General features: G+C 68.9%; 46 protein-coding genes and 1 pseudogene (2 of these 47 cut by a window edge). 24 read left to right on the forward strand and 23 right to left on the reverse strand.

The annotated features are described in order from the left end of the window. On the forward strand, nt 1–651 hold the 3' portion of the coding sequence (locus IPG61_17085) for a hypothetical protein (protein ID MBK6735754.1). The gene continues 39 nt to the left of window position 1, outside the view; only the last 651 of its 690 coding nucleotides appear in the window; the start codon falls outside the window, past its left edge; it ends in the stop codon at nt 649–651. Nucleotides 652–806: 155 nt separating this feature from the next. Here the strand turns inward: IPG61_17085 and IPG61_17090 are convergent, their stop codons facing one another. Genes IPG61_17090 through IPG61_17100 form a run of 3 tightly spaced genes read right to left on the reverse strand, consistent with a single transcriptional unit; the run spans nt 807 to nt 4,669 of the window. Beyond that, a complete protein-coding gene (locus tag IPG61_17090; protein MBK6735755.1) occupies nt 807–1,523 on the reverse strand; it encodes a peptidylprolyl isomerase in 717 nt (238 codons plus the stop codon). Beyond that, nucleotides 1,456–3,756, reverse strand: a complete 2,301-nt coding sequence (locus IPG61_17095) for a hypothetical protein (protein ID MBK6735756.1) — start codon at nt 3,754–3,756, stop codon at nt 1,456–1,458. The genes IPG61_17090 and IPG61_17095 overlap by 68 nt, the downstream gene beginning before the upstream one ends. 22 nt (nt 3,757–3,778) lie before the next feature. Next, the gene (locus IPG61_17100; protein MBK6735757.1) at nt 3,779–4,669 is read right to left on the reverse strand and encodes a hypothetical protein; all 891 of its coding nucleotides are present in this window, start codon (nt 4,667–4,669) and stop codon (nt 3,779–3,781) included. A gap of 303 nt (nt 4,670–4,972) precedes the next feature. On the opposite strand from IPG61_17100, the gene IPG61_17105 reads away from it, so the two are divergent. After that, nucleotides 4,973–5,671, forward strand: coding sequence for a type 1 glutamine amidotransferase (locus IPG61_17105; GenBank protein MBK6735758.1), 699 nt, complete (start codon nt 4,973–4,975; stop codon nt 5,669–5,671). Nucleotides 5,672–5,809: 138 nt separating this feature from the next. Next, entirely contained in the window at nt 5,810–6,118 is a 309-nt protein-coding gene (locus IPG61_17110) for an isoamylase early set domain-containing protein (protein MBK6735759.1), read from the forward strand. A 424-nt stretch (nt 6,119–6,542) separates the two neighbouring features. Here IPG61_17110 and IPG61_17115 read toward each other — a convergent pair whose 3' ends face one another. Both IPG61_17115 and IPG61_17120 read right to left on the reverse strand, forming a co-directional pair. Continuing rightward, on the reverse strand, nt 6,543–6,854 hold the full coding sequence (locus IPG61_17115; protein MBK6735760.1) for a hypothetical protein: 312 nt from the start codon (nt 6,852–6,854) through the stop codon (nt 6,543–6,545). 118 nt (nt 6,855–6,972) lie between these two features. Beyond that, nucleotides 6,973–7,710: an NTP transferase domain-containing protein gene (locus IPG61_17120; protein MBK6735761.1), complete on the reverse strand. Its 738-nt coding sequence runs from the start codon at nt 7,708–7,710 to the stop codon at nt 6,973–6,975. 145 nt (nt 7,711–7,855) lie between these two features. On the opposite strand from IPG61_17120, the gene IPG61_17125 reads away from it, so the two are divergent. Genes IPG61_17125 through IPG61_17135 form a run of 3 tightly spaced genes read left to right on the forward strand, consistent with a single transcriptional unit; the run spans nt 7,856 to nt 11,691 of the window. After that, complete coding sequence (locus IPG61_17125; protein ID MBK6735762.1) at nt 7,856–9,670, forward strand: hypothetical protein; 1,815 nt, start codon at nt 7,856–7,858, stop codon at nt 9,668–9,670. 4 nt (nt 9,671–9,674) lie between these two features. Beyond that, entirely contained in the window at nt 9,675–11,432 is a 1,758-nt protein-coding gene (locus tag IPG61_17130; protein ID MBK6735763.1) for a 1-deoxy-D-xylulose-5-phosphate synthase, read from the forward strand. Between the two features lie 34 nt (nt 11,433–11,466). After that, nucleotides 11,467–11,691 (forward strand): transposase, encoded by a 225-nt coding sequence (locus IPG61_17135; protein MBK6735764.1) that lies wholly within the window; start codon nt 11,467–11,469, stop codon nt 11,689–11,691. On the opposite strand, the gene IPG61_17140 is transcribed toward IPG61_17135, so the two are convergent. Together IPG61_17140 and IPG61_17145 are read right to left on the reverse strand one after the other, a co-directional pair. Then, entirely contained in the window at nt 11,671–12,321 is a 651-nt protein-coding gene (locus tag IPG61_17140; GenBank protein MBK6735765.1) for a hypothetical protein, read from the reverse strand. The two genes, IPG61_17135 and IPG61_17140, sit on opposite strands and share 21 nt — an antisense overlap. Before the next feature lie 490 nt (nt 12,322–12,811). Beyond that, complete coding sequence (locus IPG61_17145) at nt 12,812–12,979, reverse strand: hypothetical protein (GenBank protein ID MBK6735766.1); 168 nt, start codon at nt 12,977–12,979, stop codon at nt 12,812–12,814. On the opposite strand from IPG61_17145, the gene IPG61_17150 reads away from it, so the two are divergent. Next, entirely contained in the window at nt 12,954–13,259 is a 306-nt protein-coding gene (locus tag IPG61_17150; protein ID MBK6735767.1) for a toxin-antitoxin system HicB family antitoxin, read from the forward strand. The two genes, IPG61_17145 and IPG61_17150, sit on opposite strands and share 26 nt — an antisense overlap. Before the next feature lie 155 nt (nt 13,260–13,414). Here IPG61_17150 and IPG61_17155 read toward each other — a convergent pair whose 3' ends face one another. Together IPG61_17155 and IPG61_17160 are read right to left on the reverse strand one after the other, a co-directional pair. Then, nucleotides 13,415–14,260, reverse strand: a complete 846-nt coding sequence (locus tag IPG61_17155; GenBank protein ID MBK6735768.1) for a hypothetical protein — start codon at nt 14,258–14,260, stop codon at nt 13,415–13,417. Nucleotides 14,261–14,604: 344 nt separating this feature from the next. Beyond that, nucleotides 14,605–16,077 carry a transposase gene (locus tag IPG61_17160; protein ID MBK6735769.1) on the reverse strand — a complete coding sequence of 491 codons (1,473 nt, stop codon included), beginning with the start codon at nt 16,075–16,077 and terminating at the stop codon, nt 14,605–14,607. A 144-nt stretch (nt 16,078–16,221) separates the two neighbouring features. On the opposite strand from IPG61_17160, the gene IPG61_17165 reads away from it, so the two are divergent. From IPG61_17165 to IPG61_17175, 3 genes are all read left to right on the forward strand, one after another. Next, nucleotides 16,222–17,274: an IS110 family transposase gene (locus IPG61_17165; GenBank protein MBK6735770.1), complete on the forward strand. Its 1,053-nt coding sequence runs from the start codon at nt 16,222–16,224 to the stop codon at nt 17,272–17,274. Nucleotides 17,275–17,742: 468 nt separating this feature from the next. Continuing rightward, nucleotides 17,743–18,534 carry a type IV toxin-antitoxin system AbiEi family antitoxin gene (locus IPG61_17170; GenBank protein MBK6735771.1) on the forward strand — a complete coding sequence of 264 codons (792 nt, stop codon included), beginning with the start codon at nt 17,743–17,745 and terminating at the stop codon, nt 18,532–18,534. Continuing rightward, nucleotides 18,531–19,349 carry a nucleotidyl transferase AbiEii/AbiGii toxin family protein gene (locus IPG61_17175; protein MBK6735772.1) on the forward strand — a complete coding sequence of 273 codons (819 nt, stop codon included), beginning with the start codon at nt 18,531–18,533 and terminating at the stop codon, nt 19,347–19,349. Before IPG61_17170 ends, IPG61_17175 begins: the two co-directional genes overlap by 4 nt. A gap of 48 nt (nt 19,350–19,397) precedes the next feature. Here the strand turns inward: IPG61_17175 and IPG61_17180 are convergent, their stop codons facing one another. The 3 genes from IPG61_17180 to IPG61_17190 are packed head-to-tail and all read right to left on the reverse strand — an operon-like array spanning nt 19,398 to nt 24,319. Beyond that, nucleotides 19,398–20,906, reverse strand: a complete 1,509-nt coding sequence (locus IPG61_17180; GenBank protein MBK6735773.1) for an MFS transporter — start codon at nt 20,904–20,906, stop codon at nt 19,398–19,400. Nucleotides 20,907–20,933: 27 nt separating this feature from the next. Next, nucleotides 20,934–23,084, reverse strand: coding sequence for a PAS domain S-box protein (locus IPG61_17185; protein MBK6735774.1), 2,151 nt, complete (start codon nt 23,082–23,084; stop codon nt 20,934–20,936). Between the two features lie 2 nt (nt 23,085–23,086). Further along, nucleotides 23,087–24,319, reverse strand: coding sequence for an FIST C-terminal domain-containing protein (locus IPG61_17190; GenBank protein ID MBK6735775.1), 1,233 nt, complete (start codon nt 24,317–24,319; stop codon nt 23,087–23,089). 166 nt (nt 24,320–24,485) lie between these two features. Here IPG61_17190 and IPG61_17195 point away from each other — a divergent pair, with 166 nt between their 5' ends. Together IPG61_17195 and IPG61_17200 are read left to right on the forward strand one after the other, a co-directional pair. Next, a complete protein-coding gene (locus IPG61_17195; protein ID MBK6735776.1) occupies nt 24,486–25,958 on the forward strand; it encodes a DUF4070 domain-containing protein in 1,473 nt (490 codons plus the stop codon). A 160-nt stretch (nt 25,959–26,118) separates the two neighbouring features. Then, nucleotides 26,119–27,774 carry a SpoIIE family protein phosphatase gene (locus IPG61_17200; protein MBK6735777.1) on the forward strand — a complete coding sequence of 552 codons (1,656 nt, stop codon included), beginning with the start codon at nt 26,119–26,121 and terminating at the stop codon, nt 27,772–27,774. 10 nt (nt 27,775–27,784) lie between these two features. On the opposite strand, the gene IPG61_17205 is transcribed toward IPG61_17200, so the two are convergent. Next, nucleotides 27,785–28,561, reverse strand: a complete 777-nt coding sequence (locus IPG61_17205) for a DUF4114 domain-containing protein (GenBank protein ID MBK6735778.1) — start codon at nt 28,559–28,561, stop codon at nt 27,785–27,787. Nucleotides 28,562–28,887: 326 nt separating this feature from the next. Here IPG61_17205 and IPG61_17210 point away from each other — a divergent pair, with 326 nt between their 5' ends. Next, nucleotides 28,888–30,111 (forward strand): pyridoxal phosphate-dependent aminotransferase, encoded by a 1,224-nt coding sequence (locus IPG61_17210; GenBank protein ID MBK6735779.1) that lies wholly within the window; start codon nt 28,888–28,890, stop codon nt 30,109–30,111. Between the two features lie 16 nt (nt 30,112–30,127). Here the strand turns inward: IPG61_17210 and IPG61_17215 are convergent, their stop codons facing one another. The 8 genes from IPG61_17215 to IPG61_17250 all read right to left on the reverse strand — a co-directional run bounded on the left by IPG61_17215 (nt 30,128) and on the right by IPG61_17250 (nt 39,003). Beyond that, nucleotides 30,128–30,955 (reverse strand): carbon-nitrogen hydrolase family protein, encoded by an 828-nt coding sequence (locus IPG61_17215; protein ID MBK6735780.1) that lies wholly within the window; start codon nt 30,953–30,955, stop codon nt 30,128–30,130. Nucleotides 30,956–31,013: 58 nt separating this feature from the next. Beyond that, nucleotides 31,014–34,226 carry a protein kinase gene (locus tag IPG61_17220; protein MBK6735781.1) on the reverse strand — a complete coding sequence of 1,071 codons (3,213 nt, stop codon included), beginning with the start codon at nt 34,224–34,226 and terminating at the stop codon, nt 31,014–31,016. Continuing rightward, nucleotides 34,213–34,797 carry a sigma-70 family RNA polymerase sigma factor gene (locus tag IPG61_17225; protein ID MBK6735782.1) on the reverse strand — a complete coding sequence of 195 codons (585 nt, stop codon included), beginning with the start codon at nt 34,795–34,797 and terminating at the stop codon, nt 34,213–34,215. Before IPG61_17225 ends, IPG61_17220 begins: the two co-directional genes overlap by 14 nt. Before the next feature lie 69 nt (nt 34,798–34,866). Further along, nucleotides 34,867–36,300, reverse strand: a complete 1,434-nt coding sequence (locus tag IPG61_17230; protein MBK6735783.1) for an RNB domain-containing ribonuclease — start codon at nt 36,298–36,300, stop codon at nt 34,867–34,869. Between the two features lie 50 nt (nt 36,301–36,350). Beyond that, entirely contained in the window at nt 36,351–37,289 is a 939-nt protein-coding gene (locus tag IPG61_17235; GenBank protein MBK6735784.1) for a YihY/virulence factor BrkB family protein, read from the reverse strand. 52 nt (nt 37,290–37,341) lie between these two features. After that, the gene (locus IPG61_17240) at nt 37,342–37,896 is read right to left on the reverse strand and encodes a GNAT family N-acetyltransferase (protein MBK6735785.1); all 555 of its coding nucleotides are present in this window, start codon (nt 37,894–37,896) and stop codon (nt 37,342–37,344) included. Between the two features lie 29 nt (nt 37,897–37,925). Further along, complete coding sequence (locus IPG61_17245) at nt 37,926–38,297, reverse strand: cupin domain-containing protein (protein ID MBK6735786.1); 372 nt, start codon at nt 38,295–38,297, stop codon at nt 37,926–37,928. Nucleotides 38,298–38,313: 16 nt separating this feature from the next. Then, nucleotides 38,314–39,003, reverse strand: a complete 690-nt coding sequence (locus IPG61_17250) for a hypothetical protein (GenBank protein ID MBK6735787.1) — start codon at nt 39,001–39,003, stop codon at nt 38,314–38,316. A gap of 411 nt (nt 39,004–39,414) precedes the next feature. Between IPG61_17250 and IPG61_17255 the strand changes: the two genes are divergently transcribed. The 4 genes from IPG61_17255 to IPG61_17270 all read left to right on the forward strand — a co-directional run bounded on the left by IPG61_17255 (nt 39,415) and on the right by IPG61_17270 (nt 46,085). Further along, on the forward strand, nt 39,415–39,972 hold the full coding sequence (locus IPG61_17255) for a hypothetical protein (GenBank protein ID MBK6735788.1): 558 nt from the start codon (nt 39,415–39,417) through the stop codon (nt 39,970–39,972). A gap of 47 nt (nt 39,973–40,019) precedes the next feature. Next, nucleotides 40,020–41,633, forward strand: coding sequence for a hypothetical protein (locus IPG61_17260; protein MBK6735789.1), 1,614 nt, complete (start codon nt 40,020–40,022; stop codon nt 41,631–41,633). Nucleotides 41,634–41,641: 8 nt separating this feature from the next. Beyond that, on the forward strand, nt 41,642–43,810 hold the full coding sequence (locus IPG61_17265) for a hypothetical protein (GenBank protein MBK6735790.1): 2,169 nt from the start codon (nt 41,642–41,644) through the stop codon (nt 43,808–43,810). A 190-nt stretch (nt 43,811–44,000) separates the two neighbouring features. Beyond that, nucleotides 44,001–46,085 carry a hypothetical protein gene (locus IPG61_17270; protein ID MBK6735791.1) on the forward strand — a complete coding sequence of 695 codons (2,085 nt, stop codon included), beginning with the start codon at nt 44,001–44,003 and terminating at the stop codon, nt 46,083–46,085. 67 nt (nt 46,086–46,152) lie between these two features. On the opposite strand, the gene IPG61_17275 is transcribed toward IPG61_17270, so the two are convergent. Further along, on the reverse strand, nt 46,153–47,154 hold the full coding sequence (locus tag IPG61_17275) for a class I SAM-dependent methyltransferase (GenBank protein MBK6735792.1): 1,002 nt from the start codon (nt 47,152–47,154) through the stop codon (nt 46,153–46,155). A gap of 153 nt (nt 47,155–47,307) precedes the next feature. Between IPG61_17275 and IPG61_17280 the strand changes: the two genes are divergently transcribed. From IPG61_17280 to IPG61_17305, 6 genes and pseudogenes are all read left to right on the forward strand, one after another. Next, the gene (locus IPG61_17280; GenBank protein ID MBK6735793.1) at nt 47,308–48,537 is read left to right on the forward strand and encodes a class I SAM-dependent methyltransferase; all 1,230 of its coding nucleotides are present in this window, start codon (nt 47,308–47,310) and stop codon (nt 48,535–48,537) included. A 100-nt stretch (nt 48,538–48,637) separates the two neighbouring features. Further along, nucleotides 48,638–49,654 (forward strand): UDP-N-acetylglucosamine 4,6-dehydratase (inverting), encoded by a 1,017-nt coding sequence (gene pseB, locus IPG61_17285; protein MBK6735794.1) that lies wholly within the window; start codon nt 48,638–48,640, stop codon nt 49,652–49,654. Continuing rightward, on the forward strand, nt 49,651–50,865 hold the full coding sequence (pseC, locus tag IPG61_17290) for a UDP-4-amino-4,6-dideoxy-N-acetyl-beta-L-altrosamine transaminase (GenBank protein MBK6735795.1): 1,215 nt from the start codon (nt 49,651–49,653) through the stop codon (nt 50,863–50,865). The genes pseB and pseC overlap by 4 nt, the downstream gene beginning before the upstream one ends. Then, a pseudogene (locus IPG61_17295) lies at nt 50,862–51,722 on the forward strand (N-acetylneuraminate synthase family protein). Before pseC ends, IPG61_17295 begins: the two are co-directional and overlap by 4 nt. Nucleotides 51,723–52,792: 1,070 nt before the next feature. Next, a complete protein-coding gene (locus tag IPG61_17300; GenBank protein ID MBK6735796.1) occupies nt 52,793–54,739 on the forward strand; it encodes a glycoside hydrolase family 57 in 1,947 nt (648 codons plus the stop codon). Between the two features lie 13 nt (nt 54,740–54,752). Beyond that, nucleotides 54,753–55,805 carry a class I SAM-dependent methyltransferase gene (locus tag IPG61_17305; protein ID MBK6735797.1) on the forward strand — a complete coding sequence of 351 codons (1,053 nt, stop codon included), beginning with the start codon at nt 54,753–54,755 and terminating at the stop codon, nt 55,803–55,805. Nucleotides 55,806–55,821: 16 nt separating this feature from the next. Here IPG61_17305 and IPG61_17310 read toward each other — a convergent pair whose 3' ends face one another. Beyond that, the gene (locus IPG61_17310) at nt 55,822–57,129 is read right to left on the reverse strand and encodes a hypothetical protein (protein ID MBK6735798.1); all 1,308 of its coding nucleotides are present in this window, start codon (nt 57,127–57,129) and stop codon (nt 55,822–55,824) included. Nucleotides 57,130–57,331: 202 nt separating this feature from the next. Between IPG61_17310 and IPG61_17315 the strand changes: the two genes are divergently transcribed. Beyond that, a protein-coding gene (locus tag IPG61_17315; GenBank protein ID MBK6735799.1) for a polysaccharide pyruvyl transferase family protein crosses the window boundary here: on the forward strand, nt 57,332–57,671 show its beginning. Its footprint extends 902 nt past the window's final position; the window shows 340 of its 1,242 coding nt (coding positions 1–340); it begins with the start codon at nt 57,332–57,334; its stop codon lies off the right edge, out of view.

The following is a 57,671-nucleotide window of genomic DNA, read 5'->3' on the forward strand; positions in this document are numbered from 1 at the left end:
CTGACCATCCTGCTGACCGCAGCGATCTGCGGACAGGCCGCGGCCCAGTACTACGATGGATTCGACCAGCAGTCGTGGGGCTACGCGCATACGCCGAACGCGCTGCGCATCTACTTCGACGAGACGGTCGATCTCTTCAACGGACCGATTCCCGAGATCGAGATGTGGTGGGCCAACTCCCAGACGGCGACGCCAACGGCGTGGCTCGTGCTGGTCAGCCCCACGGCCACCACCATGTCGGGCTGGCAGTGCCGGTTCCAGGCTACAGGTCAGGGCACCGCAGGGCCGCTGCTCCTGCTCGGCGACGGCGCGGTCAATGCCGGCACCGGTGACGACTTCATGGTCACCTACCCGGTGCTGCGTCCCATGTCCGGCCTCCACGTGCCCCTGCTGCAATGTCCGCTCACGCTCGATGCCGCCACCATGCCGCCGTTCCCGTATGGCGTCATGGCCTTCACCATTGCGCCGCTGTCCACCGGCGCGCCGTTGCTGCCCGGCTATCACGACGGCCAGGGCACTTTCATCCCGTCCACGTCGCTTACGAGCCCCTCGCACGGCTGGGGCGTGCCCTGCATGCTGCTGAACTCAAACGATGGCGTCGTGCAAGCCGAACCAAGCACGTGGGGCGGCGTCAAGGCCCTGTACCGCTGACATGGAGGGTGCACTCAACAAGGCGCTTCCAGTCATCCGCTTTCCAGACGACGTTTCCCGTCAGTTGGTGATGAATGGAGTACGGGGACAATCCGCAGGCGCGCAGCGCCGAGGACAGTCCCCGTACTCCATTCATCACCAACTGACGAAGAACGTCACCCGAGCTTCTTGTTCCACTCCGCCACCTGCGCCGCCATCTTCGCCAGCAGCGGCGCCGTGTCGCCCTCGATGGTGACCTTCTTCATGGTGTCGCCGCCCTGGATGGCGTTGACCACCGTCATGTCCGCGGGGCCCGCGACCTTGCCGAACACCGTGTGCTTGCCGTCCAGCCACGACGTCTCGACGTGCGTGATGAAGAACTGGCTGCCGTTGGTGCCTGGGCCGGCGTTGGCCATCGACAGGACGCCGGGGCCGTCGTGGCGCAGCTGCGGCGTGCACTCGTCGTTGAAGCGGTAGCCGGGGCCGCCCGTGCCGGTGCCGTTGGGGCAGCCGCCCTGGATCATGAAATCGTTGATGACGCGGTGGAACTTCAGGCCGTCGTAGAACCCGTGCTGGGCCAGGTTGACGAAGTTGGCCACGGTCAGCGGCGTCTGGTCATCGTGCAGCAGCAGGTTGATGACGCCCTTGTCGGTCTCGATGACGGCTTTGAGGTTGGCCACGGCGGCTCCTTGTCGGTGGTGGCGGGCGCAATGGCCCTGGCGAAAACCTGCGGGACCGGGCTGGCCCGATCGGACCAGGCTGGCCCCGGACGAATGACCCGAAGATAACCCAAAGCGGCGCTCGCGCAGCCTCAAATCGAACGCCCTAATCCCCGAAGCGGACCGCCCAGGCGTCGGCGTACTCCCCGACGCGCCCGGGCACCCGGGTTCCATCCCGGCGAAGCCAGGTGAACCGCCAGCGCGGATCCGGTTGCTGGTTGAAGTGGATTTCCGGTGGCCCGGCGGCCCCCGGCACCGCGATCTCGCAGCGGATATTGCCGATGTTCGTGGCCAGCGTCAGCGACGGCCACGCTTCCGGCAGCGACGGCCGCAACTCGACCACCGGCTCGGCCGCCGTCAGGTCCACCCGCAGCCCGGCGTAGTCCTGCACCACGTTGCGCAGCAGCTCGGCCAGCGACCAGGCCTGGCTGGTGGCGCCGCCGAATTCGTCGTTGCTCGCGGCCGGGGCGCCGTCGCGGATCTCCTGCAGGGTGCCGACGGCGCCTTCGTCGAGGATCTCGTCCAGGAGCATGCGCGTCTGGCCGAAGCCCCCGCGCGGCTCGTTGAGCGCCGAGACGTACGCGCCCGACAGCCACAGCCAGACGTCGCCGTTGTGGTAGGCCTCGTCGTAGTGGTACTTCGCCAGGTCGACGTGCTTCGGGTGGAAGGCCGGGTCGGCGGCCGTCAGCGAAAGCACGCCGTGCGGGCGCACCAGTTCGCGCGCCGCCTCGTCGGTGATGCGCGCGCGCTGCGCGGCGGTGAACAGCGACGGCGACGCCATGACCGCCAGCATCGCGTTCGGGCGCACCTGCGTGTCGGGCGTGCCGTCGGCGTTCAGGTGGTCGACGAGGCGGCCGTCGACCCAGAAGCGGCGCCCGAAGCCGGCGGCAACCCGGTCGGCCATGGCCTGGAAGTCGGGCAGCGGCGCGGCGGACGGTTGCTTCGCCTCGAACCGCTCGGCCAGCCGCGCCGCCGTCAGCAATCCGCGGTGCCACAGCGCCTGCACCTCCACCGCGCGCGTACTGCGCGGCGAATGCGGATTCCGCTCGCCGCCGCCGTCCATCCAGGTCTCGCCATCGCCATGCGTGAGGAAGCCTTCGCTGTCCTGCGCGTGGCGGGCGGCCCCGGTGACGGCGTGCCAGACCACCGGCGCCAGCTCGCGCGCGAACGCGTCATCGCCCGACTGGCGCCATAGTTCATCCAGCGCGCGCACGAACCACCAGGTGCCGTCGATGCTGGCGTACTGCACCTCGTCGACAGTGACGAAGTTGGGCACGCGGCCCTCGCGCTTGCTGGCCGGATCCTTCTCCTGGAACCCGGCGAAGCCGCGCAGCAGCGTGCGCGCCGTTCCGAAGTCGCCGCTGGTCACGCAGGCGCCGGGCAGGCTGATGAACGTGTCGCGGCCCCAGTAGGTGGTGAACCAGTAGAAGCCGGCGTAGATGCCCGGGCCGCGCTGGTTCATGATCAGGTTGTCGAGCGACACGCGCGCCCAGGCCAGCGCCTGGTCGTCGCGCGGCACGCCGGTAGTCACGCGCGTCTGCGTGATGAGGTTCTCCAGCCGCGCGCGCCGGGCCGCGAGCAGGTCGAAGGCCTCGCCGCGCAGGCGCAGGGCGCGCGACTGCGCCGCCTCGGCGCTCATGTCGGCGGCGAACACGGCCTCCACGCGACCGCTCGGCACCTGCGGCGGGATGCGGCCGCCGATGGCCCCCGGGAAGTGCGGGTAGGCCTTCTCCATGGCACGCCGCGCGGCATCCTTCGCGTAGCGCGTCTCGACATTGCGGCCGTCGGGCTCAAAGCGGTCGGCTCCGCGCACGGCGATGGCCAGCCAGGCCGGGTGCGCCGGGTCGGGCGCGGCGGTCAGCTTGTCCTGGCGGCACATCAGCAGTGCATCGCCGTTCCAGCGCGTCTCGTAGCCGGGCTGCTCCACTTTCCACAGGAACCGCATGTCGACGCGCGGCACCACGGCAAACGCGCCCGACGGGACATCGTCCCACTGCACGCGGAAGCCGTTCTCGCGGTCGAACAGCTCGACGGTCTCGGTGACCACGCCGCCGTCGGGCAGGCGATGGCGTCGCACGAGGCGGTCGGGCGTCACCTCGGCCTCGGACGCCGTGGCCGCGCCCAGCTCCACGCCGCTTTCCAGGCGCAGCGACCAGCCGTCGACGACCTCGTGCATGGCGATGTAGAAGCCGTGGTAGCTGCGCGTGTCGACGCCCACACATTCGCCGGCCAGGTGCGCGGCACCCTTGTCGGTGAAGATGAACTCGCGCGGGTGCGCACTGGTCACGGGGATGGCCAGGGCGGCCAGGTCGACCTGGGCAAAGGGGTGAACGGGCTCGGCGACCGCGGTGGACGCCAGGACGACCGCCAGCGACACGACCGCGGCCTTCAGGAGATGACGCAACACGAACAGTCCTTCCGTCCGGGTATCAGCGAATGAGCATGCCGGCCACGTGCAGGCCCAGCGAGGTGCCGCCGGCCTCGTCGTCGGAGATCCAGCCCGGCTTGTAGAAGGCGTGCAGGCCAAGATCGACTGCCACGTCGTCGGAAGCCATGAGCCAGAGCCCGGCCTGCATTGCAAAGCCGAAGCGCGAAAGCGAATCGGCGAACCGGCCGGCATCGCCGGTCACGCGCATGATGCCGCCACCGGCCTCGAAGTAGCCGACCGACCGCAGATTCCCGGCCGAACGCAGCGGCGTGTGGCGACCGATGAGCAACTGGTACGATCCCATGTCGATGTCGACCTCGATCGGCGGGATGTCGTAACCGTAGTAGTACGTGGCGCTGCCCAGCGACTGCTGGCGCACAATGAAGTGCGCATAACGCCGGTCCGACAGCCCGACCCGCACCCCGCCCTGGATGAAAGCGCCATCGTCCGTGTTCGCGAACCAGTCGCCGGCAACGTCGGCCACGCCGCCGCCGAGATCGACAGCAAAGCCGAACTGCGGCGGCGCGGCGCGGCCGGGCCTGCGCGACGTGCTGCGGATGGGAGCCGGTGCGAACTCCGGATTGCCGTCCGCGGCGCCCGCGACCGGCGGTGCCGGCGCGTCTTCCACGACCTCCGATTCCTCGTCGCTCACCGCGAAGCCTGTCAGCACCTCGTCGGTAATGTCCCGCCCTTCGGCGTCGAGCACCAGCGCGACATCCGCGAACGCGAGCTCCTTCTCGGCACCGTCGCCGCGCACGACGATCAGCGAAGCACCGTCGGCCGACAGCAGCAGGGTCACGTTGCGCAGCGTCCAGCCCTGCTGGTCGGTGACAGTGACGCCGGACCACGGCCCATCCGCCGGTTGCGCGGCGGCACGCCCGGGCGATAACACAGCGAGAGTCGCCGCCAGCATTGCCACAAAACCAAGCATGGACACAAAGCCAAGCATCGCCAATGACCGCGCTGAACGCGATTGACCCCATCCCGGCTTCCGCATCAGGCACCCCCCGGGGTTCACACATGGTCCGGACACGGCGCAGCTCGTGAGCCCGCGCCCGCTTCCGCGCAATGGTAGACGCCGCGGCAAACCGGTGGTTATGGTGACGGCGACCGGCTCGTCGTGGCACGCCATCGCTCATCCTGCCACAACGGCGCCGGTGCGGGGAGATATTTCGCCATCCGGGAAGGAAGCACCATGCGCGCGCACTGGCTGCAGCACGTCGCCTATGAAGACCTTGGCCACCTCGAGGGCTGGCTGGCCCGGGCCGGCGCCGAGGTCACGTGCACGCGCCTGTTCGCCGGCGAACCGCTGCCCGACCCCGACGGTATCGACCTGCTGGTGATCCTCGGGGGCCCGATGAGCGTGAACGATGACGCCACGCTGCCGTGGCTGGTCGCCGAAAAGGCGTTCATCGCCCGCGTCATCGACCGCGGCGTCGGGGTGCTCGGCATCTGCCTCGGGGCCCAGCTCATCGCCGCCGCGCGGGGCGCCACGGTGGGCCCCAACCCCGAGCGCGAGGTGGGCTGGTGGCCGGTCGAGGCGGTGCCCGTGCCGCCGCAGTCTTCCGGCCCACCCCTGTTCCCCTTCCCACCCCGCCTGACCGGCCTGCACTGGCACGGCGAGACGTTCCAACTGCCCTCCGGGGCGGTGCGACTGGCCCGCAGCGAGGCATGTGCGAACCAGGCCATGCAGCTCGGGCGACGGGTCTTCGGCCTGCAGTTCCATCCCGAGGCCACCCCGGACTGGGTCCGGGCGGTGCTTGCGCACAGCCCCGATTCCCTTCGCCCGGGTCCTTATGTGATGGCGGAGAACGCCTTGACGGCAGACCTGGCGGAACGCTGCCGCATCGGTAACTCGTTGGCGGATCGACTGATGGAATTCATTAGGATATAATTATGAAAATCATTATCCACAAAACGCCGTGCAGGAGTTAGAAATTGGTGAAGTTCTTGCGGCAGGAGCCGACGTTCCCTTTGTTATCCGGGAATTCAGTGATCTGAGATATCCATATCCACGGACAAGGAGGTTCCGATGGGTCCGCAGAAGCGTTACCTGAAGACCAAGAACGTGAGCAAGGTCACCTTCAGCCTGCCGTCCGAGGCCGCGCGCGAGGCGCAGTCGGTGTACCTGGTCGGCGACTTCAATGGCTGGGATGCCGCGGCCACGCCCATGAGCCGCCTGAAGTCGGGCGAGTTCAAGATCACCCCCGAGCTGGAGCCGGGTCGTGAGTACGAATCCCGGTATCTGATCGACGGGCGCGTGTGGGAGAACGACTGGGCGGCCGACACCTACCGGCCCACCGGCATCCCCGGCGCGGAGAACTCGGTGGTCGCGGTCTAGGCCGGGCGCCGCCGCCCTGCGCGACGGCGCCTTTTGCCTCTGCTTCCTGGTCCGGGGTCAATCCCCCTGCATCCCGATCATCGGCGGCATGTACGCTTCCGGGCCGGCCCGGAAGCGCTCGACGTTTTCCACCTTCGTGAACCAGATGATGCGGCCGTCGCGCACCAGCCTCGGGTGGTTGCGATCGGGACGGAAGCGCTCGCGTGACCGGGTCGGTGACCGTGCCGACGTACTTCAGCGGGTCGGCGCGGAACTTCGCCAGGGCGGCATCGCTCGACAGGTAATACGTCTCCCAGTTGACGAAGACGCGATGCTTCTCGTCGAGCAGGGCGTCCTTCGCCGGCTCCACCACGCACTTCACGCTGATACCCAGGTCGTTCAGGAACAGCTCGGGGCTTTGCACGAAAGCCTTCGCACAGGGCCTTCAGCAGAAGCCGACCGGGAAGCCGTTCACGTAGGCCGCCTGCATGCGCGGGTTCAGCTTCACCTTCCGCACCGGACAGCGGTCGTTCAAGGTGACCAGGCCGTCGGCCAGGTAGCGCAGGCGCGGCAGCGTGTCGGTCAGGCTGGTGAACTCGGCCAGCGGGGGCGGGGCGGGCTTGGCTTCGGAACCGGATTCAGGTTCGTCCGGGGGCGCGAGGGTGATCTGCTTCGCGGCGGCCGGACGGCTCTCGGGCTGGGCCAGGGCCGCGACGGCCCACAGCACCATGGCGGACGTCAGCAGGGCGATGTGCATATCGGCAACGGTCCTTCCCTGTCGGCAACGGAGCTGCCGGGCGGGTTCGCCCGGCGCGAATGGCGGATAACATACATTTTTTGGTGTGAGTTCCCGTTCTGCCGGCAAAAGCGCCATTTCAGGCGTCCCCGCCGGACTGCGCCCGGAGCCAGGCTGCCGCCCGCCGCAGGTCGAGCGGCTCGCCGCCGTCCCAGAGCGCCGCGTAGAGCCGGCGCATGCGGGCCAGGTCGTCGGCGGTGTCGATGGAGAGTTTGGCCGTGGCGACCAGTTCGGCCGGCGGCTCGGCCCAGGCCGTCACCATCAGTTCGGGGTGGGCCGGTGCGTGCCGCATGGCCCAGGCCGTGACGTGCTCGGTGGCGAGCGGATCGTTGCCGGCGGCCTCGCGGCTCCAGCGCAGGGCGCGGGCCGAGACGACTTCGCCCCCCTGCAGCAGCGACGTGACGCCGTCGCGGAAGCGCACCACATCGGCCCCCTCTTGACGGGCCAGTTCCAGCCACTGCGCCAGATGCACGGGGTCGAACAGGGGCGAGTCGCCGCACACGCGCGCCACCCAGCGCGCGGGAAAGTGATCGAGCGCCAGCAGGAACCGGCCGAGCACGTCGTGCTCGGGGCCCCGCACCACCGCCACCTTCATCGCATTGGCCACCGCAACCAGCGGGTCGTCGCACTCGTGGTCGGTGGTCGCCAGCACCACCGGCACCCCGGCGCCCACCTGCTGCGCGCGCTGCAGGATGTGCCACATGAGGGGGCGCCCGGACAGATCTTCCATCATCTTGCCGGGCAGGCGCTGCGAGCCCATGCGGGCCTGCACGATGCAGACCGCGGCGGTGCCTGCCTGTTCGAGGTCGCTGTTCATGGCCGGGCGCCACCGTGGGGTTCGCGGAAAAGCGGTGCGCGGAACTTCACGGTTCCCGTTCCGCGCCGGAGCCGCTAGCCTACTCGCGGAGCCGTCGGCGCACCAATCAAAAACGGCCGTGGGGCCATTGCGAAAGTCCGCCTCCATGACGATGCCCGGACATGTCCTGGCCCTGGTCGACCACCCCAACCTCGACGTACCGCTGCTGCCGGTGCTGCAGGAGCTGGCGCGCCGCGGCCATCGGGTGGAGGCGCTCGTGGTCGAGCACGGGCGCGCCGACAACCTGCGCGCCGCCGGCCTCACGGTGCAGGTCGACCCGGCCGCGCTGCCCGCCTTCCTGGGCGCCACGGGCCCCCGGCTGTTCCTGACGGCGGCGGACATGATTCCCCAGCACGCGCTGGGTGTGCGCTGCGAACTGCTCTGCCGCCAGCACGGCGTGCCTTCGCTGGCGCTCGAACACGCGCCCTTCTCGCTCGGTCACAACGACGGCTTTCCCCCGCACCTGGCCTTCGGCGCCGACGTGATGGCCGTGGTCGGGCAGGAGGACGCGCGACGCTACGGCCTGCTGGGACTGGACCCGCGCCGGCTGGTGGTGACCGGTGCGCCCGCCATGGACGGGTTGACGGGCATGCGTGACCAGGCGCGCGGCAGTCGCGGCCGCGGCGTGACCATCTTCGGCCAGGGTCACACCTGGGTCGGTGCGCGCAGTGCGCAGCGCTGCGACGCGGACGCCTGGTGCGCGGAACTGGCCTCGCTGTACGCATTGCTGTGCGCGCGCTGGCCGGATACGCCGCTGCGCATCAAGCCGCACCCGGCCGAACCCGCCCACGGCACGGCGGAGCTGTACACCCGCGCCATCCCCCCCGCCCTGGCCGGCCGCGTGCAGGTGTTGTCGACGGACACGGCCAACCGCGAGCTGATCCTCGACAGTGAACTGGTCATCAGCTTCTCGAGCAGCGTCTGGCTGGAGGCGCGCATCCTCGACCGCGCCGCCGTCTTCCTCTCGCTGCAGCAGCGCACCGGCCGCACCGCAGCCCACATCGAGGCGATGGGCGGCACCTGGCTGCCGGGTCGCGCGCTCGACTTCACCGCGCGGTTCACGCCGCGCCTGGACGAACTGGCCGCACGCGCAGCCTCGCGCCCGCCCGCCGACGAGGAGATCCTCGCCGCCTACGCCGGTCCGCTCGACGGCCGCGCCGCCGTGCGCGTGGCCGACCTGGCCGAGGAGCTGCTGGCCTCGGGGCCGCCGGACGTGGACCTGCCGGATCTGACCTTCGACGGGCCCGGCGAACGGCCGCGGCTGCTGCGGCCGCAGGTCAGCTACGCGCACTACGTGCACCAGCAGGCCCTGGCGGAGGAAGTGATGGCCGCCGGCGTCGAGCAGCCGTTCGTGCTCGAGCTGGCACCCGAAGGCTCGGACCTTGCGGCCCACCTGCCGCTGGCGTTTCACTGGCGGCATGGCGAGCCGCTCGCCGGAGCGCCGCCGGTGCCGGCGCCGCTGGGCTGGTTCGACGTGGTGGTGGCGCCCGACCTGTGGGCCGGCGGCCTGCCCGACGACCCGTCGGCCGAACTGACGGCGATGATCGCGCTGGCCAGGCGGCGCCTGGTCTTCAGCGTGGCCGCTGCCGCCGGCGACGAACTGTTCGGGGCTGCCGCCCAGCTGCTCGCCACCGGCGACCTGGACGATGCGCTGCCCGACTGCCGGCCCGATCCGCAGGGACTGGCCACGCTTTGCCGCGCCAGCGGCCTGTCGCTGCGCGTGCAGGCGGTGCAGAACGGCGCCTCGTGGTGCCAGTCGCTGCTGCTGGAGAACCTGGGCCTGGATCCCGAGGCGCTGCTCGCGGTCCGCCGCTCGCTGCAGGCCGTGGGCTACCCGCACGAACACGGCGAGCGCGGCGTGCGCCTGGTCTTTACGCTGAGCCGACCCGAGGAAACCCGACCCCGCAACCCGGGAGCCTGATACGATGCTCGACCGGATCACCGACCCCCGCGCCCTGCGCGACCTGGACCCGACGCGCCTGGCGGCACTGTGCGAAGAGATCCGCGCCTTCCTCATCGGGAAGATCAGCGTGACCGGCGGGCACATCGGCGCCAACCTGGGCACCATCGAGCTGACCGTGGCCATGCACCACGTGTTCGACTCGCCGGCCGACGCCTTCGTCTTCGACACCGGCCACCAGGGCTACACGCACAAGCTGCTGACCGGGCGCATGGCCGCCTTCGACACGCTCAACACGTGGGGCGGCATGTCGCGGTTCATCGAGCCGAAGGAAAGCGTGCACGACGTGCTGGGCGCCAGCCACGCCGGCACGGCCATCTCCACGGCGGCCGGCCTGGCGATGGCGCGCCGGGCCGACGGCTCGGGGCGCTGCGTGGTGGCGGTGGTCGGCGACGGCGCGCTGGTGGAAGGCGCGAGCTTCGAGGGCCTCAACTACGCGGTCGAGAGTTCGCTGCCGCTGGTCATCGTCGTCAACGACAACGGCATGGCCATCGCGCCGAACGTCGGGGGCATCCGCAACCTGTTCGCGGGCGACGACTGGGCCACCAAGGCGCGCGGCTTCTTCGGCGGCCTGGGCTACCGCTACCTGCCTGTCGCCGACGGGCACGACCTGCCTTCGCTGATCGCCGCGATGCACGAGGCGCGCGACGGCCTGGCCGACGGGCCGGCCATCGTGCACGCCAAGACGATCAAGGGCCGCGGCCTGGCCTGCGCCGACGGTCACAAGTACCGCATGCACTTCTCCATGCCGTTCGACCCGGTCACCGGCAGCGGCGCCTCGCCGACTATCGCCGGGCGCACCTACGCGGTGGTGGCTTCGCGCGCACTGCAGTCGATGATGGCCGACGACCCGACCATCATCGCCCTCTCGCCGGCCACGCCCTACGCCTCCGAGCTCGATCCCGTGGCCGCGGCGTTCCCCGACCGCGTGATCGACGTGGGCATGGCCGAGCAGCACGCGGTGAGCATGGCCGCCGGCCTGGCCATGCGCGGCTTCAAGCCCGTGGTCTGCTTCCAGTCGACGTTCATGCAGCGCGCCATGGACCAGATCATCCATGACCTGGCCTATCCCGACCTGCCGGTGACCATCCTGGCGGTGCGGTCCGGCTTCGCAGGCTATGACAGCGGCACCCACCACGGCATCTACGACCTGTCGTGGCTGCAGGCCATCCCCGGGCTGCAGGTGTTCCACGCCGGCACGGCCTTCGATGTCGATGCGGTGGTGCGCTGGCGCCTGGCGGCGCCGAAGTCGCCGATGGTGATCCTCTATCCGTACGAGCAGGTGCGCGAGGGCGAGCTGGAACCGGTGGGCGCCTGCCGCGACATCACGCGGCCCGACCAGCTCGGCGATCCCGCGCCCATCTGCCTGGTCTCGACCGGCAACCGGCTCGAGACGTGCCTGGCCATTCGCGACCGCCTGGTCGCCGCGGGCCGCGCCGTGTGCGTGGTGAACCCGCGCTGGATCAAGCCGCTGCCCGTGGAAGCGTTGCTGCCCTGCCTGAAGGCGGCCTCGCTGGTGGTCACGTTCGAGGAGAACATCATCACCGGCGGCCTCGGCTCGGCCGTGGCGGCGCTGATGATCGACCACGGGCTGCCGGCCCGGCTGCTGCGGTCGGCCTCGCCCGATGCGTTCATGCCGCCGGGGTCGAAGGCGGAGGTGAGTGTGGTGGCGGGGATTGATGTGGAGAGTGTGTGGGGGCGGGTGCAGGCATACCTGGGTTAGGCGCCGGGGCGCTCACAACAAGCCTGTTCCAAGCATGAGTCGTCGCGGCAACTGCCGGGACAACGCAGTCGCCGAATCGTCCTTCAGTTCATTGCAGAAGGAGTGGGTTCGTCGGCGGACTTACCGGCCTCTTGAAGAGGCACGAGCGGAGCTGTTCAGCGACATCGCAATATTCTACAATGTCAGCGGTCGCCACAGCCGCCTTGGCAACGTCAGCCCCGAGGCGTTCGAGAGCGCCTCAAGAGGTGTGGCTTGTTAGGTGTCTATGAAACCAGGGGAATTCCATGCCGCTCGAATCGAATGCGCTAACGAATGCACCCATGCCAGCGGTATAGACCACGTCATCGGGACCTATGGCCAGCGCGATGGGGCCCTGCAGGTCGCCGGGCCCCTCGCCTTCGGCGCCAAACGCCAGCATTCGCTCACCACTCGCGGAGAACTTGTGAATCTTCTTGAATCCGCTGTCCAGAATGTAGAGGTTCTCGCTCGAGTCCAATGCGATGTCGGCAATCTCGCCGATCGCCTCACCTGCTTCCGTGCCGCCGAAGACAAGGTCCTCTCTGAGAGAGAGCTCCGGCGCGAAAGCGATTAGTTTCTTCGCTTCGGTAGCGTTGCCTGGGAGAGACAGACAGAGTGCGGCGGCGGCAATTGCCATCATTTGAGCGACATGCATGCGGGACATTGACGATTGCCTCCCTTTCGCACATCGATGCAGCAAGCGGTGACGGGCCGACGATTCCAGACTGATTCGCGCGACGCGGGCGAGTGCCATTCTTTGTTGAAAGTTGAACGGCACCACTACCCGTGGTCTTATGAGATTGTCGAAGACCTCATCCACGAATTTCTTGCCGCGGATCAACCTCACATGAAACCCTGAACGCTCATTCATCGTTTCAGCCCCTGACAATCTGCGGCCGCGCATCGGACGACCGCTGGCTGTACTCGCACGAGGATCTCTCGATCGACTTGACCGGCCACCTGCAACAATTAAGGCCAACTCGAACCCAAAGCGGGTGCAATAGAATTTGGCTTCCTCGAGACTTCTAATGGCCAAGGCCCTCGCTGTGACCATCACGCGACCAAATGCGCACGAATTGTCCAATCATCAAGCCCGTCATCAAACGCCGCGATCAATGCGCCGCTTCGCGCACTGAGCCAGGTTGAGCAGGAAGAGGATAGTCGAAACAAACCACCATTCGCCCCCGCCAAACCCTCGCGACCGCCCCTTGACACCCGTTGAGTATCCCCGGAAGTCAATCGACCCGCCCCGAACCGCGCCTAGCGGCCGATTCTCCGCGTGTCTTGCCCGTCCGCGGGCGCACGCCCCCAAACGCCGTACTGCCGATGCCACGGCCCCCATTCGTTCGCCTGTCAGGGGATCACTCCCAGCCGTTCGCCTGTTGCCCCGCCGTCTGGTCCATCTCCGGCCATTCCGCAGTCGCGATCGTCTGGTCGAACCCGAACGCGAGCTGCGGCGGCGAACGCGCTGGCAGCACCGCCGGCGGCTGCGTGGGTTCGCCGATGTGGGCGAGAATGCGCTCGATCACCGGACGGTCCAGCAAGAAGGCTATGATGCGCAGCGCAACGCCGCCGCCGCCATCGGGCCACATGGCGCACAGCGGGCAGTTCCGCGTGCGTCTGCCGCGCACGCTCCACGCGCGGCTTGCCGTGCAGGCCGAGCGCGAGGGCGTCTCCCTCAACACCCTGGTCTGCACGCTGCTGTCGGAGGGATCGGCGCGGTGGCATGCGGCTGACCATTTGACCGGGCCGTCAGCGGCGCCGGATGAGATGGCGGGGCAGACCCAGGATCTGGATTGGGGAAGTTGAGGCTTGCGCCGGCGCAAGTGAGATGGCGCCCACAATTCGGCCTGTCCATTGGACAGCCGTGCCATTGAAATCACATGGCCGCCAACTGTTACTTGGCATGCCAAATTTAGCCAATCGGCTAATAGCGGCTAATTCAGAAGCTCTGAATCGCCCCGTCAGTTGAAAGGATTGGGCCTGTTCTGCCGCAACTGGTACTCGAGCGGCGGCGGGATCATCGCCGCCGCCTCCGTCCTGGCCCGCACACCCGGCGCCGCGGCCACGGCCTCGACATCCGCGACCGCCTTCGCGACATCCCAGACAAGAGTCTTCACGCTGTGCACGCCATCGATGGTCACCTCATGGTTCACGTAGAGGCCGGAACCCGCGTCATAGAGCCGGATGATCACGACATCCCCGAACTCGAACGTGCCGGCATCGTCCCCGTTCTCGTCCGTCATCGGCTGCGGCCCCAGGTCGTACAGGAAGGGGAAGTGCGTCTTGTCGGTGAACTTGATGCGTCCGTTCGCGTCGCTGACGCCCAGCACCGGCTGCTGCTCGATGTCCGGCGACGTGTAGACGGACGTGTACTTGCTGTCGCGGAACGTCTCGGTGCCGCCCACCGAGGCCACCATCTCGTAGCGGTAGATGCGCGAGCCCATCAGGAAGTCCTCGTCCAGGTTGCCGGCGACAATGATGCCGTGCGCACCCGCCGGCAGGTCGTTGTCCAGCACTGAGCGTGCGAGGCGACCTTCGAGATCGTAGATATCCAGGACCACGTGCGCCTCTTCCGGGATGATGAACTCGACGTCGGTGACCGACTTGGCCGCCGCCACCGGGAATCCGGGGATGGGCACATGCAGCTTCGCCTCGATGCCGGGGACCGGGTTGTTCGCGGGATCGCGGATCAACAGGTTCAGGGCGAACGGGGTCACGCCGGGGTCGGTGCTCTTGTCGGTGCAGGCGGTGAACGCGACGGCCATGAGCACGAGGCCGGGCAGCAGCAGGTGGGTGGCGCGGGGCATGAGGACTCCCTCCGGGGGCAGGGTTCAACGAGGACGATGTCGCGGTGGCTGCGGAGGGGGAGCTTAACATTTCTGGCCCATGGATTCAAAGGCCAGTTGGTTGAAGCCTGCGTGAGAATAGTCAAAACAATCCATCATTCCCCCTCGCCAAGCCCTCGCGATCGCTCTCTGACACCGCTTGAGTACCCCCCACCGAACCCCAGAAAGTCAATCGACCGGCCCCAAGCCCCCACCTGGACACCGTTTCCACCCCGCGCGGCGCCGATCCGGCGTGCTCGCGGGCGCACGTCCCCATTCGCCGCACTGCCGAGGCTGCGGCCCGCGCTGGTTCGCCTGATAGGGGATCACTCCCAGCCGCCCGCTCCCCGCCCGGCCGTCTGGTCCATCTCCGGCCAGTCGTCGGTGGCGATCGTCTGATCGAACCCGAACTCCAGCTGCGGCGGCGACCGCGCCGGCAGCACCGCCGGCGGCTGCGTGGGTTCGCCGATGTGCTCGAGGATGCGCTCGATCACCGGACGGTCCAGCAAGAAGGCTATGATGCGCATCGCCTCGCCGCACTCCGGGCACCTGAGCGGGAGGCATTCGTAGATCCGCACCAGCAGCAGCGCCCAGCAGCGGGCCGCGGCGCGGCGGAGGTTCGACAGCGGTGACGGTGGGTCGGACGCAGGCGGCGAGACCGATGGCAACCCCATGCTCGCGCGCGCCTGCTCCAGCAACTGCAGCGTCGCTCCCGCCGGACCGGCCGACGCGGTCACCGCCGCGCGTAACGCTGCGTTTGGTGCCAGCACGCCGCAGTAGCGGTGCTTGTGCAGCCGGGGCGGGGTCACCAATTGGGCCAGACGATCCAGCAGCTCGATGGGGGTCAGCTGCAGTTCGGTGCGGCCGTCGGCGGTCGGGCGGCGCAGGCTGTAGACCAGGGTCTGTTCGTTCAGACGGCCGAGCCGCTCCTGGCTCAGCGGCGGTCGCGCGCAGTAGCGCGCCAGGCGCTCGAGGCCGTGGCGGTCCCAGCCCGGGATCGTCACCGAGGCGTCGACCGACCAGCCGCCGGCGTGATCGCTGCTGTCGAGAACATGGAGAGCGTCGTCATCGAGGTGGCCATGGCGGTGCAGCCAGCGCAGGCCGCGGTGGCGCATCTTTGTTTGCACCGCTTCGAAGTCTTTTCGTTCCAGATCCAGAGCCGGGTGGAAGATCGCCTCGCCATCGGGGCCGGCGCTGAAGACGCCGTCAGTCACCAGCACGTGGAAGTGCACGTGGCTGTTGAGGTAGCTGCCGAACCGGTGCACGAACGCGACGGCACCGAAACGGGCGTCCGCTGGCGCTCCCGGACTGCACTGCCTGAGTGTGGTCTCGACCGCACGCAGGAAGACTGTCAGGAGGCCGCTGATCACCTCAGGCTTGTGCCTGAGGTGCCACCTGACGCGCTTGGGCACCGACAGCACCCATTGTCGGTGTTGTACGCGTGGTAAGACCTGGTCGACCATGTGGGCCGAGACATCGACCATGCGGCGCGTGGCACACGACGGGCACAGGTCGCGGCCCTTGCACGAGAAGGCCACCAGAAAGTCGTGGCGGCAGTTGCCGCAGTACACGCGGGCGAAACCGTGGGCCAGGATGCCGCACTTCAGGTACCCGCGCAGCTCGGACTCGACATGTAGGGCGACGCCGCGGCCGTATTCGTCACGCTCGGCGGCGGTGGCCAGCCAGGTCTCGAGATGCGTGCGCACCAGCTCATGCAGTAGCGTGGCCGCCGGCCGTCGCCGGCGGTAGGCGCGCGCAGCGGGAGTTGTCGCCGGCTGGTGACAGGCTGCAGCGGGCACGCGCGCTCCCGGATGCCTTGCGGCGGCGGGAGGCGGTGAGGCCGGCAGACAGTTGCGCCGGACGGTATAGAAAGAGTCGGCCCGAATCTCGTAGCCTGAGGACTCGCGAAAGCACTCGGCAACGGATTACGAGGAGGCCGACTCATGAAGATCGTAGCACAGCATTTCATCGGGGTCGATCTGCACAAGACGGTTCTGCAGTACTGCGTGGTCGACGGGAAGGGCAATATCGTTCATGAGCAACGAGTTACGATTGCTCCAGACGCGGCGGGGGCGGCGGTGTTCGACGAGTTCGGGCCGTGGCAGCCTGGCTGCCGAGTGGCCGTCGAGGCGGTGGGTATGAACCGTTGGTTCGTCAACGGGCTGGTCGAGCGGGGCTTCCCGGTGGTGGTGGCCGACCCGATCAAGCTGAACCTGAAAGTGCTGGGCAAGAAGACGGACAAGCGGGACGCGCGCGAGATCGCCCGTCGGCTGTGGTTGGGCGACATCGATCGCGACGCGAAGACGTGGTATCCCGACGACGAGGTCTACGGAGATCGCAAGCTGGCACGCACACGGCAGGATCTGATGGTTCAACGTCAGCACCTGAGCAACCAGATCAAGGCTCTGCTGCGTGCATACAACGTGAGCCCGCCTGCCAAGACGTTGCACAGCAAGAGCGGGATCAAGGGCCTGCTGGCCATGCGCCTGGTGAACGACCAACTGACGCGTAGCCTGCACGAACTGACGAACGCGATGGCGGCGATGGCCGCCGGCGTAGAAGCATTGAAGGCGGGAATCGAAGAGCGCGTGGCTGCGGATCCACGCATGCACGCGGCGATGGTCCAGTTGCCGAGCATGGGCGCGGTCTCAGTGCTGACGTTGCTCAGCGAGCTGGGCGATGCCGGTCGGTTCCGAGACGCGAAGGCGGTAGCCAGCAGCGGCGGCATGGTACCCCGGGTCTACCAATCGGCGGACACGTCCCACCACGGGCGACTGACCAAGCGAGGTAACCGCGGCCTGCGGTTCATCCTCGGGCAATGGGCGGTGCGGTTGATGGGCGCGAGCGCAACCGTGGCGGTCTGGGCCCGCCAGAAGTGCAAACGCCTTCACGTGAACAAGGTGCGGATGGCGTTAGCCCGGAAGCTGTTGATCGGGGTCTGGGTGATGCTCACGCGCGGCGAAGTGTTCAATCTGAAGCTGTGCCTTGGTAGCTGAGTAGAACGAATCGACGACCGGAAGAGGCTGGCGAATGATCGGGTCCAGAGGGGTGTACAACCGACTTGCGCTGTGCCCGGAGCACCTGCGCCCGACTGTTGGCACCCCCCGATAACCCTCCTGGGCCGCCAGTGGGCGAGCTCGAAGAAGCGAATGGACAAACCCGAACAGCCGCCGGCCGAGAAACAAGAAGCCAGGAACCGACCAAGCTCAGGAGGCGGGCCGCGGGATATGCTTGACTCTTCCTAGAAGGGCGCAAGTGTTGCGAATACGTGAGACTCGCCATGCGCGAATAGCGCCGGCGCAAGCGTTACGTTGCAGCGGACACTGTCTAATGCTTGAGGGGTATGCACGGCACGAGCCGAAGGCGGTCAGTCTCTACTCTTGTCTTTTTACTTGCATAAATTTGCTATAAATGCTAGTTTTTACAAGACAAATGCAACAAAACAGATGCATGAAGGAGCCGAAATGGCCAGAAAACCCGCCATGTCGGGCTGGGTGGATCAGCTTCAAGGTCTTGGCAGCTACACCTTTACCGCTTCCCTGGCCGAATCCGAGACCGGCCGTTCATTCGTTGCGGTTCAGACGGCCCTGCGCAGGCTCAAGGAGCAACGGAAGATCGTGTCCCCCCGTCGCGGGTTCTACGTCGTCGTGCCTCCGGAATATCGGGCGACGGGGTCGCCGCCGGCGAGCTGGTTCATCGACGATCTCATGCGCCACCTCGAGCAGCCCTACTACGTGGGGCTGCTCAGCGCCGCGGCGATCCACGGCGCCTCCCATCAGCAACCCATGGCCTTCCAGGTCGTGACGAACCAGCCCACGCGCGAGATGCGCGCCGGCAAGGTCACCATCCGATTCTCGATGAACAGCAAGGTCGAGCGGATGCCGACGACCGAGATCCAGACCGAAACGGGCACGATGCGTGTCGCCACTCCCGAGACCACGGCGTTCGACCTGGTCCGGTACCAGGCTGCGGCAGGGCATCTGGACAACATTGCCACAGTTCTTGCGGAGTTGGCGGAGCGCATCGACGCGCGGGCGCTGGTCGGCATCGCGCATCTGGTGAAGCTTCCGGACGTCCAGCGCCTGGGCTACCTGCTCGACGCGGTCGGTGAAGCCGACGTCGCCGCTCCGATGGCGGAATGGCTCAAGGCCTGGAACCCCCGCGCGATCCCGCTGCTCCCCGGGCAGCCGGCGCGCGCCGGGACCGATGAACGATGGCACGTCCGACCCAATGCCGAACTGGAGATCGACCTTTGATCCCACGCGCCAACATCACTGCATGGCGTACCCACGCACCGTGGCCCGCCAACGAGCAGGTCGAACAGGACCTGGTGCTTTCGCGCGCGCTGGTCGCCATGTTCTCGGCGGAGGCCGTGGCCGCTCAGGCCGTCTTCCGCGGGGGCACGGCCTTGCATAAGCTCTTCCTCGGCGCGGGAAGGCGCTACTCGGAGGATATCGACCTTGTCCAGCGTGACGCGGGCCCCATCGGCGAGCTGATCGGCGCGATTCGCGGTGCCCTGGACCCGTGGCTGGGAATCCCGCAGTGGAAGCAGGCCCAGGGGCGCTTCACCCTTATCTACCGCTACGAGACGACGTTTCCGCCGGTCGCGACCATGCGGCTGAAGGTCGAGATCAACACCCGGGAGCACTTCGCCGTTCTGCCCATTGAGCAGTACCCGTTCGTGGTGGAAAATCCGTGGTTCAGCGGAACTGCCGCTCTCCCGGTGTACCACCTCGACGAACTGTTGGGGACGAAGATGCGCGCACTCTACCAGCGCAGGAAGGGACGCGACCTGTTCGACCTCTGGGTGGCCCTGCGGGCAGGAGGCGCCACGAGCGCCCGTATCGTCGAGTGTTTCCAGCGCTACATGGCTCACGACGGCCTGACGGTATCGCGCGCCGAGTTCGAGGCGAACCTGACTGCAAAGATCAGAACCGCCACATTCCGGGAAGACATCCGGCCCCTCGTCTCGGCCGACGTCGCCTACGATCCGGCGGTCGCAGTGCAACTGGTTCAACGCGAATTGCTCGCGCGATTGCCAGGGGAGCCGTGGAAGGGGCTGGATCGATGATGGATGCACCGGTGCATCCTACCTGCGCTTCCCGCCCCTGTCCTTCTCCTACGCATCCATGTCCGCCCACTTGCGGGCCGCGCGCGCGAAGAAGACCAGCGCAATGATCGCCACCACGCCGATGCCCGCGAACGGCAGCCACACCTTCAGGTGCGGGTCGTAGGTCTCCCAGAGCAGCGACGTGGCCGCCGCGGCGTCCAGCCCCGTCACCTGCTGCAGCTTCACGAAGGCCTCGGTGCGCGCGACTCCGGCCGCGGCATCGAGGCTGCCCAATTTGCCGTCCCAGCTGCCGCCGCCCGGCGCGTGCTCGGCCAGGTATTTCTGCGCGAGCACCGCCTTCTCGCCGAAGTTGCCGTAGAAGTAGCCCTGCAGCTTGGAGCCCACCAGCCCGCCCACGCCGACGGGAATGTTCACGAAGCCCAGGTACAGGCCCTTCTTGTCCACGGGGGCGATCAGCGCCAGGTACTCGTTCTTCTTCGGGCCGGTGAGCATCTCGCCGAACGAGAAGCCCATGACGCCGAGCAGGAACACCGAGCCCAGGTTGGTCAACCCGGCCACCAGCACGCCGATGGTGGCCATGCCCATGCCGATGACCATCGACTCGAGCGTGCGCATCTTGCGCACGAGCCACGACACCGGGATCATCAGCAGCACGATCAACAGAGCGTTCAGGTTCAGCAGGATCTCCTGCGGCACCTGCAGGCCGCGATCGGTCTCGATGGCCCACTTGTCCGGAAACAGCGGTGAACTCCGGAAGAAGGCGGCCGTTCCACCCGAGTCGTTCCAGTCGGTCAGGAAGTTCGGGTGCAGGTCCCAGAGGGTGTACATCATCAGCCAGAAGCAGCTCATGATGGCCAGCCACGTGGCCAGGCGCCAGTCGCCGAGGGTGCGGAGCGTGCGCGTGAGCACCTGCAGCGGGCTCGCCGTCTTGTCGGAGCCGCTGGCGAAATCCTTGAACGTGAACAGCATCAGGTAGTTCAGGGACATCACCGCGGCCGCGGTGAAGAACAGCGCCTGCCACGAGTAGTCGTGGCGGATGAAGTTGGCGAGCATCGGCCCGATCGCCGCGCCCACGTTGACCACCCAGTAGAAGATGCCCCAACCCAGCGACGAGTTCGTGCGGTCCAGGTTCTGCGCCAGGCTTCCCTGCAGCGACGGCTTGAAGAACGCGGTACCCGTGGCCAGCACCACCACGCCGAAGGTGAAGCCCAGGAAGCTGGTCTGCGTGGCCATCAGGCAGTAGCCCAGCACATTGAGGGTGATCGCGAAGAACAGGCTCCGCTTGTACCCGTAGCGGTCGGCGAAACCGCCCGTGAAGGTGGGCAATATCGACTGGAAGGCGAACCACAGCGCGTAGATGGTGCCCTTGTCGGCGGCCGTGAAATGCAGGCCGTGCGGGTCGTCGGCCTGCATGATGTAGATGGCCACCACCGAACGGACCAGGTAGTAGGCCAGCCGTTCGAACATCTCGATCACGTTGAGCAGCCAGTAGCCGTGGGAGAATCCCAACAGGCGGCCGCGGCCGGCGAGCGCGTCGGTCAGCGGGGTGTCGGTCATGTCCGGGATCCTCCGCAGCGGCGGCGGTCAGTGGGCTGGTGGCACGACGAGGACCTCGCGGAGCGCCTCGAGCGTGTAGGGCTTGTTCAGGAAGGCGTCGAAGCCGTGCGCCCGGAACTCCGCCACGACGGCGCTGTCCGAGTAACCGCTCGAGACGACAGCCCGGATGCCCGGGGCCAGGGCGCGGATGAGGCCGATGGCCTCGTCGCCGCCCATGCCGCCGCGCACGGTCAGGTCGAGAACCACTATATCATAGGGCTGACCGGCGGCGATCGCCCTTTCGACCAGGTCCACCGCTTCACGGCCGTCGACGGCCTCGTCCACGGTGTGGCCGAGCGAGCCGATCATGGCCCCGGCCACCGAGCGGATGAGTTCCTCGTCGTCCATCACCAGCACGCGGAGGCGGCGCTGGCCCGGCGCCGCCTTGCCCGCCGACGGTTCAGACGTCATCGGGCCAGCTTCGGCAGCGGCGGCCGGCAGGAGGACCTCGAACGTGGTTCCCCGACCAGGCTCCGAGGCAACCCGGATGGAACCGCCGTGGCGCTTGACGATGGACCACGTGGTGGCCAGGCCCAGGCCGCTGCCGCTCTGCTTCGTGGTGAAGTAGGGGTCGAAGATGCGCGGCAGGTACGAAGGCGCGATGCCGACGCCCGCATCGGCGATGCGCACGACCACGAACCGCCCGCCGGCGGGCAGGGCCGCATCACTCCCGCCCGGCAGCTCGAGGTTGGCCAGTTCGATGCGCACGACTCCCGCCTGCTGCATGGCCTGGCTCGCGTTCATGACGATGTTCTGGACGACCTGCACGATCTGGCCCTCGTCGGCATCGGCGTCCCACAGGCCGGCCGGGGCATCGAGGGCGCAGACGGTCGAGGTGCCGCTCAGGGCGAAGTGCGTGGCGCCCTCGACCACCGCCGGCAGCGACAGGCGTTTCTTCTGCGGCTTCCCGCCCTTGGCGAAGGTGAGCAGCTGCGAGGTCAGGCTGACCGCCTGGCCGCTGGCCCTCTCGGCCTGGGCGAGCATCGCCGCCGCGGCCGCCGGATCCTCGAGCTTCATCCGCGCCAGGGAGATGTAGCCGAACACACCCTGCAGCAGGTTGTTGAAGTCGTGCGCCAGGCCGCCGGCCAGCGTGCCGATGGCTTCGAGCTTCTGCAGGCGCAGCCGCTCGCCCTCGAGACGGCGCCGCTGGGTCAGGTCGCTGGCGACGATGATGACCATGCGTGGACGACCCTGCTCGTCGCGGACCAGGGAGACGTCGGCTTCGCCGTCGAACCGGCTGCCGTCGCGGCGGAGGAACCCGAATTCGAGGCCCTGGAAGCGCGAGACGGTGAACAGTTCCAGGAGCTTCGCCTGCGCCAGTTCGCGGCTTTCCGGGGCCACCCACTCGAAGACGCTGCGACCGACAAGTTCGGCGTCCTCATCCTCGCCGAACAGTTGCAGCGCCGCCCTGTTGGCCATCCGGATACGGCCCTCGAGGTCGGACACGGTGATGGCGTTGGGCGCCAGTTCATTGAGCAGGCGGTAGAGATGCTCGCGATCGCGCAGCTCGTCCTGGGCCAGGCGACGGTCGGTCACGTCGCTGACCACGCCGTTCCACAGTACGTCGCCGCCGGGTACGACGGTCTGGCTGGCATCGAGACGTATCCAGCGGATCGAGCCGTCGACGACGAAACGGCCTTCCCAGCTCAGGGGATCGCCGGCCTGCGTGGCCGCCTCGTTGGCGCGGTACAGATCGTCGAGGTCGTCGGGATGGATCCCCGCGAAACCCAGGTCCGCATCGGCCAATACCGCGTCATGATCATAGCCGAGCATCAGGCAGGCCCGCGGACTCAGGTACTCGAAGGTCGGGCGGCCGTCGGCTCGCATGCGCAGCGTGTAGACGCCGTTGGGAATGCGGCGCACCAGCTCGTCGTAGCGGGAGGTTATCTCGGCGAGTTCGCTGTTGCTGCGCGTCAGGTCGGCCGTGCGCGCGGCGACCTGGCGCTCCAGATCTTCACGCCCGCGACGCAGCTCGGCTTCGGTCGCGCGAAGGTCGTCGATCAGGCGGGTGAAGTCCTGCGCGTCGGTCAACGCCTTGCGGCCGAGACACTCGGCCACGCCGCGATAGTAGTCGCGCTCGGACTCGACATGCGTCGACTTTTCGACCATCCCCGGGACCTGATCTGCCGATTCCGCCACCGTCACCCTCCTTCCGAGAGGACGACCAGGACGCCCGTCCAGTCCAGGCCGCGGCTGCGACCCAGAAGCGGCGCGATCTCGACGCCGGACCAGATGCCCAGGAGCGGGATGCCGGCCTCGCGCGTCACCCGCTGGACCTCGGCAGCTTCCTCCTGGTCCGTCCGCGACTGCGCGGCCGTGCGGCCACCGCAGCTGATGTACAGCGCCAGGAACGGCCGTCGTCCCCCGGCACGCGCCCGCGCCACGAGTGCCGGCGCGTTCTCGCGCACGGACTGCAGCATCATGCGGTTGTCGCGGACCATGAACTGCACTTCCTGGCCCACGGCCAGGTCGGCCTCGAACATGCCGACGCCGTCGCCGTCCGGCGTCACGCCGGTCAGCAGGCGATTGACGTACTGGCTCTCCCGGGGTGGACCGAACCGTTCGCCGCAGTTGATGCCCAGCGTGAGGTTCATGATCACGGGACGTTCGCCGCGCCAGTCCCGGTTCCCGAACAGTTCGTCGATGATCTCCGGGAGCGGACGGCCGTCCAGTTCGTGGACAACGTCGCCCTGCATGCGCGTGATGCGCCGGTAGACGCCGTCGAGCGGGATGCAGCCGTGCATGATCGTGTGATCGACGCTGCAGTCACCGCTGATCAGGCAGGCCACCACGTGCTGGGAGACGACGCCCCGGCCGTCGAACTGCCAGGTCGAGCCGAAGCCGTACTCGCCCAGGAGCCCGGCGCCGAGGATCGGCACGTCTCCGGGGAGCAATTCCTCGATGCCGGCAAGCAGGGGAGCCGAGGCGTTGAGCACCGGCGGCCCCGGCTGGCCGGCCGGCGTGCGGATCGAGTCGTAGAGGACATAGAGTGCCTTGTCCGCCTTCGACCGGGCCAGGCCTCTCGCCAGGGTGCGCCCGGCAGCAACCTCGTCGACGTCGAGGCCGCCGGCAGCGGCGACCCTGAAGGCCACCTTGTCGGAACGGATGGCGGCAACCGCCGCCGGGTGGCCCTGGTAGGAGAGTGCTTCGTTCGTGATCACGCCGAGGCTGGAGCCGCCGATGATCGGCGTGGCCCCGCCGACCACGGAGCGCAGCCCGGCGTGGAACCGGTGGGCATCACTGTGGCCCGAGCAGAAGGCGGCCAGGAGGTCGGCCTGCCCCAGCCCGCCGGCGCGCAGGGCCGCAGCGGCGGTGTCGCGGCCGAGCGAGTAGGCGTCGGCATCGTTTCCGTAGGAAATTCCCACACCGGTCATCCGCATCCCCCATTTCGTGCCTCCGCGCGTGCACTGCGATTATGACTGCCGGGCCGCCTGCGGGTCAATGGCCGCGGCGGTCATGATGTGCAACAGGCCGTCGCACGCGAGACGGACTATCATGGGGACACGGGCCCGCCCCGCCGCGGGCCGGATCGGAGACCTCATGAACATCCTCCTGGTGGAACCCCGTACTCCCGAGACTTTCTGGAGCCTGCGCCACGCGCTGCGTTTTGTCGGCAAGCGCGCCGCCAATCCGCCGCTGGGCCTGCTCACGATGGCGGGCCTGCTGCCCCGCGACTGGTCCTGTCGCCTCGTCGACCGCAACACCACCGACCTGCCCGACGCCGACCTGGCCTGGGCCGACTTCGTGATGGTCAGCGCGATGGAGATCCACCGCGGCGAGGTGACGGAACTGGCCCGGCGTTGCCGTACCCTGGGCCGGCCGTTGATCGGCGGCGGCCCGCTGTTCATGCCCGAGCCCGACGCCTCGCTCGGCGTCCCGCACGTGGTCGTGGGCGAGGCGGAGGAACTCGCGGCCGGACTGGTCGCCGACCTGCGCGCCGGCACGCTGCGCCCCCTGTACCAGGCCCCGCGATTCCCCGATCTCTCGCTGACGCCGCTGCCCCGCTGGGACCTGCTCGACCTGCGCCTCTACGCGACGATGTCGGTGCAGTCGTGCCGCGGCTGCCCGTTCGACTGCGAGTTCTGCGATGTGGTCGCCCTCAACGGGCGCCGGCCGCGCGTGAAGTCGCCGGCGCAGTTCATCGCCGAACTGGAGGCGCTGCGCGTCCTGGGCTGGCAGGGCCCGGTCTTCGTGGTCGACGACAACTTCATCGGCGATCCCCGGCGCAGTCGCGAACTGCTGCTGGCGATCATCGACTGGCGTGCGCGCACGCGCACACGCATGACCTTCCTGACCGAGGCCTCGGTCAACATGGCGGCCGAGCCCGAGCTTCTCGACCTGATCGTCACCGCCGGCTTCAAGAAGGTGTTCCTGGGCCTGGAAACGCCCAGCGCCGCGAGCCTGCGCGAATGCCGCAAGCTGCAGAACCTGCGCGGCGACCTGGCCGGGAGCGTGGCGACGATCCAGGCCGCCGGCCTCGAGGTGATGGGCGGCTTCATCGTCGGCTTCGACAGCGACGAACCCGACATCTTCCAGCGACAGTACGAGTTCATCCAGAAGGCCGGCGTGGTGACGGCGATGGTCGGCCTGCTGCAGGCCATGCCGCGCAGCCGCCTCTACCAGCGCCTGGCCGGCGAGGGCCGGCTGCGCACCGAGAGCCACGGCGACAACACGAGTGTCGTGTTCAACTTCGAACCGCGGCTGGACCGCGAGTTCCTGATCGACAACTACCGCCGCCTGATGTGCCGCCTCTACGAGCCCGGCGCTTACTACGACCGCATCCGCATCTTCCTCGATGCCCATCGCATGCGTGGCCCGCGTACCCCCGTGTCCTGGCCCGACGTGGGCGCCGGCTTCCGGTCGGCGTGGGTCATGGGCATCGCGCACCGCGGTCGCCGCGCCTACTGGCGCTTCGTGCTGTCCACGCTCACCCGGCACCCCGACCAGTTCGGCGTGGCGATGACGCTCGCCATCATGGGGCACCATTTCCGGCGGGTGGCGGCGGAGCTCTAGGCGGGCCCGCCGCGACCGGACCGAAGCAGTCCGGTTCCCCGTGGCGCCGGCCTGCGGAATCGGCTAGTCTTGGGCGCGACAAGTCCAGGCCGCGACAACGCAGGCCGCTGCCGCTGCGACCCGTCCGGCGGCGGGCATCCCCCTCGACAGGATCGGCTCCATGAATCGTCAACAACTCATCCTGGCCGGCCGGGTCGGCGACCAGGAGGTCCGCTTCGAGCTGAGTGAGGGCAAGCACGTGCTCGGCCGCGCCGCCGACTGTGATGTCGTGCTGCCCGAGTCGTCCGTGTCGCGCCGCCATGCCGAGCTGGAGTACGCCAGCGGCCGCGTCCGCGTGCGCGACCTGGGCAGCCACAACGGCACCCAGGTGAACGGCGCCACCTGCGAAGGCTGGCGCGACGTGGGCCCCGGCGACCAGCTCACGCTGGGCCGGGCCACCTTCGCGCTGGGCGGCAACCTCGACTCGCAGGCGCTGATGACCATCGTCGGCGACCGCCAGTCGGCCGGCGTGGCCATCACCTGGCAGGAAGCGACCGGGCGCGACAGCGGTACGCGACAGACCGCCCGACGGGCCGGCAAGCGCGCCGAACTGTTCACGGTCCTGGCCGAAGCCGGGAGCCTGCTCGTCACGCCGGGTACGCCGGAAGAGCTGTTCGAGCCGATCCTCGACCTGGTCGATGCCGCCGTGATGCCGGAGCGCGCCCTCATCGCGCTGCTGGACGAAGGCACGGGCGAACCCCAGGTGCGCGCCTCGCGCGTGCGTGGCGGCGGCCAGGCATCGAACCTCATGCTCAGCCGCACCGTCATCAACCGTGTGCTCGGCGAGCGGGTGTCGTTCCTCATCGAGGACGCACAGCAGGACGTCGCCTTCCAGGCGCAGATGAGCATCGTCAGCCAGGGTGTGCGCACGGCCATCGCGGCACCCCTGTTCGACAACGAGAACGTCATCGGCCTGCTCTATGCCGACTCGGCCGACTCGCACGACCGCTACACCACCGACGAGCTGAAGGCCTTCACGCTGCTGGCCAACTGCGTGGCCGTGGCGCTGACGCACGCGCGCTACCACACGATGGAAGCCGAGAAGCAGCGACTGGAAGGCGAACTGGGCGCGGCGCGGCGCATCATGAGCACGCTGTTGCCCGACCGGGCTCCGGACATCGCGGGCTGGGAACTGGTGCCGCACCTGGTCTCGTGCACCGAGGTGGGCGGCGACCTCTACGACGTGTTCGCGCTGCCGGACGGCAGGGTGATGGTGGTCGTGGGCGACGTGGCGGGCAAGGGGCTCGGCGCGGCGCTGCTGGTCTCGTCGCTGCGGCCGCTGCTGCGGGGCCTGTCCGGTCCGTGTTCAGACCCGGCGAAGCTGGTCGAGCGCCTCGACGCGGTGCTGTACCCGGTCACCGAGCCCGTGCGGTACGCGACGCTCTTCGTGGGCGTGCTGGACCCGGCAACCGGCCAGCTCGAGTACGTCAACGCCGGGCACAATCCGCCCTACCTGGTGCGGGCCGGCGGCGCGATCGAGATCCTGGCCCCGACCGGCATGCCGGTCGCGCTGGTCGGCGAGGGCACCTGGACGGCGCGATCGCTGACCATGGACCCGGGCGACCTGCTGGCGTTGTTCACGGACGGGATTCCCGAGGCCTGGAACGAGGCCGAGGACGAATACGGCGACGCGCGGCTGCTGCAGGTGCTCAAGGACACGCGCGAACGCGGCGCCGACAGTGTGCGCGACGCGGTGCTGGCCGACCTCACGGAGTTCGTGGGGGACGCGTCGGCCAGCGACGACGTCACGCTGGTGCTGGTGCGCAGGCTGCCGTAGCCGCCCCGCGCTATTGCCGGAACAGGGCCTTCACCGAGCCCCAGGTCTGCGTCTCCACGCCCACCGGCGACATGGCCTGGATCTCGATGACGAGATCGTTGAAATCGTTGTCGGTCTTCGACCAGTTGTATGACGGCGCAATGCTCGTCCCGTAGTCGAGATCTTCCCAGGCAAGCACATACGTGGGCACGCCACCCGACAGGTGCGTGATGTTGAACACCAGGCACTGCGGGTCGCCGTTGAAGGGCGCGTGCGTGGCGGCCACGCCATTGGTGCCCTTGTCGTTGTAGAAGCGGTTCGTGAAGAACAGCTCCGGCTCCGGCGCGTGCGCGCCGCCGTCCAGCGTCCCGTTCGGGTTCAGGTAGAAGCCGAAGCGGGTCATGCCGTTCGGGAACGAGATCGACGCCGTGGCGCCGGCGCTGAGCGGACCATCGAAGACGATGCCGTCATCGCTGCCGTCGATGACCGGGGCGCCCGCCAGCGACTCCTCGTACCAGCCCAGCGTGTTGCGGTTCGAGAAGCCCGCGATCTCGCGGACGATGAGCCCGTTCAGGCCGAGATCCTGCCAGTAGGCGGGATCGGCATCGCCGGGATTATGGCCTTCGTAGTCGGTGGCGACGTTGATGACGCCGACGCCGTACCGCGTATCCAGGATCTGCTGCAACGGGACATTGTCCCACGAAGTGCCGAATGTGATGTCCACGGCGCCGACGATGGTCGGGCAGGCCAGCAGGGCTGCGCCGACGACCAGGGCCAGCGACGGGAAACGGGCGAATCGGTGCCGCATGCTGCGTCCTCTCAATGGTCCTTGCGGGGCGGTGTCCCCCTGACACCGGCCCATGAGTCTAGCATGGTGGATTTAATGTCGATCAAACAAATCATGAATGACCATCTATCGACTTCTTACATGAGCAATGGTGCGTCCTCTGCCGCTATCGCAACATCTTTTCACGCTTGACTTTGCTGTATACATCACGATTTTGTGATATTTGGTCAAAATAGTTGGCTTGCGGAACCGACCGCAAAGGCCCGTGGCTCCCGCGGGGTTGATGGACTAGAATGCCGGCACGTCCGGGACCCTCCCGTGGCACTTCCCGCCGGAAAGGACCAGTCATGCTGAACGCCGCCTTCACCAGGATCGGACTGTCGCCCATCGTCGAGATCAGCGAGCGGATCCGCGATGTGGCCCCGCGCTGGGAAGCGAAGACCGGTGCGAAGTTCGCCTACCTGCAGCGCGGCGAGCTGGCGGACAACACGCCGGCCTACATCACGCGCGCCATGGAGCAGGCCGTGGCTGCCGGCCTGACGCGCTACCCGAAGTCGGGCGGCGAACCCTGGTTCAAGGATGCGGTGCTGGCGCGCATGGCGGAGAACGGGCTGACCGGCCTTGGCCGCGAGCACGTGATCTGCACCTACGGCGGCCAGGAAGGCCTGCAGCTGGTGTTCAACATGTTCGCGGGCGGACGCGTGGTCTCGTTCGCTCCGACCTGGTCGTGCGTGCTGGACAACATCGCGCCCTATGCGGGCTGTACGCTGGACGAGGTGGCGCTGGTGGAACGCGACGGCCGGCTCGACATCGACTTCGCGCAGGTCGAGGCGAAGCTGCCGGGCGCCGCTCTGCTCTACGTGAACTCGCCGCAGAACCCCACGGGCAAGGTGTTCTCGCGCGAGGAGCTGTCGCGCCTGAACGACCTGTGCGTGAAGCACGGCGTGCACATCGTCTCGGACGAGGCCTACGAGGACTTCGTCTTCGGCGGCGCGAAGCACGTGAGCATGCTCCAGTTTCCCGGCGACCACATCTTCGGCGTCTTCACCTGCTCGAAATCGTATGCCGCGACCGGCTTCCGCATCGGCTACACCGTCTGTCGCAATGCCGGCATCATCGCGAAGCTGACGCTCGGCGAGTACACGCAGACGGGCGGCGTGGTGCCGTTCATCCAGAAGGCGTTCGTCGAGGCCATGACGAACGAGGCCGAGCGCCAGGCCTGGCTCGAGCCGCTGCTGGCGAAGTTCGCACGCCGTCGCGAGCTGATCGTCGAGAAACTAGGTCCGGTGCTCGGCCCCGGGCTGTACCGCCCCGAGGGCGCGTTCTACTTCTTCCTGAACCTGAAGGGCCTGGTGCCCGAGGCGCCCGCCGGCCAGTCGCAGGGCGAGTTCACGCTGCAGCGCTTCCTCGACGCGGGCGTGGCGGTGATTCCCGGCACGGCCTTCGGCGGGGCCGAATATGCGCACCACGTGCGGATCTCGTTCTCGGGGATTGAAGAGGCGGAACTCGCCAAGGCGCTCGATCGCATCACCAGTCAGGTATTCACCGGGACGAAGCGCGCGAGCGCGTAATCCCGCCAGCTCTCGATCAGGCCAGCCGCCGGTGCCCCAGCGCCGGCAGCCGGCGCCTTACCTCGGCCTGCCGGGCGAAGTCCAGCGTCGCCGTCACGATCTCCGTGCCGCGATCGCTGCCGCGAGCCAGCACCACGCCCCACGGGTCGACAATCAGGCTGTTGCCGTGGGTCATGACGCCGCCCGAGCCGGGGCCCGTCTGGCCCGGCGCCAGCACGAAGGCCTGGTTCTCGATGGCGCGCGCACGCAGCAGGCTCTCCCAGTGCGCGGCGCCGCTGGTGGCTGTGAACGAAGCGGGCACCGTGAGCAGCTCGGCGCGCTCATCCGCATAGCGCCGGTACAATTCGGGAAAGCGCAGGTCGTAGCAGATGCTCAGGCCGACCGTGTGGCCGAGCACGGTGGCGCACGTGGGCGTGTCGCCCGGCACGTACCAGTCCGACTCGCGGATGGCGACGCCGTCCACTTCCACGTCGAACAGGTGGATCTTGCGGTAGGTGGCGTTGATGCCGCCGTCCGGGCCGATCAGCACCGAGGTGTTGTGGACCTTGAAGCTGCCGGCGATGGCTTCGCAGACACTGCCGGCGAGGATGGCGGCGTTGAACTCCGCGGCGATGGCCTGCAGGCCGCGCGTGGAGGGGCCGGGGATCGGCTCGCCGGGCAGCGTTGACGGCTTGCCGGTGCTGCGGAAGTGGTACATCTCGGGCAGGGCGATGAAGCGGGCGCCGGCGAGCGCCGCCTCGCGGGCCAGGCGCTCGGCTCGGACGACGTTGGCGGGGACATCTTCGCCGGCATCGAGTTGGATGACGGCAACCGGGAGCAACTGGATGTCGGCAGGACTGGTCATCGGCGTCTCCGCGTTCGTGGTTTGTGCGGCCGGACGGCAGTATAGCACCGGCCGCGAATCAACGCGTCCCGGGCGCCGTCCACGCCCGCATCGTCCCGTCGCGCGAGCTCGAGACCAGGCAGGCGTCGGCAGGCGCGAACTCCAGGGCCATCACCCGGGCCACGTGTCCCCGCAGCCCGACCAGTTCGCGCAACGACCCGGCTTCGAGAAGGCGGACAACGCCGTCGATGCCGCCGACGGCCAGTCGCGAGCCGTCGCGGCTCCAGGCCACCGCCACGACGCGCCCCCGGCCCAGCGCCCGCGAGGCCAGGGGGCTTCCGTCCGGCAGCGACCACATCCGCAGAACGCCGTCGGCCCCGGCCGAGACCAGCTGCCGGCCGGCGGGATCGAGGCACACGTCCAGGACCGCGCCCGTGTGGCCCTTCAGTTGGCGCGGCGGCTGGTCGCCGCGCCAGTCCCACAGGTAGACCGCGCTGTCGGCGGCGGCGCCGACCAGCAGGGCGCCATCAGGCGTGAACACGAGGTCCTTCAGCGCGCCGCCACAGCGGCCGAGCACCCTGGGCGTTCGCGCCAGCAGCCCGTCGGCGCCCAGCTCCCGGACCATCACTTCCGCGTCATCGCCACCGGTGGCAACCCACCGGCCGGACGGATGAATCGCGAGCCCGTGCACCTCGCCGCGGTGCGCGGTCAGCGTGTCGATGATGTTCCACGCCGCGGCGTCCACCACCGTGAGGCTGCCGAGGGTGGTGCCGGCCAGCAGCAGCCGGCCGTCCGGCGTGAAGCCCAGGCTCGACGCAGGTTCGGTACGGTCGACCCGCGCCGGTGACGCGGACGATCCCGGCAGCGGCCACACCGGCAGGCCACTCTGGCTGTTGCCGCCGATGACGAATTGTCCGGTGGGATCGATGGCGACGCAGCCCACGTTGACCACCATCGTCGGCGGTGACGGCAGGCGATGGACGGCGACATCGTCGACATCGGCGGACCAGATCTTGAGCATGCCGCCCCAGTCGACGCTGGCCAGGCGGCTGCCATCGGCGCTCACGGCGTCCGCGTTGACGTCCTGCCGGTGGCCGCGCAGTTCGGTCAGCACGGCGCCCGTACGCGCGTCCCAGCGCAGGAAACGGCCATCCGGCGAGCAGGACATCACCTGCCCGCTACCGGCCATGAAGGCCAGACCGGTCACGGTGGCCGAGTGCGCGTGGAACGTCGTCAGGTGCTCGCCGGTCTGCAGGTCGTGCACGACCGCGAGCTGATCCATGCCGCCGGACGCCACCAGCCGTCCGTCGTCGCTGACGGCAAGGCAATAGACGCGCCGCGTATGCCGGTTGAACGTGTGCAGCAGTCGACCGCTCGCAGGCTCCCAGACCTTGACCAGCCCGTCGCCGCCACCGGTGACCAGGCGGTCGCCCCGGGGCGCCCAGGCGACCTGCGCGAAATCGGCGTGCGCCGGCCAACTGCCGATCAGCTGGCGCGTCGTCGCCTCCCACATGCGCACGAATCCGTCACGGTGCGCGGCGGCGATCCGGCGGCCATCGGGGCTGACCGCGACCGAGGCCCAACCCGAGCCTTCGTGCAGGACCACCGGCGCGGCAACCGCGGCGCGATCCAGGATCACCACCCGGCCGTCGTTGAGCCCGGCGACCAGCCAGGTGCCGTCGGGCGCCACGGCGACGCTTTCGACGCTTTCGCCCAGCGGTCCCCAGGTCCGGCGCGCGGCACCGGTGGTTGCGTCCCACTCGCGGATGGTCCCGTCCAGCGACGAGGTGAACACGGCCGCGGAGTCGGGCGCGTAACGCACGCAGGTGATGCCCTGCTCATGCGCGCGCACCGTGACCAGACTGCGGTCCAGCCGCGCCTCCAGATGCCGCCACTCCCAGCCGCGCAGCGCCGCGGGCGCCGCCTCCAGTCGTCCGGCCGCTTCCTCGACCGCGTTCTCGCGCAGCGCCGACTCGGCGGCGGCCAGCGAGTTGACGTAGGCGAGTTGCTGCGCCTCGCGCGTCTGCATTTCGGCCCGTCGCAAGGCGCCGATGCTCACGACGAGCGCGGTCGCCAGCAGCGCGACCGTTGCGGTCGTGGCGATCGTCAGCGAGCGGTGCCTCCGCAGGAACTTGCCGGCACGGTAGGAAAGCCGGTCGGGCGCCGCCAGGACGGGCAGGCCGTCGAGATGGCGCCTGATGTCTTCGGCCAGTTCGTCGACCGAGGCGTAGCGACGCTCGGGGTCCTTCCGCAGCGTCTTGAGGACGATGTTATCGAGATCACCTGCCAGCGCCTGGGCCAACCGCGCGGGCGAATGCTCACGCCGCGCGGCAAAGGCCGCATCCTGGCGCGCCGCGACGCGGCTGGGACGCGTCGGCTCCGACTCGCAGATCACACGGGCGGCGGCGGGCGTCATGAGCGTGGGCATCTCGTAGGGTGAGGCGCCCGACAGCAGTTCGCACAGCAGGACACCCAGGCTGTACACATCGGTGGCCGTGGTCACGCGATGGCCGAGGACCTGTTCGGGGCTCGCGTAGCGCGGGGTCATGGCCGCAGGCATCGTCAGGTCGGGCCCGGAAGCCGCATCGGAATCGGACGGCGACTCGCCGCCCAGCACCTTGGCGATGCCGAAATCCAGCAGCTTCACCTGCCCGTCACGGTCGACGAGGATGTTGCCGGGCTTCAGGTCGCGATGGATGACCAGGTTGCGGTGCGCGAACTGCACGGCCTCGCACACGGTCAGGAACAGCCGCAGGCGCTCGGCGACGGACAAACGCGCCTCGTCCGCGTAACGGTCGATCGGCTCGCCGTCCACGAACTCCATCACGAGGTAGGGGCGGCCGTCGGGCGTGGCGCCGCCGTCCAGCAGGCGGGCGATGTGCGGGTGTTCGAGGTCGGCCAGCACCTGCCGTTCGCGCCGGAAGCGTTCGACGATGTCGGCGCCGTCCAGCCAGGGGCTGATGATCTTGACGGCAACCTGCTTGCGGAAGGCCGCGTCGACGCGCTCGCCGCGATAGACCGCGCCCATGCCCCCGGTGGCGATCCGTTCGCAGAGACGCCAGGGGCCGAGGGCCAGGCCCAGGGCAGGGTCGGGAGAGGAGCCGTCGTCAGCGGCCAGGTGCGGTGCTCCATCGAAGAGCTTTCGCGCCGCAGGCAGCGCCGCCAGCAGTGACTCGATCTCGGCGCGCAACGCCGCATCGCCGCCGCAGGCATTGTCGAGAAAAGCGGCCCGCTCGGATGCGGGCAGCGCCAGCGCCTCACTGAAGAGATCGGCCGGGTTACGCGCGGTCATCGCGCATCTCGTCGCGCATCTCGCGGTAGAGCCAGGCCTGTGCGTAGTCCCAGTGCCGGCACACCGTGCGGCGCGAGATGCCCAGCAGTGCGGCGCATTCGTCCTGCGTCAGCCCGCCGAAGAAGCGCATCTCGACGATGCGCGCGATCTCCGGCTCCTGCGCCTCGAGCAGCGTCAGCGCATCGTCCAGCGCCAGGATGACCGGGTCGGCGGCCTCGTCACCCAGCACCAGCTCGTCGTCGAGTTGCAGGTGGACCTTGCCGCCGGACCGCTTGCTGCAACCGCGACTGCGCGCATGGTCGACCAGGATGCGCCTCATCGCCTGGCCGGCAACGGCCAGGAAGTGGGCGCGGTTCTGCCAGACCACGCGGTTCTGGTCGATCAGGCGCATGTACGCTTCGTGGACCAGGGCGGTGGCCTGCAGCGTGTGGTCGGGACGTTCACTCGCCAGGTAGGCGCGGGCGCGGGCGCGCAGGTCGTCGTAGACGGCCGCGAACAGGTCCCGCACGGCCGCCGGCTCCCCGGCCGACGCACCCTGCAGGATCATCGTGATGTCGCGTCCGTTTGGCATGGGGTGAGTATACCTCAGGCGCCATGGCCCGCAACCCGTTCGCCTGGACCCGGCGCGCGCCGGTTGCGCTTAGTCGACCAGCGCAAACAACGTGCCCTTACCCGGTTGCGCCGACACGAGCCGGACCCGATGGCGCCTGCCCGGCTCGACGGTGCCCGCACAGCGCGCCACGACGGCAGGCTCGTGCAGTTGCACCGTCTGCGCGTCCAGGCCGACGCCTTCGAAGATCTCGCCCACGTGGGGGGCGAGCATCGCCACCTCGACCGCGTCGACGCAGGCGGTATCCACGCGCTGCGACCGCCCCACCCCTGCGGCCATGACGCCGCCGATCCAGGCCAGCGCTTCGAGCGCCCAGGCCGGAACCTCGCGGCCGGCGCACACGGCCAGGCAGATCTCGGCGCCGTAGCGGTCGACAAGGCGGCGAAGCGGGGCCGTCACATGTGCATACGGGGCCGCCAGCGCGCCGTGCGTGGTGTTTGCCGGAAGCGCAAGTTGGCCTCCCCGCGCGCTGTCGAAGGCCTCCCACCGTGCGCCGCGGAACAGCGCGCCGGCCTCGGTCAGGAAGGCAGCGGTGCGCGGCGCGCCGGCGTCGAGGTGGTCCAGCATGTCCGCGTAGGTCCAGGCATCGGGCCATTCCATCCCCAGCGCCGCGGCCTGCCGCCTCAATCTCTGCAGCGCCTCCGGGCTCGCGGCGGGCATGGTGCGCAGGATGCCCACACCGGCGCCGAGCATGCAGCGCGCCGCCGCCATGCCGGTCAGGAGGGAGACCTGTGCATTGTCATCCTCCACGTCCAGGGAAGCGCGGAACTCGAGGGAGACCTTCCCGTCCTCGACCACCGCCTCCTGACTCGGCCTGGGCAGCGTGACCGCGCCCAGCTTCCGGAGCGCCGCACGGCGCCGCTGTCCGAACTCGTGCAGGGCCGTGACGAGGACCCGTGCTTCGGCGGGGGGCGATGTGGCCAGCTCCCGGTACGCATACTGCCGACGCGACCGTACCCACGCCCGGCGCACATCGAATCCGGTGAGGTTGCCGCCCCGGTCCACGTCCAGGGTCCAGAGCACCGCCTTGGTCCGCTGTCCCGGCAGCAGGGAGGCGAAACCTTCCGACATCAGCGGCGGGTGAAGTCCCACCCGCTTGTCCGGGCAGTAGATGGTCTCCACGCGTTCGCGGGTGTCCCGGTCCAGGGCGCCGCCGGGTACCACGTGCGCGCCCACGTCGGCGATCGCGTAGAAGATGCGCTGGCCTTGCGGTGACGATTCGAGGTGCACGGCCTGGTCGAGATCGCGGGCGCCTTCCGGATCGATGGTGACCAGGGGCAGGTGTGTGGCGTCGTGGCGCTCGCCGACCACGTGGGCGGCCTCGGCGTCGGTATCGGCTGCCGCGGCCTCGGCCAGGACATCCGCGCCGTACGTCTCGGAAACGCCGACACCGGCCCGGATGGCAGCGAAGACGGGGACCAAGGCGCCAAGTGGGGTGCGGCTGACGATGCGGCGGACCTGCATGGAAACTCCAGTGGCGCCGCGACGGCGCCGGGATCACAACGACGACGATTTCACGGGGCCTCTGTCGAATCCTCGACAGTCCCAACGACTTTCGCATGGCGACCAGGCTGGATGCCCGGGCCGTACCGGCGCGACCAGACCTGGGCGAACTCCGCCCCGAAGAACAGGATCTGCGCGGAGAGATAGATCCACATCAGGATGATCACGAATGAACCGGCGGCTCCATACACGGAGCCGATGGCGCTCTTGCCCAGGTACAATCCGATCAGGTAGCGGCCAACCGAGAACAGCAACGAGGCCACCACGGCGCCCCAGGTCACATCGCGCCACCTCAACTTCGCATCCGGAAGGATGCGATAGATCGCGGCGAAAAGAAGCGTGGTGAGCGCAAACGAGAGCATGAAGTTCAGGACGTTCGCCAGGACCAGGTAGGCGGGAAGCACGCCCGAAATGAACTTTCCCATCGCGGCGATGGCAGCGCTCAGGACCAGCGAGACGAGCAGCAGGAAACCGATCACGAGAACCAGAGAGAAGGAGAGCAGGCGCTTGCGGATGAAATAGGCGATGCCGTTCCTGCGGGTCCTGACGCCCCAGATGATATTGAGCGCTTCCTGCAACTGGGCGAAGGCGCTGGTGGCACCGTAGATGAGGATGACGAAACCCAGGGTTGTGGCAATCAGGCTCGAGGACGGCTTACTGGCCGAATCCAGCAGGGTGCCCACATAAGTGGCGCCCTGGGGACCGAGCAGGTCTCCGAGCTCGGAGATGATCTCCTGGCGCGCGGCGCCTTCCCCGAAAAACGCCCCGGCGATGGCGATCACGAAGATCAGGAGCGGGGCCAGCGAAAAGATCGTGTAGTACGCCAGCGCCGCCGACAACCGGCCGGCCCCGTCGTCGAGCCACTCGGTCACCGTTTCGGTCACCAGTTGCACGGCGGTGAGGTCGCGCAGGGACTTGATCTTGAGCAGGGACCTGGAAGGACGCTTCATGTCGGTTCGCCTTCCGGGATTCCGTCTGCCATACACGGTAGGTTGCGATGCTTCAGTCCGCTCGCGGAGCGAGGTTCCGATCCTTCCCGATCACATCACCATGCAGGATCGAGTAGATCTCGACGTCGTGATGCCTCCCCTTGTTGTACCACGCACCGCGCGCCGTGCCTTCGTGGCGAAAGCGGCACTTCTCGGCAAGGCGACGCGAAGCGATGTTGTCGGGGTGAATGACAAGGCGGATTCGGTTGGCCTTCCTTGTCTCGAACAGATACCGGACCATGAGTTCAACCGCCTCCGACATCGCCCCCTTGCCCCGATGTTCCGATCGGTACAGGATGTAGGAGAGCTCGAGTTCATCAAGGTAGTTGACGGTCTTGAAGAACTCGATGTGCCCGATGATGGCATCCCTGTGGGTCGTAATCAGGAGCATGCCATCGTCCGCGCCCCAGAATCCCGTCTCGTGCAACTGCTTGCTGAATGCCGCCTGCGAGACGATGCCGCGCGGATAGAACTCGCCGCGGTTCGCGATGTCGAGGTGGAAGGTATAGATCTCTTCAAGATCAACCTCCCGTACGGGACGCAGCTTGATGATGGCGCCTTGGAGCATGGATTATCCTTCCGGTCGGCAACAGCTTGTCAGTACGGGCGAAGCTGTTCCTCGACAGTCCTCGTCTTCCCGGTGACCTCGCTCCCTGTATGGAGTGTCGACTTGCGTTCGAAGAGCATGACGAGGCACTCCTCGTCGGCGACAGGGTTGTGGCGCACGCCCCTGGGAACGACGTAGACCTGCCCCGGGCCGAGATCCACGGCACCGGACTCCATCTCGATCCTGAGATTTCCCTCGAGGACGAAGAAGAGCTCGGCTTCTTCCTCATGCGCGTGCCAGACGAGTTCTCCCTCCAGCTTCGCGACCTTGACATAGCAGTCAGCGATCTCCGCGATGACGCGCGGCGACCAGTACTCCGTCAGGGACTTCGCGATGCCCGCGGGCGACAGGACCTCGTTCATGGAGCACTCCTCACGACTACATGGTTAATTCCGCTGCCTTCGCCCGCTCCCGCAACTGGTCCAGGATCGCGGTGCGTTCCGCTTCCGTCATGGTCGAGAGACGGCGCGCCAGCGCGTAGTGCAGCGCGGTGTGTTCGGCGGAGGCGAGCGACGCCCCCACGTGTTCCTTGCGCGGTGCGCGCGATTCGATGTTGGCCGGCAGGAGGTCGGCCACGGCAGGCACGAACGCGACGGCGGTGGCCAGGGCCTCGCTGCCATGGCCGGCAAGTTCCTGCACGACGAGATGGGCGGCGACCCACGCTTCGAGCCGGGCCACGGCCTGCAGGCCGTCGCCATAGGGCATGGCGGCGATCGCGGCGCAGAGCCGGTCGATACCCGCCGCCACCTTGGCCGAGGGCAGGCGCCCGGCGAGATCCCGCGGTTCGAAGGTCACCCAATCGGCCCCGAATGTGGCCACGCAGACCGAATCGCCGCCGGCAACCGCGTCGGCGCCGGCACACAGCGAGAGGACCGCGTGCCTGTCGGTGAGCTCGCGCAGCCTGGAGTTGGAATCGCAGGCCCTGCTGCCGGCGGCCGCATCCCCCGCGCGGGAAGCGGGCTTCCGCTCGTCGCCATTGCCGGACGTGCAGGCAGCGGCGCCCAGGACCAGGAGAAGCAGGAGGACCGGGAAGCCGATGCGGGTGTTCGTCGTCGCCTTGTTCATCATGCGCCTCGCTTGCAAGGGACCGCGACCAGCGAACGAAGTTCGATCCGTTTGCGTCGCGGGCGCCGTTCGCCTCCCAACATGTTCGCACCCATCGGCGCTTCCGTCACCCCGCCCAGGTCGGCCCGTGGCCGAAGGGTGCCGTTTCGCCAGTGCATAAGTCGCGGCGCCGGCGACCGGCGACCGGCGGGCGGCGCTGCCGGCGTGGCCGATCAACGGCGCAACATGGACGCCGCTCTTCCGCGCTTCAAGAACACAAGGACGCCGAATTCCACAGTAACCCATTGCCTCCAAGCCACTTAAAATATCATGGCACAAAATCCGACAATTTCACGCGTCTCATTCCGGAACCCCGCTCCGCGGCAGCATTCCCGTCTGCCGCGCTTCGGCATCCCGCACCGGCAGGAGACCCGCGTGAAACACCGAGTTCCCAACCCACTGTCCGCCCCATTACTGCTGTCCGCCACGCTGCTGCTGTTGCCGGCGGCCAGCCCGGCTGCGAGCAGCATCACGCGCGCCGTCGTCGGCGCCGGCGGCGGCACGGCCGCGGGCGCCACGGCGTCGGTGCGCTCGACAGTGGGGCAGGCTGTCATCGGCGATGCCGTCGGCGCGACGATCAGCATCGGCGCCGGCTGGTGGCTGCAGGCGCCCGGCGCCACCTCGGGCGTGCCGGAGGACCTGCCGCTGCCGCTGGTCTTTCGCGCCTACCCGAACCACCCGAATCCCTTCAACCCGCGCACGACACTCGCATTCGACCTGCCGCAGGCGGCCACGCGGGTGAGCCTGCGCCTCTACGACCTGCACGGCCGGCTCGTCACCGCGCTGATCGATGGACCATTGCCTGCCGGGCGACACGGCGTGGTCTGGAACGGCGCCGACGATGCCGGCCGTGCGGTCGCCTCGGGTGTCTACGTCTCGGTGCTGGAGACGCCCCTCGGGCGCGCCAGCGGCAAGCTCACGCTGGTGCGCTGACGCGCCGGTATCCGTTCTCGACATCGTGATCAGGGGGATGACAGGACATGAGCAAGAAGCAGATTCCGCAATCGCTGGTCGCTGCGCTGGTCGCGATCATGCTGGTGGCCGGCGTGGCCATGGCGCAGCCGACGATGGTGAGCTACCAGGGGAACCTGGATGTGAACGGCACGCCGTTCACCGGCAACGCGCAGTTCAAGTTCGCCATCATGTGCGGCACGACCAGCCCGTGGTCGAACGACGGCACCAGCAGCAACGGTAGCGAGCCCACGGCGGCGGTCACGCTGCCGGTGGCGCAGGGTGTGTTCAGCGTCCTGCTCGGGGATCCGACGCTGTCGATGACTGCCCTGACCGGGGCCCTGATCTACAGCTGCACGTCGCCCGACCTGCGCGTGTGGGTCGACACCGGTACCGGCTTCGAGCAACTGACCGACCAGCCGCTCGCCAGCAGCCCGTTCGCCCTGAAGTCGACCTACGCCTCTGGTGCGATCGGCACCTTCAAGGTGAACGATGGATCCACGACGACGTTTTCGGTCGACGGCACCACCGGCATGGCCGACGTCGGCTCGATCCGCTTCCCCGACAACTCTGTGCAGACGACGGCGGCCACCGGTGGCGGCGCCGACGGCGACTGGATCGTCAACGGCGTCAACATGTCGTCGGGCGTGACGGGCAATGTCGGCATCGGAACTGACACGCCGCAGGCGAAGCTGCACCTTTCCGGAACCGGCGACGCGCCCGAGATCCGACTGAACGGCGACAGCACGATGCTCAGCGGAGAAGTCTGGGGCGCCCAATCCCTGTATAACCTGAACACGACCCTGCTCGGGCGCACCTACTGGAAGGGCGGCGCGTCGCTGGCGCCGGACTTCACCATCGACGCGCGCAACAAGATCGATGCCTTCACCGTGGACGGGGCCACGGGCGTGGTCGGCATCCACACCCCTACGCCTTCGTCGTCCAAGTCCTTGACGCTGCAGGGCGTCAGCGCCAACTCGGGCTGGCTGCAGTTCCGGACCAACGCCGGCGCCGACGTCTGGCATCTGACCCATGAAGGCGGCGGCCTGAATTTCGTCGTGAGCGGCGTGGCGGCCAACCGCCTGGTGCTGATGCCGGGCGGCAACGTGGGCGTGGGCACCGCCGCGCCGAGCGCACGGTTGGAAGTGGCCGGCAATGCCGTCATCACGGGCAACCTGACAGTGCAGGGAACCATCTCCGGGGGCGCCGGTGGCGCTGGCGGATCGATTGCCATCCCTTCGTCGGCTTTCCTGGAGTCGGACACCAACCTGATGGACGTACACCGCAGCAACGTGATCCTGAACGGTCGCACGGCCGGCCAGGGGTTGACGTTCGAGGCGCCGATCTACCTGCCCGATGGCGCCACCATCACCGGTTTCGTGATCTACGTGACCGACTCGGACGCGACCCGCAACGTCCAGACGTTCCTGCTCAGCCATCCGTTCACGGCGGGCGCGGGCGCCATCATCGCCACCCTGGCAACAAGCGGCACTCCGGGCCGCACGATGTTGTCGAATACGAGCCTGGCCACGGTCGTAAACAACAACACCAACCACTACGTGGTGGCGTGCAACTGGACGACCCCCACCACCGTGACTGCTGTGGCCGTGCACGGCATGCGGGTCACCTACACGCTGCCCTGAGGAACACCATGCGACTGCTGCGCACCGCCACGTTGAATCTGGTCCTGGTCGCCCTGGCGGCGACCGGGGCCGGCGCGACTTGCATCGACTACGCGAGCGGCCCGGTACTGCGTGGTAATGCCGACACTGGCACGTACGCCTGGGCGGTGGCCGTCGCCGACGATCTGGCCTTCGTGGCGGACGACGACGGCAACCTCGCGATCATCGATGTCGCGGACCCCGACCAACCCGCCGTCATCGGCAACGTGGACCTGCCGGGGCGCGCGCGGAGCGTGGCCGTGGCTGGCGATTTCGCCTACGTCGTGGTCGAGTTCGGCAGCGTCCACGTCATCTCGATCGTGACGCCGTCGAATCCGGTCCTGCTCGGCAGCCTGGACACGCCGGGACTGGCCTACGGCATCGCCGTGGACGGTTCGTACGCCTATGTGGCCGACCACATCTTCGGCCTGTCCATCCTGGACCTGGCACAACCGGGCGCGCCGCAGACGGCCGGCAACGTGGACACGCCGGGGATCGCCACGAACGTGGCGGTGTCGGGCAACCACGCCTACGTGGCTGACGGCAGCGCCGGTATCCAGGTCGTCGCGGTGGGTGACCCGGAGGCGCCCCTGGTCATCGGCACAGTCGACACGCCGGGAAACGCCGTCGGCCTGGCGCTGTCGGGGGGCCTGCTGCTGGTGGCCGATGGCACCGAGGGGTTGCGGATCGTCGACGTCACGAATCCGGCGGCGCCGGTCTCTCTGGGCGGCGTGGACACGCCCGGCGTCGCGTTGGGCGTGGCCGTCAATGGTATCCACGCCTATGTCGCAGATGACGAAGCCGGACTTCAGGTCGTGGATTTCAGCAATCCCCAGGCGCCCCGCATCATCGGCCGCATCGAAACGCCTGGCAGGCCGGTCGCCGTACACTACGCCGCAGGGTTGGCCTACGTGGCGGACTACGACAACGGCCTGCAGATCGTGGACCTGGCGCGGCCGGCCTCGCCGCTGATCGTCGCCGCAGTCGACACACCCGGGCAGGCCAAGGCCGTCGCCCTGACCGCCAGCTACGCCTATGTGGCGGACGATGCCGGCGGGCTGAGCGTGGTCGACATCAGGGATCCGAAGGAACCGGTGCTGGCCAACACGCTGCCCCAGGCCGGGCCGCCGCTGGGGATCGCCATCGTCGGCACGCTCGCCTATGTGGCCGCCGCGGAGAACGGGTTGCAGATCTACAGCCTCGCCAATCCTGTCAGCCCGACCCTGTTGGGCAGCGTGGACACACCGGGCATCGCCCAGTCTGTGGCTGTGCAGGGGAACATCGCCTGCATCGCCGACGGGCTGTCGGGACTGCAGATCATCCGCGTTACGGCGCCCACCGAGCCCCAACTCATACGGACGGTGGACACGCCGCACAACGCCGCGTCAGTTGTGATCAGTGGGCAATACGCCTACGTCGCCGACGGCGCCTCGGGCCTGCAGGTCGTCAGCATCGCCTCGCCGACGGCGCCGCTGCTGGTCGGCGGCGTCGACACGCCGGGTTCGGCCCAGAGGGTCGCCGTGGTGGGCTCCACCGCCTACGTCGCCGACTTCTGGAACGGACTGCAGATCATCGACGTGACCAGTCCCACCGTCCCCCAGATCGTCGGCGCGCTCGATACGCCCGGCACCGCCTACGGCGTGACCGTCGCCGACGGTGTGGCCTACGTCGCGGACGACCTGTACGGCCTGCAAGTCATGGATGTCGCCAACCCGTGCGACCCCCGGCTGGTGGGCAGCCTGGACACGCCGGGCCAGACGCTGAGCACGACGGTTCAGGACGGGTTGGTCTATGTGGCGGACTACCTCGCGGGGCTGCAGATCGTCCCGGCGCAGTGCGGCTACGCCTCGGCGGTGAGCGATGAAGACCGGTCACCGGTCGGTCCGGCGCCGACGCTGCGCGCCTGGCCCAACCCCTCGACCGGGGAGTTCTTCCTGCGCGCACGGCGGGATCGCGGGGCGCCCGTCCGTCTGGACATCCTCGACGTGGCGGGGCGGCATGTGCGAACCCTGGTCGTCGACGAAGGCGCGGGGGCGGAGCCGGTGGTGCGCTGGGACGGGCGCGGCGAGGACGGACGCACGGTGGCGGCCGGTGTGTATTTCGCGCGGTCGACCACGCCGGCGGGCGCGGCGACGGCGCGGCTGGTGCTGATCAGATGACGGCGATCACGATCCGAGGAGTGGCACGATGCGCAAGACGATCCATCCCCTATTCCTGGTGCTCGGCCTGCTGCTGACCGCGGGCGGATCCGGCTGTGGCGGCAAGAGCGATCCCACGGCGCCGCCGGGCGCACGGGTCACCGTCGAGTCGAGCCGCCAGGCCACGCGGACCATCGGTCCGGACGGCGGCGTGCTGACGACCACCAGCATCTCCGGCGTCACCTTCACGCTGGAGATCCCGGCATTCGCGCTGCCGGCCGACGTGGAAATCTCCATGGCGCCAGTCGCTGCCATCGCGGACCTGCCCTGGTCGGGCGGATTGGCGGCGGCCGTGCAGCTGGAGCCGTCGGGCTTGACCCTGATCCGGCCGGCGATGCTGACGGTCGCGAATGCGGCGCCGCTGGGCGTCGGCCAGCAGATGGTGGGGTTCAACTACGAAGGCGACGCCGCGACGTTCGAGCTGACGGTCGCCGCGCTGGGGGGCGGGGCCATCCGCGTGCCGGTGCCGCACTTCAGCGGCGCGGGTGCGGCTGCGGCCACGCCGGAAGAAGTGGACGATTCGGCCTGCGAACGGCCCGGCTTTCGTGATCGGTTGCGTTGCATCGCGCTCGACAATACGAACATCCGCGAACGCTTCCTCCTGGCGGCGCGCGCATCGCTCAACGATGTCGTGGTACCGGCCGTCCGCGGCGACGGCGGGTTCCCGTTGCGCGATGCGGTCATCGACGAGTACTTGGACTGGTACGATCTGATGCGCGGATTCGCCGTCTACTTCGAGGCGCCTGACTGGGAGGACGTGCTTGCCGAGGACCTCAACGCCGCGGATGAATTGGTCATCGAGCGTCTTCGAGACTCGATCGCTGCGCACAAGCAGCAGCTCTGTACGGGCGCCCGCGACCTCGAGACCCTGGTCGCGATCTTCGAGCTGAACTGGCTGGCCAAGGCCACGGCCTTCGATATCGAGGAACACGGGCTCGCCGAAGCGCAGGTGCTCGACGGGCTCTGCGCGGAGGTCGTCGTTGAACACTTCGATCTGCCCGAGCCCCTGCCCGTCGGGGTTGACGTGTCGGCGGATGTCGACCTGAGGCTGGATCTCGGCGGCGTGCCCGTGGACGTACCGTTCCAGGTCCAGGTGTACGGACAGGTCGAGTGCGCGGGCCCGGTCGCTTCCTGCGAAGGACGGAGTGATGCGGCCGGCGTCTTCACGGCGGTGGTCCGGCGGGTCGACGAAAGCCAGAACTACCTGTGGCTGACCGCGAGGCCCGTTCTGCCGCTGTTCAGCCCGGAGGGCGGGTTGACGCTGGCCACCGTGCCGATCTTCGGGCTGGCTTCGCTGTTCCGAGGGACGAGCGGCACTTTGACCGATTTCCTCTCGGTCGTGACGCCGGGCACGCCGACTTCATTCGGGGTAGCCGTGGTTCGCGAGGTGAGCGAGGACGTCTTCGCGCCGTTGCCGAATGTACTTGTCACGTGTGTGGTCGACGGCGGCCAGGCAGATCCGGTCGTCGCGATCACCGATGGTGACGGTGTAGCCAGAACCATGATCACGGCCGACGCAGGGGTCGATTCGGTCATCGTGCAGTTCAGTGTCAGCGACAATGGCGTGGTACTCAGCCGCGGCCGGGCTGCCGCGCTCGTGGTCAGCGACGGCGGTACGATCACGTTGATCGAGCGCATCAGCGGGTCCTACGCCAACACGGCCGATGTCGGAAACTGTCCGCCCCAATCGGATCCCCATTGGGAGACGACGTCCGGCTTCGTGACGCTATCGGCCGGGGTCGGACAGACTTGTACCCCAGAGGACCCGGACATTGACGACTGGACAGCCACCGCGTCGAGCTTTGTCAGCCAGTCTTCGGATTCCGGGATCGCCGCCGATGGGCGGTCGGCCGTCATGACGTTCACTGCCACGGGAACGTCACAGGCGTCCGCCACGAATGCGACCGCCAGAACGTATTACAGTGCCGACTTCAACGTCCATTTCGAGATTCAGGGGGGACCGATGACATTCCAGCTGGACGCGATGGTCGATGCGAGCATCCGCGGCGGGATCTCCATTACGCTGCAAACCGCCGATTGGGACGTTCTCTACGAGTGGGAACACTATGTGGGGGACGACGGCCCTTCATCGATCCTGGTCGCCGGCAATCTGCCGCCCGGCCGCTATCGGGGACAGGTCCAGGTGCAGGGAAGCGCCACTGCGAACGTGTGGGCGTCATCCTTCTGCAGCGGGCAGGCGACGCTGACGCTGAATCAGGCGACGGCGGCGCCATGAAGTCCGCGGAGGACCGGCGGCACGACACCGCCGGTCCTCCGGTCTTCCTGCCCCGAACGTGCCGTCGCTACACCAGCCGCGCCATCACCGTCAACGTCCGCCCCAGTCCCAGCTCGCCCAGCGCGCGATAGACCTTTGCCAGCCGTGCGCCTTCACCGGCCGCATGCAGGTTCTTCTCCAGCTGCATGCGCTTGCCGTGGACGACCTTGCCCAGCGCAGGGTCGGCGATGTAGTCCTCGCCCATCAGGGCGAACGCCTCCAGCGGGAAGCTGGCCAGGTGCGCGCACGGCTCGAAGCCTTCGCGACGCAGCAGCGCCTCGAGGTCGGCGCGGTCGAAGTAGTTCAGGTGCTCGCGCGGCGAGACCCACCAGCGGGCGTGGCCGCGCAGCCTGACGAGCGCTTCCTGCAGCGGGTTGAAGTCGTTGGGCGCGGTGACCGAGACCAGGCCTCCGGGCGCCAGGGCGCCGCGCGCGGTGCGCAGCATCGCCGCCGGGTCGGGCACGTGCTCGAGCACGTTGTGCAGGTGGACCACGTCGACCGGTTCCAGGTGGGCGATGGCGGCAGGCGTGAAGAAGTCGATGATGACGTTCTCGCCGAGCGTGTCGCGCGTGTGCAGGGCCGCGGGGCGGCCGGGTTCCACGCCGACGGTGCGCCAGCCGCGCCTGGAGCCGTACTGGACGAACCAGCCGGGGCCCGAACCCACATCCACCAGGGAACACCGGCCGGCCGGCAGCAGTTCCTCGAACAGGTCGTACTTGGCGCCGAACTCCAGGTGCCACCAGTCCAGGTTCGCGCGCTGGCTGGCGATATACGACTCGTGGAGCGTGCCGTAGAAGTCCTCGGTGTAGAGTTTGTCGATGGCCGCCGGCTCGGGAAGGGGCATCACGTGGCGGAATCCGCACCGGTGGCAGGCGATGACGTCCACGTCGTGGTTGCGGGCCACGACCTGGCCTTCGTGGGCGACGGCTGCGCCCAAGGTCGCGCCCGTTGACGCGGCAACCTGCTGCGCAACAGCAGCTTCAGTGGACCCCAGTGCGGTCCTGGCGGCATCTTCGAGACGGACAGTCATTCCCGGGCTCCATTCCTCGAGTCGTCGACGGCACACCCTCACGGACGCTGCAGTATCAAGGACGGTGCCAGATGGAGCCCGCCCGGCGACGGGCTCGCCGTTTGCATACCGGGCCCGTCACCAGGAACCGGAAGACCGGCGAAGGAGCCCCGCATGGCCGCGACGACCACCATCCCCCATCCCGCGCGCGCGAACACGACCGCGACGACCGCCTGCCCGTTGTGCGGGTCAGGGGGCGGCACGCCGGTCGCCACGCAGGTCGTGCCGGCGCTGGCGCCCGATGCCGACCACACCGACTGGCCCGTGCGCGCCATCGCCTATCACGGCTGCCCGGACTGCGGCACGATGTCGCAGTATCCGCTGCCGGAGCCGGGCGAACTGGACCGCTACTACGCTACGGTGCGCATGGCGCGCCACGTGCCGGCGGCTGCAGCGGCCAAGCAGCGCGTGTACGACGATCGCCACGACCTGCTGCGCCGCATCACGGGGCTGCGTTCGGGCACCTGCCTCGAGGTGGGCTGCGGCAACGGACTGCTGCTCCAGATGATCGCCGAGCGCTGGGGATTGCGCGCGTGCGGGCTGGAGCCGTCGTCGTCGTACGACACGCAGCCGCAGGTGGCCATCACGCACTGCACACTCCAGGATTTCGCGCCGCAGGCACTGGATTGGCCTGCACGCTACGACCTTGTCTACTGCCGCCACGTGCTCGAACACGTGACCGATCCCGGCGCTTTCCTGCAGCAGATGGCGGCACTGGTGGCGCCCGGCGGCTGGCTGTACGTGGAAGTGCCGTCGTCGACGCTGCATGCGCGGCGCGGCCTGCCCGACAGCGGGCAGAACATCCACGCCGTGCACCTGCACCACTACACGGGCCCGGGGCTGGCGACGGCGCTGGCCTCCTGCGGGCTGACCGTCACCCATCTCGAGGACCGGGACGTGCACCGCTACCCGTCGCTGTGCGTGGCGGCGCAGCGCGGGTTCGATGCCGCCGGGCAGTTCCGCGAACAGCTGGACCGGCAGCAGGCGCGGTTCGTCCGCGCGGCCGAGCGGCTGGTCCGGATCCTGCACGATGCGGACGGCGCCCCGGTCGTGGTCTGGGGAGCGGGCGCCGACCTGGGACAGGTCCTGCCGCTGGTGCCCGAGGCCGTGCGCCGGGGGCTGTGGCTGTACGATCGCAGCCCCACGAAGCAGGGTCGCCGGCTCCTGGGGGTGCCGATCCTGGACGACCGGAAACTGGCGGAACTGGGAGCGGCCCGGCTGGTGGCCGGCTGCGGCAACCGGACGCTGGTGGACGATATCCGTGCAGAGGCGGCTGAGCGCTTTCCGCAGGCGCCGCTGGCGGAACTGTTCGACGCGGACTTCGACAAGGATGCCGAACGCTGACCGGGGCCGGGGACGGCCCCCGGGGAAGGACGGGGCGAGGATGGAAGCGAGCTTTACCAACGGGACCGGCCCGGACATGGCCGCGGGCGGCCCGGGCGACATCTACGCCGGCAAGACGATCCTCATCACGGGCGGCACCGGCTCGCTGGGCAACGCCCTCGTCGAGCGCTTCCTGAAGACAAGCGTGCGGCGCATCATCATCTACAGCCGCGACGAGTTCAAGCAGTACCACATGGAGCAGAAGTTCGCGGCGCATCGCGCCCGGCTCCGCTTCTTCATCGGCGACGTCCGCGACCGCGCCCGCCTGTACCGCGCCTTCACGGGCGTCGACTACGTGATCCACGCGGCGGCCCTCAAGCACGTGCACCTGATGGAATACAACCCGCACGAGGCCGTGCAGACCAACATCGTCGGGGCCATGAATCTGCTCGACGCGGCCATCGACCGCGGCGTGAAGAAGGTCGTGGCGCTGTCGACCGACAAGGCCGTGAACCCGGTCAATCTCTACGGCGCGACGAAGCTCGTCTCGGACAAGCTGTTCCGCGCCGCGCACGCCTACTCGGCCGGCGGCACCCAGTTCGTGGTCGTGCGCTACGGCAACGTCGTGGGCAGCCGCGGCTCGGTCATCCCCTTCTTCCGCCGGTTGACCGCCGAGGGCGCCGATTCGCTGCCCATCACCGACAGCCGCATGACGCGCTTCTGGATCACGCTCGACCAGAGCGTGGACCTGGTGGTGCGCGCGCTGGAGACCGGCGGCGGCGGCGAAGTGTTCCTGTCGCGCATCCCGTCCTGCCTGATCACCGACGTGGCACGCGCGGTCAACCCGAGGGCCAAGCTGGTCGAGACGGGCATCCGCCCGGGCGAGAAGCTGCACGAGGTGATGCTGACCGAGGACGAGGCGCGCTCGACCTTCGACTACGGCGATCACTACGTGGTCTATCCCCTGGCCTACGCCGAGAAGCTGCAGGAGCACGTGCGCCCGGGCGGCGTGCTGGTACCGCGCGAGTTCCGCTACGCGTCCGACACGAACGACCAGTGGCTGTCGCTGGCCGACCTCACCATGCTTCTGGGCGAGGTTGCCGGGGAAGAGGCCCTTGCCGTGGGGGGCCGCGCATGAAGCGGTTCCTGCCGTACGGACGACAGGACGTCGGCGCCGAGGAGTCGCGTCGCGTGCGCGACGTGCTCGAATCCGACTGGCTCACCCAGGGTCCGCGCGGACCGGAGTTCGAGGCGGCCCTGGCTGCTTCGTGCGGCTCGGCCCATGCCGTGGCCGTGGCCAACGGCACGCTGGCCTTGTGGCTGGCCTGTCGCGCCGCGGGCCTGGGCCCGGGCGACCGGTTCATCGTCCCGGCTATCACCTTCGTGGCCACGGCCAACGCCGGCGTGCTGTGCGGCGCCGAGCCGGTGTTCGTGGACATCGACCCGCGCACGTTGACGCTCGACCCCGCGAAAACCGAGGCGGCGCTGATGACCGTGCCGCGTATCAAGGCGATCCTGCCGGTGCACCTGGGCGGTCGCGTGGCCGACCTTCCCGCCATCAAGAACCTGGCCGACCGCTACGGCGCCGTCGTCATCGAGGACGCCTGCCACGCCATCGGCACGAACTGGCAGGATGAAGGCAACGCCTGGCATCGCGTGGGCGACGGCAGCCACGGCGTGATGACCTGCTTCAGCTTCCACCCGGTGAAGTCGGTCACCACCGGCGAGGGTGGCGCCGTCACGACCAACGATCCCGCGCTGGCCGAGAGGCTGGCGCTGCTGCGCACCCATGGCATCACGCGCGAGCCCTCGCGGCTGCAGCGGCGCGACGGTCCCTGGTACTACGAGATGCATGAACTGGGCATCAATGCACGACTGACCGACATGCAGGCGGCGATGGGCCTGGTCCAGTTGCAGAAGCTGGGGCGCCTGCGCCAGCGTCGCCTGGACCTGGTGCGGCGCTACGACGAGTCGTTCGCGGGCCTGCCCGGCCTGGTGACGCAGGCGCGACCGCAGCCCGACGAATCGTGCTGGCACCTGATGATCGTACGTTCGGACGCCCGGGACGAGCTGTATGACGCGCTGGCCACGGCGCGGATCGGCTCGCAGGTCCACTACTTCCCCGTACACCTGCAGCCGTACTACCGGCGCACGTTCGGCACGGGTCCCGGACTGTGCCCGGAGGCCGAGGCCTACTATCGGCAGGCGCTTTCGCTGCCGTTGTTCCCCTCGATGAGCGACGCAGACCAGGCGCGCGTGATCCGCGAAGTGCGCAGGTTCTGCGCGGGCCGGGCACGCACGACCGAAACAGTGACTGTGGCCGCCGACAGCCGGCACGAGCAGCTATGAACGGGTTCATCGCCGAGATCTCCAGCAACCACAACGGCGATCTCGCGCGCTGCCGGAAGCTCATCGCCGAGGCGGCGCGGGTCGGCTGCACGGGCGTCAAGTTCCAGCTCTTCCGCATCGACAAGCTGTTCGCGCCCGAGATCCTGCGGGTGAGCCCGGGCCATCGACAACGTCGGCGCTGGGAACTGCCGCTGCGGTTCCTGCCCGAGCTTTCGGCGGCGGCGCGCGATGCTGGCCTGAAGTTCGGCTGCACACCGTTCGACCTCGACGCCGTAGATGAACTGGCGCCGTACGTCGACTTCCTGAAGGTCGCCTCCTACGAGTTGCCGTGGCTCGACCTCGTGCACGCCTGCGCGGCGACCAGCCTGCCGCTCATCGTCTCGACCGGCATGGCCGACGCCGGCGAGGCCTGGTCTGCCGTGGAAGCCGCGCTGGAATCCGGCTGCCGCGACCTGACGATGCTCCACTGCGTCAGCCGCTACCCGGTGCCCGAACACGCCTGCAACCTGGCCGCCATCGGCACGCTGCGCGAGATGATGGCCGCCAACTTCGCCCCTGACTGGCCCGAGGTCGCGTTCAAGGCGGGCTGGTCGGACCATTCGGTTTCCGCCGGCGTCATCGGGCGCGCCCTGCGGCACTGGGCAGCCGACACCATCGAGTTCCACTTCGACCTCGAGGGAGAAGGGGCCGAGTTCGGCGGCGGCCATTGCTGGCTGCCCGACACCATCGCGCCCGTGATCGCCGGCGGCTATGCTCCCGTGGCGCCGGACTGTGACGGATCGGGCCGCATCGCGCCGCTTCCCGAGGACCTGCCCGAGCGCGCCTGGCGCGCCGACCCCTCGGACGGGCTGCGGCCGACGCTGGCCGTGCGCCGCGACTGGCCGCGCACGCAGCCGGAATCGCGCCGGACAGGCCCGGATGTCTACCTGGTCGCGGCCGGGCAGGGACTGGGGCACGTGGCCCGGTGCCTGGCCGTGGCCGAGGCGCTGCGTGACGGGCACGACGCCGACACGTTCTTCTTCACGCCCGACCTCCCCGGCCCGCGCGCCCTGCTCGATCGCAACGGCTTCAACCACAGCACCTTCGTGGACGAGGACGCGCTGGTGCGCGACATCTCGTTCCTGGCGTCGCTGTCGCGTCGCGGCGGCCCCGCCGTCTGCATCCTCGACGCCGACACTGCGGTCGACGGACTCGCGCGTCGCCTGCGCGCCGATGGACATCTCGTCGTCGTCATCGACCAGCCCGGCTGCGCTGCGGGCGACCTGGGCATCATTCCCTCGTACGGGTGGGAGCCACCGGCGGGGCGCGATGACCTGGTGGGCGGCCTCGGCTACCTGCTCATCCGCGAGGACGTGCTGGCCTGTCGTGACGAGGCTCCTGCCGACGACGACCCGCGTCCGCGCGTGGTCGTCTGCTTCGGCGGCAGCGACCCCAATGAGTTGACCGCGCGGGTGTCCGCCGCGCTGCACGACGTGGCGTCAAGGCTGCGGGTGCAGGTGGTGCTGGCGCCGACGGCGCCGCACGCGCGCATCAAGGCGCAGGTGCTGGGTCGGCGATATCCCGAGCAGGCGATCATCGCCTCGGGCGACCCGCTGGAGCCGATCCTGGCCGGCGCTGCGCTGCTGATCACGGCCATGGGCGTCAGCGTCGGCGAGGCCCTGGCCCTCGGCACGCCGGTCGCGGTGCTCAGCAACTACGATCACGACGCACCGACGGTCGCCAAGCTGGTGCAAACCGGCGCCGTGGCCGACCTCGGACGCCACGACGCCGTGGACCAGTACGCCCTGGTGCGTGCCCTGGCGGTCCTGCTCGAGACCGGGAACCTGGCGACGATGCGGCGGGCAGCCCAGGGCGTCGTCGACGGCCAGGGCGCCGTCCGCGCCGCCGAACACGTCGCGAAGCTCGTCGCCCAGCGCCGGGCCCGGCCATGCTGAAGCTGGGGACACTCTTCCACCTGAACCTGATGTACTCTTCCATCGGGCCCGAGCGGCGCGCCGAGGTCATCGCGCGCTGCTATCACCGCGTGCTGGACCTGTGCGAGGGCGGCGTGCCGGTGGCGGTGGAGGCGAGCGGGCTCACCCTGGAGATGATCAACGGGCTCGATCCCGCCTGGCTCGACCGCTTCCGCGGGCTGCTGCGCGAAGGGCGCGCCGAGTACGTGGCCAGCGGCTACAGCCAGGTCATCGGGCCGTTGGTGCCGGCTGCCGTCAATGTGCGCAACCTGGACCTGGGTCGACGCACGGCCGAACGGCTGCTGGGCCTGGAGCCCGGGCTGTGGCTGGTGAACGAGATGGCCTGGAGCGGCGGCCTCGCGGCACTCTATCGCGAGGTCGGCGCGCGCGCCGTCATCATGGAATGGAACAACGCCTGGCACGCCCACCCCGAATGGGATGGCCGACTGCGCTGGCACTGGCAGCATGCACAGGGTCCGGACGGCGACGGCGTGCCTGTGCTCTGGGTCGACACGTTCGATTTCCAGAAGATGCAGCGCCTGTGCGCCGGCGATATCACCCGCGACGAGTTCCTCGCGCACTGGCGCGCGCGGCGGCCGGGCCCCGACGAGTCGACCGCGCGTCACGCGCTGCTCTACGGCAGTGATGCCGAGGTCTTCGACTTCCGGCCCGGTCGCTACCGGGACGAGCACGGCGGCCTGGACCGGCAGCCTCGCGGCGAATGGGACACCTTCGCGGCGGCCGCGCGCTGGCTGGCCGACGAGCCGGGCATGCAACTGGCGCCGCTTGTGGCCACGCTGGCCGAGCCACCCTCGGCGCTTTGCGGGTGCCCGTTGCGGCTGGAAGCGGTCGGGCAGCCGGTGGCGGTCAAGAAGCAGGAGAAGTACAACCTCAACCGCTGGGCGGTGACCGGGCGCGGCGACCTCGAGCTGAACACGGCCTGCCATGTGCTCGCGCAGCGGTACGCGGCCGACGCCATCGTCGATGACGACGCCTGGCGCCGCCTTCTCTTCCTGTGGTCGAGCGACCTGCGCACGCACCTGACGGAGGATCGCTGGCGGGAAGTGGCATCGCACGCCTGCCTGCCGCTCCTGGCGTGGCCGGACGCCGGCGACGACAAGGCCGTAGCGACGGGTGTCGACAGCATTGAGCTGGCCGGCGAGTCGGCGCGCGTGACGCTCAATCCGCGACGCGGCCTGGCGGCGCGGGCCATCACCTTCCCCGCCTGGGGACCGGAGCCCGTGCTCGGCACGTTGCCGCACGGCTATTTCGACGACATCACGCTCGGCGCCGATTTCTACACGGGGCACGTCGTGGTGCAGCGCCCCGGGTGCGCCAAGCAGACGGACCTGGGGCCGTCGGCCTGCCGGCTGCGCGCCAACGGACGCGATGCCGTAGGCCGCACCACGGACGGCGACCTGGCCGTGCGCAAGGAATGGCTGGTCGATCCGCACGCCCCCGCGGTATCGTTGCGCGGCGAGCTGGAACTGCCGGCGCGTCGCGCCGCCGAGATCCATGTGGCTCACGTGACGATCGTGCCCGGCGTGTTCGACGCCGCCAGCCTGGGGTTCGCCGTGCGCAACGGCGGTCGCGAGCGCGAGGTGTTCCGCTTCCGGGACGGTCCGGTGCACCACGGCGAAGCCTACTCGACGCTGGTCACCGCCAAGGGCGGCCTCGGCGCCACCGACGGCGTGCTGGTCATCGGCGATGATCACCGGCGCCTGGTGCTCCGGCACGACCCGACGGTCTCGGCCCTGGTGCCGACCGTGCGCTTCCTGCCGGGCCGCGACGGACGCTACTTCCTGCGCGTGCGCTGGTCCGCGCAGGAGATCGACGAGACCTTCGTGCCCGGGAACGAGCCCTGGCACGTGGCCTGGGCGCTGCAGATCACGGCCGAGGACCGCGGCCTGGCTGACGACTGAAAGGTTCGGGAGCATGATCCGCGTACTGCTGCTGCTGGGACGACCGCAGGACGAGGCCGTAGTCACGGCCCTGGCCGCCGAACTGCGCCTGCGTTGCGCGCAGGTCGATGTCCTTCCCGGCGAACGCGAGCTGCCCGACGACTACACCGTCGCCGGCCTGCCCGTGCGGCGCGATGCGTCGTTCCTCGAGCCGTGGCTGACCGGCCCCGGGCGCAAGATCTTCATCGACCCGATCGGTCCTGGCGCCGGCAACCGTTTCGGCAGCCAGGTGGCGCAGCTGATGTTCCGCTTCGGGCTGCCGGTCATGAACCTGGAGGGCCTGTCGACGCTCTCGACCGAGGATGCCGCCGCCTTGAACGCTGCCCGCGCCGAGCGCTATGCCAAGCGGCTGCCGGCCACGGCTGAGCGGCCGGAAACGGCCCCTGACGGGCGTCCATTGGCCGCTGATCTGGGGTATGAGCGCTATGTGCGGCTGATGGGGCTGGCCGGCGAGATCACGCGCGACCTGGCGGACGGCTACTCGCTGCTGGACATCGGGGGCGAGGATGCCGCCCTGCAGCGCTTCGTGCCCGGCGCGCGCTACGAGGCCTATTCGGGCTTCATCACGCGCGCCACGCCGGCGCCGCAGCCGGACGGGGCGTACGATGTCGTCGTCGCCGCCGACGTGCTGGAACATGTGGACCCCGCCGAGCGCCCGTTCTTCCTGCAGGAACTGCTGCGCGTGGCGCGCCGGCGCGTCGTGTTCTCTTTCCCGCAGCCTGCCGCCGCCACGCACGAGGCCTTCCTGCTCACGATGCTGCCCGGCCACCGCTGGCTGGAGGAACACCGGGACTGCGGCCTGCCCGACCCCGCCATCGTCGAAGCCGCGCTGGCGGATGCTGGTGCAAGTTGGCGCGTTGCGCCCAACCACAGCCTCGCTTCGTGGTCATACGCGGTGCTCTTCGACCACCAGCCCATGGACGAGCAGGCCCGCATCGACACGAACCTGTTCCTGCAGCTGGAGAATTTCCCGCGCGAGAACGTCGGCGAGTGCTACCGGCTCATCTACGTGGTGGATAAGGAATAGGTCCGCCCCTCGCCGCTCACTCGAGGCCTATCCGCATCACCCGCGTCCGGCCGAATCCCGTCAGCACTGACTTGTCCTCGCGACCGTAGAACGGCGACACGTAGCTGTCGGCAATGAAGTGGAAGCCGTCGGCCGCGAGGGCGCCCGTGGTCGGATCCACGAACATCTCCTGCCGAGCCGTCAGCACACGGCAGTCGTCGACGAGTCCGTCCGCGCGCAGCCGGAAGCGCGCGACACGATCCAGCCCGAGGAAGTTCTGCACGACGATGAGCCCGGTGCCGTCCGGCAGCAGGTAGAGCCCATCCACGCCGCTGGTCGTGAAGTCCGCGCCGGGCACGGCGGCTGCGGAGATGACCCCGTCGTCCAGGTCCACCCGCATGATGCCCAGCAGGTAGGCACTCACATACAGGCAATCGCCGCGCGGGCCCACGCAGAGGCCATTGGCGCCGGGCATCGCCCCGGGGGCGGTCAGCGCCACGGGCGCGCCGCCGTCGGGCCCGAAGCGAAGCACCTGGCCGCGGTCGGAAACCGCCACGGCGCCGCCGCCGTCCGGCAGCACGCAGACATCGTTGAAGCCGAGGCTGTCGCGCTGCGCCGTGACATGGCGCCAGAGCAGATTGCCGGTATCCAGGTCGAAGACATGCACCGCCGAGGTGGCGACCGTCGCCGCGTCGAACAGCCCGTCGTCGGCCTGCGCCGTACTGACGGCCCACAGGCGCCGGCGTTGCGCGTCGACGGCCACACCCAGCCCGGCCAGGTAACCGTGGGCGCCGGGCGTGATGAAGTCACTGGCGGTACCGTCGCGCGCCACGCGCAGGATCTTCCGCTGCGCGACGCTGCTCACATAGAACACGTCGTCGACCGGGTCGTGGCAGATGCCCTCGGGGACCAGGTCGGCGACGGGCATCGTGAACGAAAGCCCGGGCGAGCCCTGCGGCGTCAGCGCAGCCTCGGCTGCAGCCAGCAGCTGCGGCCAGTCGGCATGGCCGTGCAGCGGCGCCAGCAGCTCGAAGTCGGCCAGCTTCACCTCGACACCCCAACCCACCAGTGCCCGCAGATCCTGCATCGCCTCGTCGCTGCGGCCCAGCTGCGCCAGGGCCTCGGCATGGCGTCGCTGCAGCGCGGGCTGTCCCGGCGCCAGGGCCAGGGCGCGCCGGGTGGCGTCGAGGCAGGCCTCCCAGTCGGCGCTCGCGGCAGCGGCCACGGCCTGTTCGTAGGCAATCTCGACCGGATGCCGCACGGGCACGGTCGACGTGTCGGCCCCCGACCCCGCGGCACACGCCGGGACAACGCTCGCGAGCAGCAGCACAAGCAGGGCGGACATCGCTGAACTGCACATGGGCAGGAACTCCCCGGGTCCGGCAAACGGTTCGCGTCCCGGCCGGCGGCAGGAATGCCGGCACGACCGGCCATCAAGGAACGAAGAGTCGGGAGCCGGCGCCAGATTGGCGCTGCCGCGCCCGGCGGATCCTGTGCTAACATGGCCCGGCGTCGTCACGGCCGACGACCGCGCCCCGGAGGGATCCATGTCCGCGCCCCTGACCGTTCTCTGCGCCGGCGCCTACGGCATCCGCAATGCCGGCGACGACCTGCCGCTCATCGCCCTCATGGAGGGCTTGCGCTCGGCGCTCTCGGGTCGCGAACTGCGCTTCCGCGCGCTGTCGCGCCATCCCGACGCCGAGGACGCCGCGCTGCTCGGCGCCACGCTGGTGCCGAACCTCGAGCACGAGAGCGGCGCAGCCGCGCGCGGCCGCTGGTTCAACGGGATGAACCCCGACGATGACCCCGCGATCTTCGCGAACGTGCAGGCCGAGATCGCCGGCTGCGACCTGCTGGTGCTCGGCGCCGGCAACGCATTGCTCGACC

Source organism: bacterium (assembly GCA_016703265.1).
GTDB lineage: Bacteria > Krumholzibacteriota > Krumholzibacteriia > LZORAL124-64-63 > LZORAL124-64-63 > CAINDZ01.

Excerpts from the sequence above, each read along its gene's own strand:
- IPG61_17090 (MBK6735755.1), bottom strand. The coding sequence starts at position 1,523 with ATGGAACCCGGGTGCCCGGGCGCGTCGGGGAGTACGCCGACGCCTGGG.
- IPG61_17105 (MBK6735758.1), top strand. The coding sequence starts at position 4,973 with ATGCGCGCGCACTGGCTGCAGCACGTCGCCTATGAAGACCTTGGCCAC.
- IPG61_17110 (MBK6735759.1), top strand. The coding sequence starts at position 5,810 with ATGGGTCCGCAGAAGCGTTACCTGAAGACCAAGAACGTGAGCAAGGTC.
- IPG61_17115 (MBK6735760.1), bottom strand. The coding sequence starts at position 6,854 with ATGCACATCGCCCTGCTGACGTCCGCCATGGTGCTGTGGGCCGTCGCG.
- IPG61_17120 (MBK6735761.1), bottom strand. The coding sequence starts at position 7,710 with ATGAACAGCGACCTCGAACAGGCAGGCACCGCCGCGGTCTGCATCGTG.
- IPG61_17125 (MBK6735762.1), top strand. The coding sequence starts at position 7,856 with ATGACGATGCCCGGACATGTCCTGGCCCTGGTCGACCACCCCAACCTC.
- IPG61_17130 (MBK6735763.1), top strand. The coding sequence starts at position 9,675 with ATGCTCGACCGGATCACCGACCCCCGCGCCCTGCGCGACCTGGACCCG.
- IPG61_17135 (MBK6735764.1), top strand. The coding sequence starts at position 11,467 with ATGAGTCGTCGCGGCAACTGCCGGGACAACGCAGTCGCCGAATCGTCC.
- IPG61_17140 (MBK6735765.1), bottom strand. The coding sequence starts at position 12,321 with ATGAATGAGCGTTCAGGGTTTCATGTGAGGTTGATCCGCGGCAAGAAA.
- IPG61_17150 (MBK6735767.1), top strand. The coding sequence starts at position 12,954 with ATGTGGGCGAGAATGCGCTCGATCACCGGACGGTCCAGCAAGAAGGCT.
- IPG61_17155 (MBK6735768.1), bottom strand. The coding sequence starts at position 14,260 with ATGCCCCGCGCCACCCACCTGCTGCTGCCCGGCCTCGTGCTCATGGCC.
- IPG61_17165 (MBK6735770.1), top strand. The coding sequence starts at position 16,222 with ATGAAGATCGTAGCACAGCATTTCATCGGGGTCGATCTGCACAAGACG.
- IPG61_17170 (MBK6735771.1), top strand. The coding sequence starts at position 17,743 with ATGGCCAGAAAACCCGCCATGTCGGGCTGGGTGGATCAGCTTCAAGGT.
- IPG61_17180 (MBK6735773.1), bottom strand. The coding sequence starts at position 20,906 with ATGACCGACACCCCGCTGACCGACGCGCTCGCCGGCCGCGGCCGCCTG.
- IPG61_17190 (MBK6735775.1), bottom strand. The coding sequence starts at position 24,319 with ATGACCGGTGTGGGAATTTCCTACGGAAACGATGCCGACGCCTACTCG.
- IPG61_17195 (MBK6735776.1), top strand. The coding sequence starts at position 24,486 with ATGAACATCCTCCTGGTGGAACCCCGTACTCCCGAGACTTTCTGGAGC.
- IPG61_17200 (MBK6735777.1), top strand. The coding sequence starts at position 26,119 with ATGAATCGTCAACAACTCATCCTGGCCGGCCGGGTCGGCGACCAGGAG.
- IPG61_17205 (MBK6735778.1), bottom strand. The coding sequence starts at position 28,561 with ATGCGGCACCGATTCGCCCGTTTCCCGTCGCTGGCCCTGGTCGTCGGC.
- IPG61_17210 (MBK6735779.1), top strand. The coding sequence starts at position 28,888 with ATGCTGAACGCCGCCTTCACCAGGATCGGACTGTCGCCCATCGTCGAG.
- IPG61_17215 (MBK6735780.1), bottom strand. The coding sequence starts at position 30,955 with ATGACCAGTCCTGCCGACATCCAGTTGCTCCCGGTTGCCGTCATCCAA.
- IPG61_17220 (MBK6735781.1), bottom strand. The coding sequence starts at position 34,226 with ATGACCGCGCGTAACCCGGCCGATCTCTTCAGTGAGGCGCTGGCGCTG.
- IPG61_17225 (MBK6735782.1), bottom strand. The coding sequence starts at position 34,797 with ATGCCAAACGGACGCGACATCACGATGATCCTGCAGGGTGCGTCGGCC.
- IPG61_17230 (MBK6735783.1), bottom strand. The coding sequence starts at position 36,300 with ATGCAGGTCCGCCGCATCGTCAGCCGCACCCCACTTGGCGCCTTGGTC.
- IPG61_17235 (MBK6735784.1), bottom strand. The coding sequence starts at position 37,289 with ATGAAGCGTCCTTCCAGGTCCCTGCTCAAGATCAAGTCCCTGCGCGAC.
- IPG61_17240 (MBK6735785.1), bottom strand. The coding sequence starts at position 37,896 with ATGCTCCAAGGCGCCATCATCAAGCTGCGTCCCGTACGGGAGGTTGAT.
- IPG61_17245 (MBK6735786.1), bottom strand. The coding sequence starts at position 38,297 with ATGAACGAGGTCCTGTCGCCCGCGGGCATCGCGAAGTCCCTGACGGAG.
- IPG61_17250 (MBK6735787.1), bottom strand. The coding sequence starts at position 39,003 with ATGATGAACAAGGCGACGACGAACACCCGCATCGGCTTCCCGGTCCTC.
- IPG61_17260 (MBK6735789.1), top strand. The coding sequence starts at position 40,020 with ATGAGCAAGAAGCAGATTCCGCAATCGCTGGTCGCTGCGCTGGTCGCG.
- IPG61_17265 (MBK6735790.1), top strand. The coding sequence starts at position 41,642 with ATGCGACTGCTGCGCACCGCCACGTTGAATCTGGTCCTGGTCGCCCTG.
- IPG61_17275 (MBK6735792.1), bottom strand. The coding sequence starts at position 47,154 with ATGACTGTCCGTCTCGAAGATGCCGCCAGGACCGCACTGGGGTCCACT.
- IPG61_17280 (MBK6735793.1), top strand. The coding sequence starts at position 47,308 with ATGGCCGCGACGACCACCATCCCCCATCCCGCGCGCGCGAACACGACC.
- pseC (MBK6735795.1), top strand. The coding sequence starts at position 49,651 with ATGAAGCGGTTCCTGCCGTACGGACGACAGGACGTCGGCGCCGAGGAG.
- IPG61_17300 (MBK6735796.1), top strand. The coding sequence starts at position 52,793 with ATGCTGAAGCTGGGGACACTCTTCCACCTGAACCTGATGTACTCTTCC.
- IPG61_17305 (MBK6735797.1), top strand. The coding sequence starts at position 54,753 with ATGATCCGCGTACTGCTGCTGCTGGGACGACCGCAGGACGAGGCCGTA.
- IPG61_17310 (MBK6735798.1), bottom strand. The coding sequence starts at position 57,129 with ATGTCCGCCCTGCTTGTGCTGCTGCTCGCGAGCGTTGTCCCGGCGTGT.